The sequence below is a fragment of the Pseudomonas sp. RIT357 genome, from assembly GCF_000632245.1.
Classification (GTDB): Bacteria; Pseudomonadota; Gammaproteobacteria; order Pseudomonadales; family Pseudomonadaceae; genus Aquipseudomonas; species Aquipseudomonas sivasensis.
In genome coordinates this window covers 393,846-451,214 of record NZ_JFYX01000034.1, presented here as the reverse complement: position 1 = coordinate 451,214, position 57,369 = coordinate 393,846, and the positions used below count along the sequence as shown (strand labels likewise).

Sequence of the window (57,369 nt, the reverse complement as noted above, 5' to 3'; positions counted from 1 at the left end):
ATGATTGCCACCCGCGCAGGCGTCACGCCCTCGACCATCTACCGGCGCTGGGGCGACCTTTCCATGCTTCTGGCCGATGTGGCGCTGGCACGCATGCGGCCTGATAGCGAGCCGGCCAACACCGGGACCCTGCGCGGTGATCTGCAAGCCTGGGCCGAGCAATATCTGGATGAGATGAGTTCGGAACCGGGGCGAAACATGATGCGCGACGTGCAATGCAGCCTGACACCCGGGTATTGCGTGAGCATCTTGAGTGGGCAGCTTCAGGCGATTGTTGATCGTTATCCAGATGACAACCCGCCCTGCGTCGACCGCCTGATCAACTTGCTGGCGGCGCCGACGGTGTTTCGTATTCTGTTCTCAACCGAGCCACTGAAAGTTGAAGAACTGCACGCGCTGATCGAACTGGCACTGAAGGCCTGACACAAAACCAAATGTGAGAGGGGGCTTGCTCCCGATTGCGATGTGTCAGCTACAGATAAGCTGACTGACATAGCGCAATCGGGAGCAAGCCCCCTCTCACATTTTTTACGCGTTCGGGTCAGTACTCAGGTACGCATCCCACGCCCGCTCACCAGCAACTTCGCGCAACCGATATACAACACCACCGTCGCCACGATCATGAAAGTGATCGCCACACTGATCTTGATATCCGACACACCCAGGATGCCGTAACGGAACGCGTTGACCATATGCAGCACCGGGTTGGCCAGCGACACCGTCTGCCAGAACGGCGGCAGCAAAGTGATGGAGTAAAACACCCCGCCCAGGTAAGTCAGCGGCGTCAGCACAAAGGTCGGGATGATCGAAATATCATCGAAGTTGCGTGCGAATACGGCGTTGATGAAACCCAGCAGCGAGAAAATCGTCGCCGTCAGCACGACCACCAGAATGGTGACCCCGAGGTGATGCACTTGCAGGTGGGTGAAGAACAGCGACAGCAGCGTCACGATCACCCCGACCATCAAGCCACGCAACACACCGCCAGCGGTGTAGCCAAGCAGGATAGTGTGCGGCGACACCGGCGAGACCATCAGTTCTTCGATGGAGCGCTGGAATTTGCTGCCGAAAAAGCTTGAGACCACGTTGCCGTAGGAGTTGGTGATCACCGACATCATGATCAGGCCCGGCACGATGTACTCCATGTAAGTGAAGCCGCCCATATCACCGATCTGCCGGCCGATCAGGTTACCGAAGATCACGAAGTACAGAACCATGGTGATCGCCGGCGGCAGCAAGGTCTGCGGCCAGATTCGGGTAAAGCGCTTCACTTCGCGGTAAACGATGGTTTGCAGCGCGACGAGGTTGGGTTGCAGTTCGGAACTCATACCGCCACCTTCGTCAGATTTTTCTCCACCAGGGACACGAACAACTCCTCAAGGCGATTGGTTTTGTTACGCAGGCTCAGCACTTCGATGTTCTGGGTCGCCAGCTGCGTAAACAGCGCGGTAATGCCCATGGCTTTATCCACTTGGACTTCCAGGGTGTGGCTGTCCACCAGGCGGCTTGGGTAGCCAAGCAATTGCGGCGGCGCCGACAGATTGTTCTTCAGGTCGAGCAGGAAAGTCTCCACATGCAACTGGCCCAGCAGGTTACGCATGCTGGTGTTCTCGACGATGGTGCCGTGGTCGATGATGCCGATGTTGCGGCACAACTGTTCAGCCTCTTCCAGGTAATGGGTGGTGAGGATGATGGTGATGCCCTTCTCGTTCAGCTCGGTGAGGAAGGTCCACATCGAGCGACGCAGCTCAATGTCCACGCCGGCGGTGGGTTCATCGAGGATCAGCAGCCGCGGCTCATGCACCAGGGCGCGAGCAATCATCAGGCGACGTTTCATGCCGCCGGACAATGAACGGGACGGCACTTCGCGCTTGTCCCAAAGGCCCAACTGGGTCAGGTACTGCTCGGCGCGTTCCTTGGCAACTTTCGCCGGGATGCCGTAGTAACCGGCTTGGGTCACAACGATGTCGAAGGTTTTTTCAAACTGGTTGAAGTTGAATTCCTGGGGCACCACGCCGATGGAACGCTTGAGCGCCGCCGGGGATTTGTCCAGGTCATGGCCGAAGATATTCACCGTGCCGCTGGTTTTGTTGACCAGGGTGGAGAGGATGCCGATGGTGGTGGATTTGCCGGCACCGTTGGGGCCGAGCAAGGCGAAGAAATCACCTTCGGCAACGTCCAGATCGATACCACTCAGGGCCTGGAAACCGTTGCCGTAGGTTTTGGTTAGCTGCCGGATGGACAGAGCGGAACTCATATCGGAATACGCACCAAAGAAGGGAATAGAAAGAGTAGATGAGCGCGCAGCGCACGTAGTTCAACGGCGGCGCATGACAAGCATGGTGCTTGGCTGCGCCGCACAAGTACAGTCACCTGTATTAATAGTCAGTATTAAGTCAACGCGGTCATGACCGCTTTGCGATAGGCCGGACGCTGTTGCAGACGCTGGTACCAGGCTTCCAGATGGGGCATTGCGGGGCGTTCGATGGGCATCTCGAACCAGGCATACGCAAAGCATCCCAGGGGGATATCGCCTATGCCGAACGCGTTGCCGGACAAGTAAGGCTGCTCGGCGAGGGCTTGATCGACTGTTTTGAGCGCATCGATACACGCCTGGCGCCCGGCGTTGATACTGTCCCAGTTCTGTTTTTCCGCCGGAGTACGCAGGACACCCCAGAACACCGCTTTGAAGGGCTCAGCCAGGGTGGAGGTTGTCCAGTCCATCCACTTCTCTGCGCTTGCTCGGGCTTGCGGGTCGCTCGGGTAAAATTCCGACGCATGCTTCGCGCATAAATAACGCACGATGGTGTTGGATTCCCACAACACAAAGTCACCGTCCTGAATCATCGGCACCCGCCCATTGGGGTTCAGTGCCCGATATTGCGGGGTGTCGACCACACCAAAAGCCCCGCCCGCATCAATTGCTTCATAGTCTAGGCCGAGCTCCTCGGCGCACCATAGTGCTTTCCTGACATTTGATGAATTTTTACGACCCCAGATCTTCAGCATGACCGCGCCTTATTGTTGATGAACATGGCTATGGACGCAGCAGCATACGCCGGTTCACCCGCGGCTTAAATCGCTCTGCATATCACCCAACAGGTTTGGCATGTCTGCGGCAAACAGGTGCGGGTAGCATTTCTGAATATGGGTGAAGAACAAATGCTCGGGTACATCAGCAAATTGCCCATGGTCCACCACGTACTCCATCGAGCGTTGGCCCTGACGATTGAACGCGTGAAACACACTGTCGTTGAGCCCATCAAATTCCAGCGGCGGCACATCAAACACCGCGCACAATTGCTGATTGAACGCCGGCGTGGCTTTGACCCAGCCACCGTTCAGGTGCAGCTCGGTGTAACCGTGCATGGCGAACACATCACTCTTGAGCAACGCGAGCAGACGCGGCGTCGACAGGTGATTGCGCACATCCGCCAGGCCTATGCGCGCCGGGATACCACAGTGGCGCGCGCAGGCAGCGAGCAACGTGGCCTTGGGCACGCAGTAGCTCTCACGGGTGGCCAGGGCGTAGCTGGCATTCAAGGTGTCTGGGTCGCGGCTGAACGTGTAGGGGTTGTAGCGCACCGCCTCACGCACGGCGTAATAGAGACTGACTGCCTGGTCAGTTAAATCCGCGCGGGTTCCGCGATGTTTTTCGGCGAACTCCACCACCGCAGGGTGGTCACTATCGATGAAGCGGCTGGGACTCAGGTACGTTTCCATGAGTGTTATCTCCGAAGGGAGCCTGGAGTTTAGCGACAGGTCTGCCATAGAGATAACGACGATTCGGCCAAATGTCGGCGCCTGTAGATCGGTGCTTTGCGTACAACTCGTTACACCCTGACTGCCGCGCTTTCTCGGATGCCGACTAAGCTCCTTGGTGGTTTCGCCCCTGGTTTCACGGAGGATTGAATATGCTGTTGTTGTGGATACTGGTTCTGGTGGTCGGCATTGCCTACCTGGCACACCGCCGCACCGCGCCCCTGCCCGCCTTGGGCGTGGTCGCCGTCTACCTGCTGGCGATGGGCGCTTGGAGCCATGCACCGGGCTGGCTGCTGCTGATCTTCTGGGTGCTGATCGCCGCCGTCGCAGCGCCGTTGCTGCTGCCCGACCTGCGTCGCCAATACTTCACCAAGCCGCTGTTCAGTTGGTTCCAGAAAGTCCTGCCGCCCATGTCCGAAACCGAGCGCGATGCCATCGACGCGGGCACCGTGTGGTGGGACGGCGAGCTGTTCAGCGGTCGCCCCGATTGGGACAAGTTGCTTGCCTACCCCAAGGTCCAACTGACCGAAGAGGAACAGGCCTTTATCGACGGCCCAACCGAAGAACTCTGTGCCATGGTCAGCGACTGGGAAATCGGTCAGGCCATGGACCTGCCTCCAGCCGCCTGGGAGCACATCAAGACCCACGGTTTCTTCGCCCTGATCATTCCCAAGGAATATGGCGGCAAAGGCTTCTCCGCCTACGCCCACTCCCAGGTCGCAATGAAGCTTGCCACCCGCAGCGGCGACCTCGCCTCAACCGTGATGGTGCCCAACTCCCTCGGCCCGGCCGAGCTGCTGCTGCACTACGGTACCGACGAACAACGCAACCACTACCTGCCGCGCCTGGCTCGTGGCGATGACATTCCATGCTTTGCCCTCACCGGCCCACTGGCAGGGTCCGATGCGGGCGCCATGCCCGACACGGGCGTGATCTGCAAAGGTGAATGGGAAGGCAAGGAAACCCTCGGTCTTCGCCTGAACTGGGAAAAACGCTACATCACCCTTGGACCCGTCGCGACCTTGCTCGGGCTGGCCTTCAAGGCCCATGACCCGGACCACTTGCTGGGCGAAGAGGAAGACTTGGGCATCAGCCTGGCGTTGATTCCCACCGACACTCCTGGCGTGGAAATCGGCCGTCGTCACCTGCCCCTGGGCGCCGCGTTTATGAACGGCCCCAACTCTGGCAAAGATGTGTTTATCCCCCTGGAATTCCTCATCGGCGGCCAGGAAATGCTCGGCAAGGGCTGGATGATGCTGATGAACTGTCTGTCGGTGGGCCGTTCGATTTCCCTGCCAGCAGTCGGCACCGGCGCTGCCAAGTTCACCAGTCTGGTGACCGGCCAATACGCCCAGGTGCGCGAGCAGTTCAACGTACCGCTGTCGGCCTTCGAAGGTATCCAGGAAGCCCTGGCTCGCATCGGCGGCAACGCCTGGCTGATGGACAGCGCGCGCATGCTCACCGCCAATGCCGTCGACCTTGGGGAAAAGCCTTCGGTGCTGTCGGCGATTCTCAAGTACCACCTGACCGAACGGGGCCGCGAGTGCATCAGCCATGCCATGGATGTGCACGGCGGCAAGGGCATCATCATGGGCCCGAACAATTACCTGGGCCGTAGCTGGCAAGGCGCGCCGATCTTCATCACCGTGGAAGGCGCGAACATCCTCTCGCGCAACCTGATGATCTTTGGCCAGGGCGCCATCCGCTGCCATCCGTTCGTACTCAAGGAAATGGCCCTGGCCGGCCGCGAAGATCACGACCAGGCGTTAAAGGAATTCGACGGCCTGCTGATGCAGCATATCGGTTTTGCCGTGAGCAACGCCGCCAGCACCCTGGTACTGAACCTCGGTATTGGCCGCTTTGAGAAAGCGCCGGGCAACCGCTTGAGTCAGGGTTATTTCCGTGCGCTGAACCGCCAAGCTGCGGCGTTCGCCCTGCTAGCGGACTTGAGCATGATGCTGCTGGGTGGCGAATTGAAACGCCGCGAACGCCTGTCGGCACGCCTGGGGGATGTACTGAGCCATATGTACCTGGCCTCGGCGGCGCTCAAGCGTTATCACGACCTGGATTCACCGGACCACCTGGAACCGCTGTTCGCCTGGGCCATGGAAGAAAGCCTCGGCGAGTCGGAACGCGCGCTGGATGAGTTGCTGAGCAACTTCCCAAACAAGGTGCTCGGATGCCTCTTGCGGGTGATCGTATTCCCGTTCGGCCGTCGCCACACGGGGCCGTCCGATGCACTGGATGCCGAAGTGGCCGCAGTGATAGGCCGCGCCAAAGGCGATCCAACCCTGGAAGAATTGCTGGCCGGCTGCTATCGCCCGCAATCGGCGGACGATCCGGTAGGCGCCCTGCAACATGCCTACGACCTGCTGGGTGCCAGCCATCCGCTGCAGAAAAAACTCCACACTGCGCTCAAAAGCGGCCAGGTCAAACCGAGCGCCGGCGAGCATGCCATCGACGCAGCACTGCACGCCGGGGTGCTGCAACCGGCCGAAGCACAGACCCTGCGTGACGCCGAGGCAGCACGACGCAAGGTGATCGACGTGGATGATTTCAGCAAGGAAGAGTTGACCCAGGCTGAGGGTAAAGTCCGCTGAGTCGAGCGGTCATATAAATACGGGCGCGAGAGCTATATACTCTCGCGCCCGTTTTTGCTTTAGAGGACTTATCTCGTGTCCAACGTCGTTGCCGATCATCTCGTCTTGCTCGACCACCTGCGCAGCATCCTGGTTGCCGTCGGCGAAGCCGAACAGGTGCCCGAGGAAAGCCACACCCTATTCCTGGAGCGCTTCGACGAATTGCGCGCGCTGCTGCCCATCGACCCGATCGAAAGCCAGTACCTGGGGCAGGACTTGATGAGCCAGGTCATCCTGCGCTACCCGCAAATTGCCCACCTCGTACCACGCGATCTGCTGTGGTTCTTCGGCGGCGACTGCCTGCACTTCATGCCCGACGAAGAACTGGACCTTTACCAAGCCTTGGAAGAACGTCGCTTTGAGGCCGAACAGAACGACGAACCGTTCGACTGGAACCAGGAAAAACAGTTGCTGGCCATGCCCCAGGATCAGAGCAAGCACTGATCAGCCAACCACACCAGAGGGCCGACGCAACGTCGGCTCCTTCGCCATACACTCCACCAAATAATCAATGAACACCCGCAGCTTAGGCGGCAGGTAGCGCGTGGGCGAATGCAGCAGCCACGCCTCGCCATGGTAGGACGCAATAAAATCCCACCCCGGCAGCACCTGCACCAACCGCCCCTCCTCCAATGCATGACGCGCTGTAAAGTACGGCAAGCTGCCAATCCCCACATGCTGCAGCACCGCATCCAGCCGCACGCCGGTGTGGTTAGCGGCATAACGCCCACGCACGCTGACGGTCACCGCCCTACCACCCTGGCGAAACTTCCAGCGCGAGTCGCCCGGGGTTTCGCCAAGGTAGATACAGCTGTGCTCCAACAAGTCGTGGGGATGCTCCGGTGTACCGTGCTCGGCCAAATACTGCGGCGTAGCGCAAAGCAAATGTTCAATCGGCAATAGCTGGCGCCCCACCAGGCCCGGCGGCGGGCTGTCGGTGATGCGAATGCTCAGATCAACATTGTCATCGATCATGTCCACCTGCCGGTCTTCCAGTATCAATTGCACATCCACCTTGGGATATCGCCGCAGGAACTCGGGCATATGCGGATGCACCACAAACCGCCCGACCGCCTTGGGCACACTGACACGCACCAGGCCCTCAGCCTCATGGGTGAATTGACCGCTGATTTCCATCACCGAGCGCGCAGCGCTGACCATCTCCTGGCAGCGCTTGAATACCTCTTCACCCCCGTCGCTCAGGCGCAGTTTTCGCGTGGTACGTTGCAGTAACCGGGTAGCCAGGGCTTTTTCCAGGCGCGAAATACTGCGACTCACCGCTGACGGCGAGACACTCAGTTGCCGTGCCGCTTCGGAGAAGCTGCCGGTCTCTACCACCTTGACGAAAATCGCCATTTCACCCAGCAGCGGTAACGGAAGATTGATGCTCATGACGCACAGGTCCATTGATAATTGAGCGGATTATCACCTAATCCGGCAGCATTTATACTGCCCGCAGAACCCTGATGCGGATGTAGAAAATGACCGAGCGCCTGTTTTTCACCCATGACCACCTCACCGCAGAGCTTGAAGTGCTGGGTTGCACGCCCTTTGAGGACCAGTTTGCGGTCATTTTGCAGTCGACGATTTTTCATCCCCAAGGCGGCGGCCAGCCGTCCGACACCGGTTGGCTGGGTGAAGCCCGGGTACTGCGCGTCACTCAGGAGGTTGATCGCGTGGTGCACTATCTCAACCAACCTGTGCCACTGGGCGCCATCAATGCGCGGGTCGATGAACCACGCCGCGCCCTGCACACGCGCCTGCATTCCGCCGGGCATTTGATCGGCAACGCCGGCGAAACCCTGGGCTGGATGCCAATCAAGGCCCACCACTGGCCGGGCGAAGGCAAGATCACCTTTATCCGTGGCGAAACCGCGCAAGCCATCGACGCCGAAACCCTCCAGCAGCAGATCAACCAATGGATCGCCGCAGACTACCCACGCCATATGACCCTGGACGAAGGCATCCGCGAAGTAGGTTTCGGTGAGTTGCCCACGTACGCTTGCGGTGGCACCCATGTGCAAACACTGGGCGAGCTGGGTGAGGTGACGATCCTTGCCTTGTCGGAAAAAAAGGGCGCGCTGTCGGTACGTTACAGCCTTGACTGAACCGCAATCGCTCTCGCCGAGCACAATGAGCTGCGCGGCCTCTAAAACGCAGGTCACGACGTTGCGAAATAAGCATTCAAGGGGGCTATCGAGTTTTTAGATAAGCCTTCTTACGGCCTCCCCGGCACACCTTTGCAGTGTTAGTGTGTGGAAATGTTTCTGACACATTGATCAGAAATCTCCTACTTTCCCTTTGCAAAGGAATGCCTTTAGCCATGCACTTCCCTCTCAAACATTTGGCGGCTGCGACCCTGTTCGCGGCGAGCCTTTCGGTGATGAGCACTCCCGCCTTTGCCAATATCACCCCGCAGCAAAGCACGGCAATTCTGAAGAGCTTCAACGAAACTTCGGTCACCGACTTTCGTGGTTTCCTCAGCACACTAGCCAAGGGAGACCTGGGCAAAACGGCGGATGTAGGCCCTGCAATCAGCGTCTTCCTCGACAACCAGACCCTGACCGCCGACCAGCAGAACGAGATCCATCGCTTGCTGGGTATTTACACCCGAGTTAAATACGGAAAAGCCGCCCTAGAAACTCTGCGCGAACTGGTGGAAATCCCAACCTTCAACGTAGACGGTGTTCCGCAATACAAGAATCCGGAATTCACCCGGATTGCCGACAAGCTACAGGCCCTGGCCAAGACCTTTGACCTGAACTTCCGTAACGTCGACAACCGCGTGTACGAAATTTCCCTGGCAGGCAGCGGCGACGAAGTGGTGGGCATCCACGCCCACGCCGACGTGGTGCCGGTAACCCCGGAAAACTGGGTACTGAAAGACGGCACCAAGCTTGATCCGTTCAAGGTCACGCTGATCGGCGACCGCATGTATGGCCGTGGTACCGAGGATGATAAAAACGGCATCGTGGTGGCTATGTATGCCATGAAAGTGATCAAGGAAGAAAAGCTGCCGCTGGCGCGCAATTTCAAACTGCTGGTGGATACCACCGAGGAGACCTCCGGAGACGCGATCCCTTACTACTTCGAACGCAACCCGACACCGCAATACAACCTTGCGCTGGATGGCGGCTATCCGGTGGTGATTGCCGAAAAAGGTTATGGCACCGTCATGGCCACCTTCCCCCGCCGCAAAGGGGAAGGCAAAGGCGCAGAAATCATCGCAATGACCGGCGGCATGGCCACCAACCAGATTCCATCGGCGTCGGTGGCCACGTTTATCAGCGACAACCCTAAGGAATTAGCAGCCAGCCTCCAAAAGGCCGGCACGGAATACGTCAAGCGCAACGGTGGCGATTTTGAGGTGAGCGCCAAGGTCAACGGCAAGGACGTCAAGCTGACTGTCACCGGCGTGTCGGCGCACTCCTCCGAGCCGGAGTCCGGCATCAACCCGGTCGCGCGCATGCTGGAGCTGATTCACAGCGTCGACGGCAAGATCGCTCTCAAGCACAACCACATCACCGACGCTGCGCGGTATGCGTCCGACAATTGGGGCCTGGATTACTTGGGTGGCAAATTGGGCGTGGGTTTTGCGGATGATTTCATGGGCCCGCTGACCACCTCACCGACCTTTGTCGGGCTGGATGAAAAGGCTTTCAAGCTGGCAGTCAACCTCCGGGTGCCGAAGGGTAAATCCCCGGAGCAGCTCAAGGCCGAGATCGCCGAAAAGTTGAGCGCCTGGGACAAGAAAACCAAGGTCAACGTGGACTTCACCTACTCGGTGGCCGAGCCGATGTTCCGCAACCCGGAAGGTGAATGGGTGAAGGCCTTACTCGCGGTAGCCAGCGAAAACCTGGGCATGGAACACAAGTTCGGCACCTCGGCTGGAGCGACCTCCGTGCACGAGTTGCCCAACGGTGTGCAATTTGGCCTGGCGCGACCGGAAGTGAAGTACACCGGGCATACCGACAATGAGTTCAAGACGGTCGACCAGTTCTTGCTGGATCTGCAGATCGTCACCGAAATGATGGGGCGTATCGGACAGCTGCCCAAGCTCTGATAGCGGCTGAAGCGCTCCCCAACAACAAACGCCGATCATTGCTGATCGGCGTTTTTGTGTGCGGCGCAGGGGTTAACGCGTCAACCCGAAGCGCCCAGGAACGGCAGCGCCAGATACAACTTGATCACCACCGCATTGGTGATATCGATAAAGAATGCGCCCACCATCGGCACCACCAGAAACGCAATCTGTGACGGCCCGAAGCGTTGCGTCACCGCCTGCATGTTGGCAATCGCCGTCGGCGTGGCACCGAGCCCGAACCCGCAGTGCCCTGCGGCCAGCACTGCCGCATCGTAATTGCTGCCCATGACCCGGAACGTGATGAAAATCGCAAACAGCGCCATCAGCAACGCCTGCGCGGCCAGCAGGATGACAATCGGCAAGGCGAGTGCTGCCAGGTCCCACAGCTTGAGCGACATCAAGGCAATAGCCAAGAACAACGACAGACTGACATTGCCCAGCACCGATACCTCGCGCTCGAACACCTGATGCCAGCCCAGCGCCGACAAGCCGTTACGCAGCACGACGCCTACAAACAGCACACAGACGAAAGTGGGCAACTCCAGTGCTGTGCCTTGAAGGAAGCCGTTGAGGTAGGTGCCGACCTGGAGGCTGATCGCAAGCAACGCGAGGGTTTCGATGAATGAGAACGGGGTAATCAAACGCTCCCTGTTCGGTTGCTCGAAGCCGTTGGGCAGGCGTGGCTGCACCTGCTCGATACCAGGCACCTGGACCCGCTTGATCAGCAAGCGGGCAACCGGACCTCCAATCAAGCCCCCGAGTACCAAGCCGAAGGTTGCGGAGGCGATCGCCAATTCTGACGCGGAGGCCACGCCATACTTCTCGCTGAACACAGTCCCCCAGGCGGCACCCGTACCGTGTCCGCCTGACAGCGTCACCGAGCCGGCGAGCAAGCCCATCAACGGGTCGAGTCCCAAGGCCTTGGCCAATGCGATGCCCATGGCGTTTTGCACCACCAGCAGTGTGGTCACGACCAACAGAAAGATCGCCAGGATTCGACCGCCTTTCTTCAAACTGGCGAAATCCGCGTTCAGTCCAATAGTGGCGAAAAATGCCAGCATCAACGGGGTTTGCAACGAAGGGTCGAAGCGCACCTCAATATCGGCTAGCCCCCGCAACGCCAAAAGCACTAAAGCGACCACAAGGCCGCCGGCTACCGGCGCGGGAATATTGTAGGCGCGTAAAAAGCCTATGCGGGCAACCAGCCAGCGGCCAAGCAAAAGCACAAGGGACGCGGCGACCAGGGTTGAATAGAAGTCCAGCTGTAACATCCGGGCAGCTCTCTGAGGTGAACAAGGAAAATAGGCACGCCAGAGTAGAGACAGCGGGACCAATTCGCATCAACCTCACGGAAAGTACAGACTATTCCTACAAGACCCACCACATCAGCGGCGCAGCAGATGGCTTTACCAGGAAAAGCACATCTGGAACCGGCAAGAATGAAAAAAGAGACCGAAGCCCCTTTACGTAAATCGCAGGCAAAAAAAAGCCACTCGCTTGAGTGGCTTTTTTCTTGAATATGGAGCGGGAAACGAGACTCGAACTCGCGACCCCGACCTTGGCAAGGTCGTGCTCTACCAACTGAGCTATTCCCGCAAATGGCGTCCCCTAGGGGACTCGAACCCCTGTTACCGCCGTGAAAGGGCGGTGTCCTAGGCCACTAGACGAAGGGGACACGCTACTGAAACACATGGTGTGTATTTCAGTGCCCAGAGGCCTCATCCGAAGACTTGGTCCTGGTTTCACTCAGCGCCGCCCGAAAGCAACACCGCTTAAAATGGAGCGGGAAACGAGACTCGAACTCGCGACCCCGACCTTGGCAAGGTCGTGCTCTACCAACTGAGCTATTCCCGCAAATGGCGTCCCCTAGGGGACTCGAACCCCTGTTACCGCCGTGAAAGGGCGGTGTCCTAGGCCACTAGACGAAGGGGACACGCTACTGAAACACATGGTGTGTATTTCAGTGCCCAGAGGCCTCATCCGAAGATTGGGTCCTGGTTTCACTCAGTGCCGCCCGAAAGCCACACTGTTTGTAAATTGGAGCGGGAAACGAGACTCGAACTCGCGACCCCGACCTTGGCAAGGTCGTGCTCTACCAACTGAGCTATTCCCGCATATGGCGTCCCCTAGGGGACTCGAACCCCTGTTACCGCCGTGAAAGGGCGGTGTCCTAGGCCACTAGACGAAGGGGACACACGTACAACATTCACTACTCAACGCGTTTCGCTGTGTGCTTTACGCTTTAAGTGGCGCGCATTCTATGGATGGATTGGGGGATCGTCAACCCCCAAGGATAAATTTATTAAAATCAATGACTTCGCCCGCGTTTACCAGCCGTTGCGAGCATTCTGCCCGTCCGCACCTTGACGCCTATATTCTGGCACCCGACAAGACGTTATAGTTCGCCCTGGCAAATAATGGCAATGTGCATCTACGCAGGGAGCGCTTGTGTATATAGAAGAAACTACCCGGGCAGCTGGTCGATCAGCCCTATCCGATAGCCGGCCCAGTCACTACACTCCATTGCAAACCCTATAAAGAGGTCACACCGGTGACACCACTCATGATCACCCTGCTGGTAATAGCCGGGATCGTAATACTGATCGCCATTGGCTATATGAACCACGTGGTGGAAAACAACAAGCTGGAAAAGCAGCGCGTCCAGATCGAGCTTAACGATCGCCTGCGCCGTTGCGGTGAGATCACCGAAACATTCCCAGGCCAACTGATGACCCCGGCGCTCAAACTGTTGTTGACCCGCCTGGAGCTCAACGTGAACCAGCGCCTGCTGAACCTCAACAAGACCAGTGCTCCTATTAAAGCGCGCATCACTGAGCTGAACACACTGGTGGCCCAGGGCGAATCCATCCCGGTCAACAACCCCCCGGCACCGATCCAGACCGAAGCTAAGGCCAAGGACGTGCGCTTCCTGCTGGAAGCCCTGCACGGCCAGGTCACGCGCGCAGCCCAGGACGGTTTCCTACCCTCCAACGAAGCCAAGCATTGGATCAAAGAAATCCGCCATATCCTGGTGCTGCTGCACATCGAGTTCTTCAACAACCTCGGCCAGCACGCGCTGCAGCAGGGCCAACCGGGCCAGGCACGCCTGGCCTTCGAGCGTGGTGTGCAGTATCTGCGCAAACAGCCGGAGCCGGTACTCTACAGCGCCCAGCTGCAATTGCTGGAAGGCCAACTGGCCCGCGCCAACTCCACCGTGCTGGCTAACAGCAAACAGGCCGCAGAAGAGGTCAACGAACTGACCCAAGGCATGAAAGAAGTCGACGCCGACGCCGAGTGGAAGAAGAAAGTCATCTACGATTGATCCTCGCAAAATAATAGGTGCCATCATCCTGGCACCTATCCTCCGCCCCCCGACTAGCGTAAAAAAGTGCGCCTCACTCCGTGAAGTCAGAGGCCTGCTATGCCTATCGCCGTCATTGATGGACAACCCCTGCACTACCTCGACCAAGGCACCGGCCCGGCCGTGCTGCTGGGCTCCAGCTACCTGTGGAACCGCGATATGTGGGCACCGCAGATCGACGCCCTGTCGCAACAGTACCGTGTGATCGTGCCCGAGCTATGGGGCCACGGTGAATCGGGCCAACTGCCCACGCAAACGCGCTCCCTCGACGACCTCGCACGCCAGACCTTGGCCCTGCTGGATCACTTGGCTATCACGCAGATCAACCTGGTGGGCCTCTCGGTCGGCGGTATGTGGGGCGCGCGCCTGGCGTTGCAGGCCCCCGAACGCATCAACAGCCTAATACTGATGGACACCTACCTCGGCGCCGAGCCCGAGGCCACGCGCCAGTATTACTTCTCGCTGTTCAAGATGATTGAAGACGCCGGCGCCATTCCCGAGCCGTTGCTGGATGTGATCGCACCGATCTTCTTCCGCCCGGACATCGACCGCGAATCAGCGCTGTACCAGGACTTTCGCACGTCACTGCGGGCCTTTTCCCGAGAACGCCTGCTGCAGAGCGTCGTGCCCTTGGGCCAGTTGATCTTCAGCCGCGACGACGTGCTGGAGCAACTACCGCGCCTGGACGCCGATACCACTTTGGTGATGTGCGGCGAGCAGGACAAACCTCGTCCACCCGTCGAATCCAAGGAAATGGCCGAACTGATTGGCTGCGCACTGACGTTGATTCCAGACGCAGGGCATATCTCCAGCCGGGAGAACCCGGACTTCGTCAACGAAGCGCTGCTGACCTTTCTCGCAAACCACGCTTGATCGCCCTCCCCTTTGATCGCAGCCTCGGTGCTACGATCAAAGGCGGAAATGCCCCACCATCCCCTTGAGCTCCGCCCCCAACTGCGCCAGCTGGATACTCGACGCCGCATTGCCCTGCATGCTCAACGCCGATTGATCGGCACTCGCACGAATACTGGTGACGCTACGGTTGATCTCTTCAGCCACCGAGCTTTGTTCCTCAGCGGCAGCGGCGATCTGCTGGTTCATCTGCTGGATCAACGACACCGCCACTGCGATGCTGCCCAGGGCGCTCTCGGTTTCCAGGGCATCGCTGACCGCCAGCTTGACCAGCTCACCGCTTTGCTGGATCTGCTGCACCGATGATTGCGCCGCGCTGCGCAAGGTGCTGACCAACCGCTCGATTTCTTCGGTCGATTGCTGGGTACGCTTGGCCAGCGCCCGCACTTCATCGGCCACTACCGCAAAGCCACGGCCCTGCTCACCCGCACGGGCAGCCTCGATGGCCGCGTTCAGGGCCAGCAAGTTGGTCTGCTCCGCCACGCTTTTGATCACGCCCAACACAGTGCCAATGTTCTGGATTTCGGCACTGAGGCTCTCGATGCTCGCACTGGCATTGTTACTGGAAGTGGCCAGCAACTCGATGCGCTGCAAACTCTGGCGCACCACTTGCTGACCGCTGTCGACCTTGTCATCCGCGGTCTGCGCGGCTTGCGCGGCCTCTTCAGCGTTGCGCGCCACATCGTGCACCGTGGCGGTCATCTGGTTCATAGCAGTGGCCACCTGCTCGGTTTCCTCCTTCTGGCTGCTGACCTCGACATTGGTTTGCTCGGTCACGCTGGAGAGCGACTGCGCCGAGCTGGCCAATTGCTCGATACCGGCCTGCAGGCCGCTGACCATCTGGCTCAGGCCGTTGCCCATCTGTTGCATCGCCTGCATCAACTGGCCGATTTCATCACGACGACTGACCTCCATACGCCCACTCAAATCCCCGGCAGCAATCTGCTGCGCCACCGCGATCACACTGCGCAGCGGCGCGACGATCAAACGGGTAATCACCCACGCTGCAATCAGCCCCACCAGCAAAGCCAGGGCCGACGAGACGATGATCAACATCGCGTTTTTTTTCAGTTGTGCCTGCATCGACAGGTCTTCGGCGTCATAGGCCTGGTTGACCCGGCTGACCACTAGGGCCGCCCGGTCATGCAGTTGTTTGTAGACCACTTTTTCCTGGGCCAACAGGCCGGTGTATTCACCCAGCTTCTCGCTGAACGCGGCAATGTGCCCTGAGACTTCATTGAGCACCGTCTGATAACCGGAGTCCTTGACCGACGTTTTCAGTTGCTCGACTTGAGCAAGAGCCTGGTCAGCCTGCTCGATCTTGCCTTGCTCGGCATCCTCAGCATCCACTTTGCGGCTCTGGTCCAAGCGTACGTGGGCTTCGTTCATGGCCTGCAACATCAAGCGCGACACCTGACTGACCTGACCAGCCTGCTCGATAAACTCGGCGCCCTCCTTGCCCTGGCTTTCCTTGAGGCCATAAGCCCCGTCGTCCGCCAGACCGGCCTGCAACACATCCAGGTTGTTCGCCACGCTGGACACCGACCAAGTGGCCATTTCCAGCGCCAGATCCTTGGTCTGGGTCAGCTCGACAAACTCATCGAACGCCTGGCGGTAGGCGACCAGGGCCTGCTCGACGTCAGTCATCACCGGCACATTCGCCGCAGACTGTGCCTTGAGGGCGGCGGCCTGGGCCGCCAAGGCGTCAACGCTTTCATGCAGGGCGTCGACAGCCTTGGGGTCGGCGTGCAGCGCGTAGTCCTGCTCGATCAGGCGTACCTTGAGCAAGCCGCTGTTGAGAGAAGACATGGCCATGAGCCCCTCGAAACGCTGGCCAACGGTCTGCAGGGACCACACGCCGATAGCTGCTACCAACGCCGTCAGCAGCAGCACCAGCATGAAGCCCAAACCCAGTTTTTTCGCCATACCGAGGTTGGCGAAACGTCGTTGCACGCCTGAAATCATTGCACTTGAATCCTCTTGCAATGGCAGATGCCATCAAGCCCGATTGACATCCAGCGAGATTCGCAACCACAAGGCACTGAGCACAAGACGTTGGCGCCACAATAATGGCAAAAAGCTACACGCTCGTCGTTTTCAGAATGGTCGAGGTCGATCTGGTAGGCCCCATGGCACGGAACAATGCCAAAGCCCGTGGATCAGTTGCATAGGCCACATTGATGCGCAGCCACTCACAGGGCTCCGCCGTTGGGCTGAACAACGCCCCGGGAGACAACAACACTCCCAGACGTCGGGCACACCTCTGCAGCAGCGAAGGTTGCGCCTCCCCCGGCCGCGCCCACAGGAACATGCCTCCGGCAGGCACCGCGAACACCTCCCACTCCTCGTCTTCCAGCACTTGCAGGGTGGCTCTCATTTCAGTGCCCAGTCGCTTGCGCAGGCGCTGTACCCATTTACGATAGGTGCCATTGGCCAATAGCGTAGCAACCACTGCCTCGGCAAACCGCGAGGTGCCGAATCCGGTCAAGGTCTTGAGGCTGGCCAGTTGCGTGATGATCGCCGAACTGGCAGTGAGATACCCCACGCGCAACGCACTGCTCAAGGTCTTGGAGAAACTCGCGACATAGATCACCCGGTCATCGTGGGGCAATGCCGCGAGCCGTATGCAACTGGCATGTTGCAGGTCGCCGTAGACGTCTTCTTCAATGATCAGGAAGTTTTCGCGGTGCGCCAGTTCCAGCAAACGCTCGGCCACCTCGCGACACAGACTCGTCCCGGTGGGGTTGTGATAAAGGCTGTGGATGAACAGGCATTTTGGCCGATGGTCTTGTAGTAACGCTTCCAGGGCCAGGAGGTCGGGGCCGCCTCGGGTACGCGGCACCTCCAGCAGTTGCACCCCCTGGAACGCCAATTGTTGATAGAGGTTGCCGTACCCCGGGGTTTCGACCACCACGCAATCGCCGGCCTTGAGCAGCGTGCGTATCAGCAGGTCCTGGGCATGGCCAGCGCCCGCGGTAGTGAGGATGCAGTCCACGCTGGAGGGGATATGAATCTGAGTCAGGCGCTTGGCCAGTTGTTCGCGCAACGCGGGTAAACCTAAGGGCGTGCTGTAGTTGAACAGTGCTGCAGTGTCGGTGCGGGTAACTTCACGGATTGCGTAACTGATGTCATCGCTTTCGCGCCAGGCGTCTGGCAACCAGCCGCAGCCCAGTTTCAACTCGCCCAGCGGATTATCGGCAAAGGCCCCCCATTCGCGCTCCGCCCCTTCATACCAATTGCCTTCGTGGGAGACGGCTGGCTGGGCCACTACAAATCCCGAGCCTTGCCGGGGGGCCAGCACTCCCTGGGCGACCATCCGTTCGAATGCTTCGATCACGCTGGATTGGCTGAGCAGATTATCCCGAGCCAGTTGGCGGATGGAGGGCAAGCGTGTGCCGGGGCTTACCTCGTCCTTGCGAATCCATTGCGCCACTGCACTGACAATTTGCTGCACCACCGGTACAAGGGCTTGTCGATCAATCCTTAAATCCATGAGCCACTCACTTCAACTGTCTGTTATCAACCCGAAGAGTTAAGCACAGAAGCCGTTGACTGCCGGTCACACAAATTTATTAAAGTATTGATTTAATTGAATTATTTACCTACTGACACATATTCGGTCGCGGCGTTTTGCCAGCTCTGGAAAAGCCCCACATCCCCCCAAGACGTTTTCGAATAGAGGGCGACGCGAGGTCCTAGATCGCCGTCGCGCCACCGTCCACCGCCAAGGCGTGCCCGGTGGTGAATGCGGCGCCATCGCTGCATAGGTAAAGCACGGCGCTGGCGATTTCTTCTACTTTGCCGATACGCCCAACCGGGTGCATGGCGGCGGCGAATTCAGCCTTGCGTGGGTCGGCCTCATAGGCACGGCGGAACATATCGGTGTCGATCACCGCCGGGCAAACGGCGTTAACGCGAACTTTCTTCTTGGCGTACTCAATGGCCGCCGATTTGGTCAGGCCGATCACTGCATGCTTGGAGGCCGCGTAGATGCTCATCTTCGGCGCCGCCCCCAGGCCCGCGACCGACGCGGTGTTGACAATGGCCCCGCCGCCTTGGGCCAGCAACAGTGGCAATTGGTACTTCATGCACAGCCACACGCCTTTGACATTGACGCCCATGATGGCGTCGAACTCATCCAGGCTGCCGTCCGCCAGCTTGCCCTTCTCAATCTCGATGCCGGCGTTATTAAAGGCGTAGTCCAAGCGGCCATAAGCGCCGATGGTCTGCGCCATCAATTGCTGCACATCCGCCTCCTGTGTGACGTTGCAGCGTACAAACAACGCCTCGCCACCGGACTGATGGATCAGCGCGACAGTGCCCTCGCCGCCCTCCACATCCAGGTCGGCAACCACGACCTTCAAACCTTCGGCGGCGAACGCCAGCGCGGTGGCGCGGCCAATACCGGCGGCGGCGCCGGTCACCAAGGCAACTTGGCCGGAAAACGTCATGCTCATGGGAGATGTCCTATGGGTGAAATAGCCGTGGGCCGAGTCTAGCCAACACTGACACTGGCGCGTCAGCACTATCAAACGCCCGGTTAGGGCTGCATGAGTACCAGTGATAAGGACACCCTGCGCACTATCAACGCAGCCTATCGACCAGCATTCGCGCCTTCAGCCGGCCTTGCCCCCGACCCGCTCAAGGTCTATCACTCATGCTCCACTTCTTAAGAGTCTCTGCCATGACTGCCCAGACCAACCGCCAATTCCTGCTCGCCAAACGCCCGGTCGGCGCGGCGACGCGGGAAACCTTCACGTACCAGGAAGTACCGGTGGGCACACCCCAGGACGGGCAAGTGCTGGTACGCAATGAATACTTGTCCCTCGACCCGGCCATGCGTGGCTGGATGAATGAAGGCAAGTCCTACATTCCGCCCGTCGGTATCGGCGAGGTGATGCGCGCGCTCGGCGTGGGCAAGGTGATTGCCTCGAACAACCCGAAATTCGCGGTCGGCGACTACGTGAATGGTGCCTTGGGCGTGCAGGATTATTTCCTCGGCGAGCCGCGCGGCTTCTACACCGTCGACCCAAAGCTCGCCCCTCTGCCCCGCTACCTTTCTGCACTGGGCATGACCGGCATGACTGCCTACTTCGCGCTCCTGGACACCGGCGCACCCAAGGAAGGTGAAACCGTGGTCATTTCCGGTGCAGCCGGCGCCGTGGGCAGTATTGCCGGGCAGATCGCCAAGCTGAAAGGTTGCCGCGTGGTCGGCATCGCCGGTGGTGCTGACAAGTGCAAGTTTCTGGTAGACGAATTGGGCTTTGATGCAGCCATCGACTACAAGAACGAAGACGTACCCGCCGCCCTCAAGCGCGAATGCCCGAAGGGCGTGGATGTGTATTTCGATAACGTCGGCGGCGAGATTCTTGACGCAGTACTTAGCCGCCTGGCGCTGAAGGCGCGGGTGGTGATTTGCGGCGCCATCAGCCAGTACAACAATAAGGAAGCCGTGAAAGGCCCGGCCAACTACCTGTCACTGCTGGTCAATCGCGCGCGGATGGAAGGCTTTGTGGTGATGGATCACGCGGCGAATTTTGCCGCCGCCGGGCAGGAAATGGCCGGCTGGATGGCGCAGGGCAAGCTCAAGAGCAAAGAGGATATTGTCGAGGGCCTGGAGACGTTCCCGGAGACGTTGATGAAGTTATTCAACGGCGAGAACTTTGGGAAATTGGTGCTTAAGGTCAGCTGACACACTGCATAGCAAATGTGAGAAGGGGCTCGCTGCAGCAAGCCCCTTCCCCGTTCGGATCAGGCGATCTCGGCAACGACCGCCGCCAACGCCTTGGCCGGATCCGCCGCTTGGCTGATCGGGCGACCGATCACCAGGTAGTCAGAACCTGCATCGAGTGCCTGACGCGGGGTCAGGATACGGCGCTGGTCATCCTGGGCGCTGCCCGCCGGGCGGATCCCCGGGGTCACCAATTGCAACGACGGATGGGCGGTCTTCAAGGCCTGGGCCTCCAGCGCCGAGCACACCAAGCCATCAAGGCCGGCTTTCTGGGCCAGGGCTGCCAGGCGCAGTACCTGCTCCTGAGGCTCGATGTCCAGGCCGATACCGGCCAGGTCTTCGCGCTCCATGCTGGTCAGCACGGTCACACCGATCAGCAGGGGTTTAGGGCCGCTGCGCTGTTCCAGCACTTCGCGGCAGGCGGTCATCATGCGCAGGCCGCCGGAGCAGTGCACGTTGACCATCCACACGCCCATTTCGGCGGCGGCCTTGACCGCCATGGCGGTGGTATTCGGGATATCGTGGAATTTCAGATCGAGGAACACTTCGAAGCCTTTGTCACGCAGGGTGCCGACGATTTCTGCGGCACAGCTGGTGAACAGTTCCTTGCCAACCTTGACCCTGCAAAGCTTGGGGTCCAACTGGTCAGCCAGCTTCAGTGCGGCGTCACGGGTGGGGTAATCCAGGGCGACGATGATAGGAGTCTGGCAGACGGACATTGGAATGGGCTCTCAGGCAAGTCGAAATCGGCGCGGATTGTAGCGCAAGCAGCGGCGTTGCGGGATCCGATGATCGGTAAATACTGACCAACCGGCATTTGACGGGCCTTTCGGGCAAATATTTCAAAGCTGATACATTCACGACATGCCCCCAACACGCCCCACCGCTAGCCTCGCCCGCACGACCCAACGACCAGCACTTCCAGCCATGGGGCTGGGCGCCTATGCTGACCGCAACAACCAGGCAGATGATCGCACTATGCAGACCCCTTTTGTCCCAGTGAACGACGAACAAAAAGGCGCGGTGACCGCCGATGACAAGCGCTGGAATACCCGCGCGCTGATCGTCGACGACGATGTGCCGATTCGCGAACTGCTGATCGACTACCTGGCACGCTTCAATATCCTCGCCACCGGCGTCACCGACGGCGCCGCGATGCGCCTGGCCATGCAAGCCGACACCTTTGACGTGGTGGTGCTCGACCTGATGCTGCCAGGCGAGGACGGCCTTTCGCTGTGCCGCTGGCTGCGCTCGGAGTCGGATATACCGATCCTGATGCTTACCGCCCGCTGCGAACCCACCGACCGCATCATCGGTCTGGAACTGGGCGCCGACGACTACATGTCCAAGCCTTTCGAACCCCGCGAACTGGTGGCACGTATCCAGACTATCCTGCGCCGAGTGCGTGATGACCGCACCGAACAGCGCGCCAATATCCGTTTCGACAACTGGCGCCTCAATAGCGTGTTGCGCCAACTGGTGGCGGACGATGGCCTCGTGGTGCCGCTGTCCAACGCCGAGTTTCGTCTGTTGTGGGTGTTTATCGAGCGCCCGCGGCGGGTGTTGAGCCGTGAGCAATTGCTGGATGCCGCTCGTGGGCGGTCCATCGAAGCGTTTGATCGCAGCATCGACTTGCTGGTGTCGCGCCTGCGTCAGAAACTGGGAGATGACCCCAAGGCACCACAGTTGATCAAAACTGTGCGGGGCGAAGGCTACCTGTTTGACGCGCGGGATATCGGTTGATGCGTGCCGCCTTCAATACGCTGTTTGGTAGGCTGTTCGGCGTGTTGCTGGTGGCGATTGTGCTGGCCCATGTGCTGGCGATCTGTTGGTTTCGTTATTACGGTCCTCCCCCGCCACCGCCTCAGGAAGCCTTTGTCGAACAGCCTGACGACACTATGACGCAACGGCATAAGGAACATCGCCGCCCGTGGTTTGGCGGCCCGCTGGTCCCGCTGACGTTCCAGTTCATCTGCCTGATCATTGCCGCCTGGTACGGCGCCAAGCTGCTGAGCCGGCCGATCCAGCGTCTGAGCGAAGCGGCCGAGCGCCTGAGCCTGGACCTCGACAGCCCGCCGCTGGATGAGTCCGGCCCGCAGGAAGCGCGCAAAGCAGCATCGACCTTCAACCTGATGCAACGGCGTATCCGCGAACAGGTCAGCCAACGCGCACGTATGCTCGGCGCCGTCTCACATGACCTTCGCACTCCGCTGTCACGCCTCAAGCTACGCCTGGAACAGATCGACGACACGAAGTTGCAGGGCCAGATGCGCCAGGATCTGGACGACATGATCAACATGCTCGACGCCACCCTGAGCTACCTGCATGAACAACGCACCAGCGAAACACGGCATTGGCTGGATGTGCAGGCGTTGGTGGAATCACTGAGTGAAAACGCCCAGGACCAGGGCTCCGATGTGCAATTCGCCGGCACTTGCGTTCCGTTGCAGGTGCAACCGATGGCCCTGCGCTCCTGCTTGAACAACCTGATCGACAATGCCTTGCGCTATGCCGGCACGGTGCGTGTTGAACTTGAAGACAGCCGCGAAGCCCTGATCATCCGCGTTATCGACCACGGCCCTGGGATTGCCGCCGATATGCGCGAGGCGGTGTTTGAGCCCTTCTTCCGCCTGGAAGGTTCACGCAACCGCAATTCCGGTGGCGTAGGCCTGGGGATGACGATTTCCAAGGACGCCGCTGAGCGCCTGGGCGGCCGCCTGAGCCTGGAGGAGACCCCAGGCGGCGGTTTAACTGCAGTGATGTGGTTGCCCAGGGCTTAAAGAGGCTTGTCTTCGCGTCGCCCTTGAGCTTGTGTCGCGCTCCAATCCATCAACAGGCTGTAAGCCACGGCCAACAAGGTCGGGCCAATAAACAGGCCGATAAAACCAAACGCGATCAAGCCGCCGAACACCCCAAGCAAAACGATCACCAACGGCAGATTGCCGCCACGGCTGATCAGGTACGGCTTGAGCACGTTGTCCACGCCGCTGATGATGAACGTACCCCATACGCCCAGGAACACCGCATAGGTGTAATCGCCCTTCCAGGCCAGCCACGCCGTGGCCGGGATCCACACCAGCGGCGGGCCCATGGGGATCAGGCTGAGCAGGAAGGTCACGATCCCCAGCACCAGGGCGCCCGGCACGCCGGCAATCCAGAAACCGATCAGCGCCAGCAATGCCTGGGCAGCAGCGGTGCCGATCACGCCGTTGACGACACGTTGAACAGTACCTGCAACCAGTTCGATGTAATAACCGGCGCGATCACCGATCAAGCGCTCCAACAGGCGATGCACGAACATCGCCAACCGTGGCCCATCGCGATAGAAAAAGAACACGAACACCAGGCTCAGTGTCAGCTCAAGGATACCGCCGCCGATCTGCGCACTGCGCGCCAGCAGCCAGTTCCCCACTTGGCCCAGGTAAGGCTTGATGCTGACCATCAGCGCCGCACCCTGCTCGTCAATGCTGTTCCACATCCCGACCAATCGCTCACCCACAAAGGGAATTGAGCCCAGCCAGTTCGGTGCCTCGGGCAGCCCGTCTACCTGGATATCCTTGATCAACGCCACCGCATCGCGCACATGGTCCGCCAGGTTGAATCCCAGCCACACCAGCGGCACCGCCACCAACAGCATCCAGCCCAGCGTCAGGATGCCGGCAGCCAGGGATTCACGGCCACCCAACCAGCGCGTCAGCAGCACCATCAGTGGCCAACTGGCGAACGCCAGAACGGCGCCCCAGAACAGCGCCGACCAGAACGGCGCCATCACCCAGAAACTGGCACCAAAGAGCACCAGCAGCAGGATTTGCACCAGCAGGCGATCGTTATTGAGCATGGGGTATCTCGGAAAAAAGGCCGTAGGAAGAAAGCTTAGGCGAACGGCTCGGGTCCGTTCGCCTTATATGGGTCAGCGTATCAGATGCAGGTGCAAACCTTTGGTTTCACCGGTTCCGGTTTCAAGGCGCGCAGCGCGCACGCCTTTTTCGACCAAAGCCTGGCGCCAGGCTTCGGCGTGGGTGCCGGTCAAGCTGACGCGCAGGGTGGTATCGAGGTTCAAGCCACGGGAGATCAGGGTCAACCAGGTGTCGTCAGGCTCGGCGCCCAGCGCTGGGAAATCCAGTTCGCCGGTGCTTTTCAATTCGCGCAAGAGGGTCGCGGAGGTGGGCAGCAGGTCGCCCAGCGGTGCGCTGGCGTCCAGTTGTTCCACATGCAGATAGGCACGGCGGTTGCCTCGGGTGATGCCGTACAACGCCACCAAGGAATTGTCCTGCGGTGCGGCCAGACGCAACAGCAGGTATTCCTGCTGGCCATCGGCGCCGACCAGCTTGGCGTTGCCGAACACCTCATTGGCCCACAGGCTGCTCTCGCCGCAATCGCGGGCCTTACACCAGAACAACAGCTGTGCACCCTTTGCCTGCAATGCTTCGCGGGTCGCGGTGAACGCGGCGCTGGAGCTGTGTTCAGCGGGCAGTTCATAGGTGATGGCGGTGGTTTGGCCCCGGGCGGTGGCCTGGCCTTCATAGCGCAGTTGGCCACTGATCTTGCGGATCGCACCCATGGGGTAGATGCGTTCTTTTTCTTCGGCGGGACGGTAATCGACAATTTGTGTGTCGACCTGTCGGGCCACGGTGGGCAGGTCCTGGCTGCCCGGCAGGTCGGCGGCGAATACCATTGGGCTGAGCAGGCTCAGCCCCAGGATACGGATACATCCGTTACGCACGCTCATAAGCTCAAAAAGCCCTGGCCATTGGAGGTCGTAGCGGTGTTGAAAACATTCATGGTTGACTCCCTTTCAATCCGCCCAGCCTCGGCAGTTGACCGCCCCAAGTCAAGGCGCGGAGAAGAACCGATTGAAACAGTCTGCAACAAGGACTGCGCCGGGCTCATCATTCAGGTGCAAATGATGGCCGCCTGGCAGCGTGGTTACCGCAAAGGGCAGCTGGGAAAGCAAGTCAGGATGTTTCGCCAACATACCGTCGGCGGCAACCACCAACTGCGTAGGGCAACCCACTCGCCGCACGAAGGCCATTGCCTGCTCATCGGTCAGACGCATCGGCGAAGCCAGGGTGAGACGACTGTCCGTACGCCAGGTGTAACCACCCGGAACCGGCATCAAACCGCGCTGGGCCAGTAGCTCTGCGGCTTCACGGCTGACGGCGACCAAGCCTTTCATGCGCGCTTCGACCGCTAGATCCAGGGTGCTGTAGACCGGTTTGCGCTTGCCCTGCAGGTTCAATTGCGCCTGCAATGCCATGCCCAAACGTTCCGCAGCGTTCTCACCACTGGCGGTGGGTGGGATCACGCCGTCGATCAAACCCAAGTGCGTTACCCGCTCCGGCAACGCGCCGGCCAGTACCAGGGAAACGATGGCTCCCAGGGAGTGGCCAAGTAATGCAAAACGTTTCCAACCCAGTTGCTCGGCGACTTGCAGTACATCGTGGACGTAATCCCACAAGGCATATCCGGCACCCGTAGGACGATGCGCGGAATGCCCATGGCCCGCCATGTCCAGGGCCACGATACGCAACCCTGAAAGCTTGGGCGCCAGACGCGCAAAGCTGTTGGCATTGTCCAGCCAGCCATGTAGGGCAATCACTGGCAAGCCATCCTCGGGGCCAAATAGATGGGCCGCCAATTCGATATGAGGCAGGCTCAGGCGCACTTCTTCGACCGGCGTGCTCATGCGCAACTGCGCTCACGGGCTTCCCAGCGAGTGAACAGGGTTTTGATCAAGGTCGCGGTGTCCTGAGGGCGTTCGAGTGGGAACATATGGCCACCGGGCATGGTGAGCATTTCACCCATGGGCAGACGGTCGACCCCGCTGGCGTGGTGACGCATCACTACCCGGCTCTGGCGGCCGCGCACCACTGCCAGCGGCACCTTCAGCTGGCGCACCTGGCCGGGGCTGGTGTGGGGTACGCCACGGTAGATGCTGATTTCGGTGGCTGGGTCGAAGCGCAGGCGCAGGCGATCACCCGCTTGGTAAAGCCCATGTTGCAAGTACGCGTCGAAACATTCCGGGTCGAAGCCACGGAACAGGGTCTTGCCAGCGAAGTAACTACGCGCGGCGTCGATGTCGCTGAACTCTTCACGACGGCCCAGCGTGCGGCCGGCCGGGGTCAGGCGATCGATAAAGCCGAAACGCTTGGCGGCGCGGATCACCCAGCGGTCCGCGCGGGTCAGCACTGGCGAATCGAGCATCACCACGCCGCGATAGAACTGTGGGCAACGCATGGCGGCGTGCAAATGCAACACACCGCCCAGAGAGTGGCCCACACCCCATACCGGCTCCGGCTGCTGCTCCAGATGGTGGATCAACTCGTCCACCAGATTCTGCCAGTTATCGTCCACCGGGAACCTGGGGTCGTGACCGTGCTGCGGCAGGTGAGCCACTGCGTACTCCGGCGCCAAGGCGGCAAACAGCTTGCCGTAGGTGGCCGAAGGGAAGCCATTGGCGTGAGCAAAAAACACGTGCTGCGACATACCGGACCCATCTACAAAAACAGAAAATTGATTGTCACCATGCCAGGGCAGCACAGCAATGACTGTAACTGCCAGGAATGATGACACTCACGCCACGCCTATCGTGCCGGCGGGTTCTCGCCCAGCGGAACCACGGCCATGGTCAGACGTGAAACGCAGCTGGCCTTGCCATCTTCCGTGGTCAGGCGGATATCCCACACCTGGGTGGTGCGCCCGATATGGATCGCCCTGGCCACCGCAGTCACTCGCCCACTGCGCACGCCACGCAGGTGATTGGCGTTGACCTCCAGGCCCACGCAATAGAACTTGCTGGCGTCGACGCACAGGTAAGCCGCCATAGAGCCAACGCTTTCGGCCAGCACCACCGAAGCGCCGCCGTGCAGCAGGCCGTAAGGTTGATGGGTGCGGTGATCAACCACCATGCTGGCGGTCAGGGATTCGTCGTCGAAGCTTTCAAAGCGAATATCCAGCAGTTCACCGATGGTGTTTTTCTGGATGGCGTTGAGTTGTTCGATATTCGGTTGGGTACGCCACAGGCTCATGCGGTTGTCCTTGTTGGTTTTATGATGACCCTAATCCTGCCACACAACCGCCTCGGAACGCTCGCTCCAGTCCTGAAACTGTGGACCGTAAGTCGATTCGATCACGTTGCGCTTGATCTTCAAGGTCGGGGTCAGAAAGCCGTTCTCCACCGCCCAGTTGTCCTTGACCACCACCAAACGGCGCAAACGCTCATGTTTATCCAGCGTCTGGTTGACCTGCTCCAGCCAGCGTTCGAGGCTGGCGCCAAGCGCTTGCCGGTCCTGGTCCTGCGCTGACAGCACACACAAACCGATTGGCGCGCCAAGGCCATCGCCCACCACGCAGACTTGTTCGATGCGCGCGTGCTCCGCCAGACGGTTCTCAATCGGCGCCGGAGCCACGTATTTGCCCTTGCTGGTCTTGAAGATTTCCTTGAGGCGTCCGGTCAGGCGCAGGTGACCGTCAGCGTCCTGCTCACCTTTATCGCCCGTGCGCAGGAAGCCGTCTTCGGTAAGGGTTTCAGCCGTTTTTCCAGGATCCTTGAAATAGCCGAGCATGGTCGCGCCGCTGCGCACCTGCACCTCACCCGACGCATCGATGCGCACTTCCACACCGGGGCACGGCAGGCCGATCCAGCCGATTGTCTGCTGGCCGGGACGACACACATGGGAATAGCCGCAGCTCTCGGTCATGCCATACACCTCCAGCACATCCAGGCCCAGGCGTTGATACCATCGCAGCAAGGCCTCGGGAACCGGCGCGGCACCGGACAACGCAATCCGCAGTGCATCCAATCCGAGGCCGGCGAGCACCTTGTGGCCTACGCGCTTGCCGATAAACGGCAGCCGCAGCAGGGTGCCCAGGCGTTTTTCCGGGATTTTGCTGTAAACACCCAGCTGGAATTTGGTCCAGATACGCGGCACACCAAACAGCGCTGTAGGCCTCGCCCTGCGCAAATCCGTCAGAAAGGTATCCAGGCTCTCGGCGAAAAATACCGTTTGCCCGGTGTAGATTGAGGCCATCTCTACAAACATCCGCTCAGCCACATGGCACAGCGGCAGGTACGACAGCAGCCTGTCCCCCTCCCCCAGGCCAAACAACTCAGTACCGTGTGTGGCGGCAAACCCCAGGGTGCCGAAGCTGTGCATCACGCCCTTGGGCAAGCCCGTGGTGCCAGACGTGTAGATGACAGTAGCCAGTTCAGAGGCAACGGGTGCGGGGCTGTCCTGGATCGGTGAGCAGGTTTGCAGGTCGGCCCACGTGAAGTCGAACTCGCCGGATGGGCACAGCGGCAGGCTGATGGTCGCAACACCGTCCGGAACGCCGGGGGCCATGGTAGGCCAATCATCGAGCTTGCCGACAAACACCAGCGCCGCCTCGGAATGAGTGAGTACGTGACCAACGGAATCGGCGGTGAGATTGGGGTAAAGAGGGACCGAAACATGCCCCGCCATCCAGATTGCCAGATCGGCGATGATCCAGTGGGCGCAGTTTTTCGAGATCAGGGCAATGTGCGAGCCCTGAGGAAGCTCCCTGGCACGCAGCCAGTGCGCAGCGCGACGAGCCTGTTGGCCAACGTCGCCCCAGGTGAGGGTCTGCACCTCGCCCCCGCCAACGGGTTGAACCAGATAAGCCTGGCGCGGGTGTCGCGCTTCACGTTCGAAGAAGAGTTGCAACGGCAAACGAACAGCGACGGGCATGGGACGCGCTCCTTTGTGGTCCGACCATAGCCAACCAAGCACTTGCTTGGTTGACTGTATAGCACACACAAAGCAGCGGTATTGCCTACGGGTTCTTCACACTTACCAGGCTCATCAGCCCGGCCAGCGGGAAGTCACCCTCCAATTCCGCCAGGCTGGCGGTGTACATCGGCTCTGGCTGGCGCTGATGGCCGTGCTGCAAAAAGCTGATCAAGCTGCCGACCAATGGCTGATGACTGACCAGCAGCACATTGTCATCCGTGTCGAGCTTTTCCAGCACCTGCAGTGGGTTGCCCTCCGGTGTCAGCCAAGGCACGGTGCGGACTTCTGGCTCGAACCCCAACACGTCGCGTACCAATTGCGCGGTTTGCTGCGCCCGCACATAGGGGCTGGCGATAATGGCGCTGAGCGGTTGGCCAATCAGATGCGCGGCACTGCGCAACACTTCGCCACGGCCATGCTCAGTAAGGTTACGTTCGGCGTCTGTGCGGGCATGCCCTTCTGCCTCGCCGTGGCGCAAAATCCATAGTTTCACAGTTTCGGCTCTTCATCGCGCACAGGGTGCGGCGCCGGCGGTACGCTGTGGGCGGCTTCGCCCTCGGGCGCGCGCGGGGTTGGCCAGTCGGCGAACGGCCAAGGCTTCTGCTCGCTATGAAAGCTGCCGAAACGGCCGATCTGCGCCAGGAACTGGCTGAGGCTGTCGCCAAAATTCATCAGGCCCAGGTTCGGCGCGCCGTAGATCAGTCGATAGATCAGTTGCACCACGACCAGCGCGCCGAGAATGAATTGCGCCACTTGCCACACCAGGGCAAACACCAGCATCCACAGGATGCGCAGGACAATGGATTCGTACTTGGGGGCTGCTTTCGGATCGTTCATGACGCGTTCCTCAGTTGAAACCACTGGTGGAAATAAAGTCGACATCGGTTTTCGGCTCGGCGCGCATCAGCAACTCGATAACCTGGTTCAAAGTGCGCCCTTCAAACAGGATCGCGTGCAACCCCGCGACCAGCGGCATGTACACGCCCACTTCCTGGGCCTTGGCTTTCAGCACCTTGAGGGTGTTGACGCCTTCGGCCACTTCACCCAGACGCGTCACCGCGTCTTCGAGGCTCAGCCCCTGGCCTAGGGCGAAACCCACCTGGTAGTTGCGACTTTTCGGCGACGAACACGTAACGATCAGGTCGCCGACGCCTGCAAGGCCGAGGAATGTCATCGGGTTGGCGCCTTGGTTCACCGCAAAGCGCGTCATTTCCGCCAGTGCGCGGGTGATCAGCATGCTCTTGGTGTTTTCGCCCATGCCCAGCGCCACTGCCATACCGGCGATGATGGCGTAGACGTTCTTGAGCGCACCGCCCAACTCGACGCCGAAACGATCACTACTGGCATACACGCGGAAAGTACGGCCATGCAGCACCGCCTGGACACGTTCGCACAGGGCTTCGTCTTCGCTGGCGACCACAGTGGCGGTCAGCGCGTGCTCGGCGACTTCCCGCGCGAGATTCGGCCCGGACAACACGCCAATACGCGCCTGGGGCGCGATTTCTTCAAGGATTTCGCTCATCAACTTGAAGGTTTGCGCCTCGATGCCCTTGGTCAGGCTGACCAGCATCTTGCCTGCCAGACGTTCGGCATGGGGCGCCAATACCGAGCGCAAGGCACTGGAGGGCAGCGCGACAAAGCACAGATCGCAGTCCGTCAGGGTAGCCAACAGATCGGTGACCGGCTCGACCGCCGGATGAATCTTGATGCCTTTGAGGTAACGAGGGTTTTCCCGATGCACGCGGATGGCCTCGGCCTGCTCAGGATCGCGCATCCACTGACGCACCGCGTGACCGTTCTCGGCCAGCAGGTTAGCCACGGCGGTACCAAAACTCCCGCCTCCCAGGACCGCAATAGGGCGCTGCTCAGTCATATGCAATCCGTTAATCCATACCAGTGGCGATGGCGGCATTATACGGAGCGACCCGCTTGCGGCCAGCCCCCGTTTCAATTCGTGCGTCTGTGGGAAAATGCCCTACTCGTGTGACGTAATTGCAAAGGCACTGACTGGCAAATACCCCAGCCTCAGTTAACATGGGCGGCTATCCGTCATTATCAAGGCCGTGTCGTGTATTTGGGCCCTTCTTCCCATTCGTCTCTACTTCTATTGCTGTTGTGCAGTACATCAGTGCTGGCTGACGATCTGTTCCTCGACAGCCAGCCGCTGCCGCAGGTATTGACCGCCACACGCCTCAAGCAATCGGCCGCCGCCGTACCCGGCAGCATGACCGTGATCGATAGCGAGCTGATCAAAGCCAGCGGCGCACGGGACATCAGCGAACTGCTACGCCTGGTGCCGGGAATGATGGTCGGCTACACCACCGGCAACCAGGCTGCAGTGAACTACCACGGCACCAGTGCCAACGATGCGCGGCGCATGCAGGTGTTGATCGACGGGCGTTCGGTATACCGCGCCGGCCTCGCCACGGTGGACTGGAGCGATATTCCTGTGGCCATGGAGGATATCGAGCGTATCGAAGTCTTCCGCGGCCCCAACACCGTCAGCTACGGCGCCAATGCGTTGATGGCGGTGGTCAATATCCTTACGCGGTCACCGGCTAACAGCCACGGCTCACGGGTAAAGGTGATTCGGGGCGAACGTGGGATCAACGACTTCTATGCCAGCCAGGGCGTGGGCTGGGAAACCGGTGATTTGCGCCTGTCCCTGTCCGGGCAGCAGGACGATGGCTTCGACAGCGATGCCGCCGGTGCTGATCGCCGCGACGGTCGCCGCCTCAACCGCTTCAGCCTGGCAATGAGCCAGACGTTGAACGCGCAGCAGAGCATCGACTGGCAACTTGATGCCAAGGAAGGCACCAATCAGCGTCCGTATACCTACACCCCAGTATTTGCCGGGATTACCGAAGGCGGTAACAACTCCGACGTCGCGGCCAAGGACTACGCCGGCTCCCTGCGCTGGAACATCGACTTAAATCCCGAGCACAGCCTGTATATCCAAGGCTCGGCCCAGCAGTGGAATCGCCAGCAAATTTGGAAGGCCTGCGACGCCAAGGTCTCGTTCAGCCCCGAGCTGACCCAGTTGTGGCAATTGAACCCAAATTACGCCGAACTGCTGGCCCGGCACATGGACACCTACAGCCAAGGCACCGCACCGCCGGGCAGTGCCGCCGAGCAAGCCCTGGCCAATCAGGTGCTGGACCAATGGCGTAACGGCGCGAACCAGAGTGTGTGCGGTGACATCGACCAGAGCACGCGCGAAAGCCGTTACGACCTAGAGATTCAAGACACCCTCAGCCTGTCCGACAGCCTGCGCCTGGTCAGCGGCATGAACTACCGCTACGACCGCGCCGATTCCGACACCTACTTCAACGGCACCCTGGACGACACCACTTGGCGCCTGTTCGGCCAGTTGGAATGGCGCGCCAGCGAGCATTGGCTGCTCCAAGGCGGCGCCATGTTCGAAGACACACAACTGAGTGGCCACTCACTCACGCCAAGAGTGGCGGTCAACTATTTGATCAACCCGCGCCACGGCCTGCGCGCGGTGTATTCCGAAGCCATCCGTTCACCGGACATGTTCGAGAACAACGTCAACTGGAGCTATCGCGTCACCAACCTCAGTTCCCCGGCCTACGGGCAGAACTCCGGGCAGTACTTCGTGAAGACCCGGGGCCCGGGCAATTTGGACAAGGAACTGATGCGCTCGCGGGAACTGGGATACAACGGGTTCTTTGCCGATCTCGGGCTGACCATGGACGTGAAACTGTTCTATGACGAAATCACCGACATGATCAGCTCGCCCCTGCGCAACAACCAGTACATCGCCAGCAACGCCAACAGTTCGCGGTTTACCGGGGCCGAGTCGCAATTCGATTGGCGGGTGAGCAGCGCCGATCGCCTGCGGCTGACCTATGCTTACGTCGACGCCGCCACCAGCAACCCTCTGGACAAAGCCCAGACGGCGCGCAACAGTGGCTCCGCCGGCTGGTTGCGCGAATGGGGCCGCGGCTGGTCCAGCGCGCTGTTCTACTATGGCGATGACGCACTCAACCAATATCGCTTCGAACGGGTCGACCTGCGGGTGGCCAAGCGCATTGCCCTGGGCAACGCCAACGTGGAGCTGGCCGGCATGCTGCAAGAACGCCTCGATAACCAGCCCACCACTTGGGCCGACAACACTTACGACCATCGCCACGTCCTCTACTTCAGCGCGGAGCTAGAGTTCTGACATGGGCGACTCGTCACGGATGACCCGCCTCTTTATCTATAAGTGCTGCCGACGCGCCGTGCTGCTGGCCTGCCTGTTGCTGGCGGCACCGGCGTGGAGCGCCGAAATCCTGCTGACCGCAGACGAAGACGGTGCAGGCGTGCAAGCCTTTGCCCGGGCCCTGGCCCAGCAACGCCCCGAAGACCACGTTACTTTCACCCCTCTCAAGGACTTGCCCGCGCCCAGCCGCTTGCCCTCCAGCACGCGCTTGATCCTGCTGGACCTGCCTGGTCTGGACTGGCGTCTGCAGGACCTACAAGGCCCGCCGACCCTGGTGATGCGCATCAGTCGGCTACAAGCCCACCAACGTCCGGAGGCCTCGCGGCACGCGCGGATCAGCCTGTTGTGGAGCGACCCACCGCTGGAACGCCAACTGCGCCTGATCACCAGCATCCTGCCCCAGGCGCAGCGCATCGGTGTGCTCTACAGCACCGAGAGCGAATTCCTGCTGCCCGAGCTACGCCGCTATGCAGAAGCGCTGGAGCTGATCATCGAACCTCAGCGCTGGGACAACACAAACGACAGCCGCCCACTGCAAAACCTGTTCAGGAGCAGCCACGTACTGCTGGGCCTCGACGACCCGCAACTGTACAACCCGAAGACCGTGAAAAACCTGCTGCTGAGCAGCTACGCCCAGCAATTACCGCTGGTGGGCCCGAATGCCGGGTTTGTGCGCGCCGGCAGCCTGGCCAGCACCTACAGCGACCAGACCGACTGGCTGGCGGTACTCGACCGCTTGCTGGACCAGCCGCCGGCCAGTTGGCCACGATCACTGTATCCAGAACATTTCAAAGTCTTGGGCAACCCGCAGGTCGCGCGCTCACTGGGCATTGAACAGGTGGACGAAGCCAGAGTCGCCGCCCGATTGGCAGAAGGAGAAAAACGCCCATGACCTTGCGTCGTCGTTGGGACATCAACACACGCACCCAGCTCATCACCCTGGGTCCGGCACTGTTGCTGACGTTGCTGCTGATCAGCTTTTTCACTTTCGTGCGTATCCAGGACCTGCGCCAGGAACTGGACCACACGGGCCAACTGATCGCCAACCAGCTCGCGCCCGCCACCGAATACGGCGTGATCTCAGGCAACAACGATGTGCTTGATAGCCTGCTGCGCGCGACATTGGCCACGCCCCATGTGCGCTTCCTGGAGATTCAGGACAGCAGCGAAAACATTCTGGTGTACGTCGAGCAGCCGTCGGAGAAACACGACCGCTCGCTGTCGGTGAAAGTCTTCCAGGCGCCGATCCGCCTGCAACATATCCAGCTGGGCAACGACTTTTTCGAGGACAACCTCAACGAATCCAAGGCGCCGCGCGCGGATTACCTGGGACGGGTGATTGTCGGCATGTCCAATGACGCCTTCAGCCAGCGCCAACAGGAGATTCTGTTCAAGGCGGGCATCCTGGCGTTGTTCGCCCTGCTGTTTACCTTCTTGCTCGCCAGGCGCCTGGCCGCCAGCCTGTCGCAACCGATCAGCGCCATGGGCAATGCCGTCAAGGCGATCCAGCAAGGCGACTACAAGACGCCACTGCCGATTGTGGATGATTCAGAGCTGGGCGACCTTTCGAGGCACATCAACAATCTGGCCGAAGGCCTCAACCAGGCCAGTCGTGAACAGCAGCAGGCCATGGCGCAACTGATCCAGACCCGTGAAGAAGCCGAGCGTGCCAACAATGCGAAGTCAGACTTCCTGGCGATGATGAGCCACGAACTGCGCACGCCGATGAACGGCGTACTGGGCATGCTGCAACTGCTGGAAACCACCGAGATGACCGAGGAGCAGACTGAATACGCGGCGCTGGCCTCCGAGTCCACCGAGCATCTGCTCAAAGTGATCAACGATATCCTCGACTTCTCGCGCATCGAACGCAAGGCCCTGGAGCTGGAACATATTTCGTTCAACCTGGCCGACCTGATCAACAGTTGCGCCCAGGCCTTCCAGCACAGCGCGCAGCAGCGTGGGCTGGTGCTCAAGCTGCCGATCCCGCCGGGTATGGATGCACTCCGAGTTCGGGGGGATCCGACGCGGATCCGCCAGATTCTGGTGAACCTGATCGGCAATGCCTTGAAGTTCACCGAGCACGGCAGCGTGAGCGTCGAACCCCATTGGCAAACCCTCGACCATGAGCTTGTGTGGTTCACCTGCACCGTGCGTGACAGTGGCATCGGAATTTCCACGGAACGCCTGGAATTGATGTTCGATGCGTTCCAGCAGGCCGACAGTTCCATTTCAAGACGTTACGGCGGCACCGGGCTGGGACTTCCCATCGCCCGCACCCTGGCCGAGCGCATGGGCGGCACCCTCCGCGCTCAGAGCGAAGAAGGCCGTGGCTCGGTGTTTACCCTGGAAATTCCACTGGCGCTGGATCAACAAAGCCTGCCCGCGGTGGCCCAGAATGCTGAGGGCAAGCACAGCGCTGGTGATGGCCGCCATGTGTTGCTGGTGGAGGACAATCCGGTCAACCGCACCGTGGTGGAAGCGATGCTGCGCAGCCTGGGGTTCGAAGTGAGCCTGGCCACTGACGGTGCCGAGGCGATCCGCAGTGCCGAGAGCCTAATTTTCACGGCGATCCTGATGGATTGCCGACTGCCGCTGATTGATGGCTACGAAGCCACCCGGCAGATTCGCCAGTTGCCAGGGTGTGCCGACCTGCCAATCATCGCTCTCACCGCCAACGCCTTACAGGGCGACCGCGAAGCCTGCCTGGCGGCGGGCATGAACGATTACCTGGCCAAGCCGTTCAAACGTACGGATTTACAGCAAATCCTGCAGCGTTGGGTGCAATAGCGGTGCGCCATCAACCAAGTCCGACTGGCGTGAAAGACGAAAGTGCGGCAGTCTTAGGCACCCGAACGGGCCCCTCAAACGGGCCCGGTTTAAAATTTCAGTGAACAAGTGTACATTCAGTGCCTAACGCTGTGACTTTCACTACAACGCAATAGTCTATGTGTAGGCTGCCGACATGAGGCATGAACGCTTCATTCGGTTCGGGAAGATTTGCCCTACCCTGCCGCATGGGATTATTGAGGAGCTCGCATGACCAAACAAAACGCCTTTACTCGGGAAGACCTGCTGCGCTGCAGTCGCGGTGAGCTGTTCGGCCCAGGTAACGCGCAACTGCCCGCCCCGAACATGCTGATGGTGGATCGCATCACCCATATCAGTGAAGAGGGTGGCAAGTACGGCAAAGGTGAATTGGTCGCCGAGCTGGATATCACCCCGGACCTGTGGTTCTTCGCCTGCCATTTCGAAGGCGACCCTGTGATGCCAGGTTGCCTGGGCCTCGACGCCATGTGGCAACTGGTCGGCTTCTTCCTGGGCTGGCAGGGTTTGCCAGGCCGCGGCCGCGCCCTGGGTTCGGGCGAAGTGAAGTTCTTTGGCCAGGTCCTGCCGACCGCCAAGAAAGTCACCTACAACATTCAGATCAAGCGCGTCCTCAAGGGTAAGCTGAACCTGGCCATCGCCGATGGTTCGGTGAGCGTCGACGGTCGCGAGATCTATACTGCCGAAGGCCTTCGGGTCGGCGTATTCACTTCCACTGACAACTTTTAAGGGTTATCCGCATGCGCCGCGTCGTTATCACTGGTCTGGGCATCGTTTCTTGCCTGGGCAATGACAAAGAGACCGTCACCGCTAACCTGCGTGCAAGTCGCCCTGGCATCCGCTTCAACCCGGAATATGCCGAAATGGGTCTGCGTAGCCAGGTTTCCGGCTCCATCGACCTGCCCCTCGAAGAACTGATCGATCGCAAGATCTATCGCTTCGTTGGCCACGCTGCCGCCTACGCCTATCTGGCCATGAAAGATGCCATCGCCGACTCCGGCCTGAGCGAAGACCAGGTATCGAACGTACGCACCGGCCTGATCGCCGGTTCGGGCGGCGCATCCACCCTGAACCAGATGGAAGCGCTGGACATCCTGCGCGAGAAAGGCGTGAAGCGCGTTGGCCCGTACCGTGTAACGCGGACCATGGGCAGCACCGTTTCGGCCTGCCTGGCCACACCGTTCGCCATCAAGGGCGTGAACTACTCGATCTCCTCCGCCTGCGCCACCAGTGCTCACTGCATCGGTACTGCGGTAGAGCAGATCCAGCTGGGCAAGCAGGACATCGTGTTCGCCGGCGGCGGTGAAGAAGAACATTGGAGCCAGTCGTTCCTGTTCGACGCCATGGGCGCGCTGTCCACCCAGTACAACGAAACCCCGGAAAAGGCCTCCCGCGCCTACGACGCCAAGCGTGACGGCTTCGTCATCGCCGGCGGTGGCGGCATGGTGGTGGTCGAGGAGCTGGAACACGCTCTGGCCCGTGGTGCCAAGATCTACGCGGAAATCGTTGGCTACGGCGCGACGTCCGACGGCTACGACATGGTTGCCCCGAGCGGTGAAGGCGCTATCCGCTGCATGCAGATGGCCATGTCCACTGTAGATACCCCAATCGACTACCTGAACACCCACGGCACCTCGACTCCGGTCGGCGACGCCAAGGAAATGGAAGGTGTACGTGCGGTATTCGGCGACAAGGCTCCGGCCATCAGCTCCACCAAGAGCCTGTCGGGTCACTCCTTGGGCGCCGCTGGCGTTCACGAAGCGATCTACTGCCTGCTGATGATGGAAGGCAACTTCATGGCCGGTTCGGCCAACATCGACGAGATCGACCCGGTCGTCGCCGATATGCCGATCCTGACCAAGACCGTTGAAAACGCCAAGATCGACACAGTGATGAGCAACAGCTTCGGCTTCGGTGGCACTAACGCCACCTTGGTACTGAAGCGCTGGCAGGGTAAGTAAGACCTGTAGCTTGATCCACTGAAAAAGCCCCGACTGGTTCGGGGCTTTTTTATGGAAGACTGGAGTTGACCGGGTATACATCCGTTACTTGAACAACGGACATACACCCAACCTGCGCACTACACCGAAAACCGCGCCACCATCGAATTCAAATCCACCGCCAACCGCGACAACTCCTGACTCGCCGCACTGGTCTGATTAGCTCCGGCGGACGTCTGATGCGCCAGGTCGCGGATATTCATCAAGTTGCGATCCACCTCCCTCGCCACCGCCGCCTGCTGTTCAGACGCACTGGCAATCACCAGGTTGCGCTCATTGATCAGCGTGAACGCCGATGCAATTGCCTCCAGCGCCGTCCCCGCCGACTTGGCGATGTCCAAGGTGGAACGCGCCCGGATGTTGCTCTGCTGCATTGAACTGACGGCTTGCTCCGTGCCTTGCTGAATCCCACCGATCATCTGCTCGATTTCCTGCGTCGACTGCTGAGTGCGATGAGCCAACGCGCGCACCTCGTCGGCGACCACCGCAAAGCCGCGCCCCGCATCACCTGCCCGCGCAGCCTCAATGGCAGCATTCAGCGCCAACAGATTGGTCTGCTCGGCAATCGAACGAATCACATCCAGCACCTTGCTAATGCCATAGACCTTCTGAGCCAAGTCCTCGACCTGGGTCGCATTGGCGGTCACATCCGAGGCCAGCGCCTCAATCGACACTACCGTTTGATGCACCTGCTCACGCCCTTGCTGGGCGATACGGTCAGACTCGCGAGATGCCTGTGACGTGGCCACCGCATTGCTTGCCACCTCCTCCACCGCGGCCGTCATCTGGTTGACCGCCGTTGCGGCCTGTTCGATTTCCTGGCTTTGCTGGTGCAAACCACGGGTGGCATCCTCGGTGACGCAGCTGAGCTCCTCGGACGCCGACGCAAGTTGGCTCGAAGACTCCGAGATACGCCGGATGGTGTCACGCAAGGTGTCCTGCATCCCCTTGAGCGCCCGCTGCAAGCGCGCGGGTTCATCCTTGCCACTCAGTATGATTTCCCCAGTCAGATCGCCGCTGGCAACGTTCTGGGCAACTTTGAGCGACTGAGCCAGTGGCAACACGATACTGCGGGTCAGCCAGACCGCCAGGCCGATGGTGACCAGCGCGGCCAGGGCAACCATGGCGATCACCCAAGTTCGCGACTGGCTGAATACATGCTGTGCCTGCTTTGCCGCTTCGTTGGCACTGACCTTGTTTAGATTAACCAGGGATCGCAAGGTCAGTGCCATTTCGTCAGCCAACTGATTCATCTCACCGTTGACCACCTGAATCGCTTCCTCCAGCCGGTTAGCCTTGGACAGCGCCACCACCTGCTCCTGGCGCTGCAGGTAGCGCTGCTCCTCGACCTTGAGTCGATCAAACAACACACGCTCCTCGGGCAATACGATCAACGCTTCGTACAGCCCTTCGGCGTTATGCAGCGCGGCTTTGATCTCGGTGATTTTCTGCTCGTTCTGCGCCACGGCCTGGGGATCGCGGGTGACCAGCAAGCGCAAGGTCAGCGCGCGAATACGCAACACGTCCTGGCTCATCTCCCCCACTGCCATCACGCTGGGCAGCCAGTTGTTTTCCACCTGATCCGACTGCTGGCGCATGTTGGCCATCTGCAGCAGCGCAAAGCCGCCCAGAGCAAACACCATCACCGCCAGCACGCCAAAGCCCAAACCGGCGCGCGGGGCAATATTCAAACTACGGATATTCATTGCCTGGATCCTTCCAAAAGCGCTGCATTCACCTGCAGCCGGTCTCCTGGAAGTTATCGGCGCTCTACTGTATTTGCGTAAGACGAAAACGCGATATCAACGTGCGCCACCATCGCGAGGTGGTTTAGGCAGAATGGCCAGGAAGTTATCCCGTGCAACCTTGTGGGCGACGTCTTCGGGCAATGCATCGAGGAAGGGATCAAAGCGGCGCATTTCCTTACCCAGCTTATTGAAACGCCCTACGACGTCCGAGCCCAGCATAAAACGCTCCGGGAAGCGCTCCACCAGCTTTACCCACTCCGGCCGAGGCTGACCCGCATCGTCCAGCAAATACGGCGTGAGCATGCTCCAGGACAGGTCGATATACAGATTGGGATAGGCCTCCAGCATCCGGCTTAACGTGGGCAGCAGGAAGTCCATCTGGACCTGATGACGGTGAATTTCCTTGCTGGTACCGGCATGGGCCCAGATAAAACGGGTGTGCGGGTGGTTGCGCAACGGCTCTTCGATCTCAGCCAAATACAGCGGGTTACGCTCGCGCTTGGAGGTGATGTTCGAGTGCAGCATTACCGGCAGGTCGTTTTCGGCGGCCAGGTGGTATATCCGCGTCATTGCCTCGTTATTGGCACGCGGGGTATCGCCTGAGGTGAGCGCGGTGAGGTCATCGTGACGGGTGAACACCTCTCCAATGCCCTGCCAGAGCCCTGGATTAAGGTCGAGCATGCGTTGGATATGGGCGGCAGAGTTCTTGTCGTTGGGATTGAAGCCGCTTAGAAACGGATGAAAATGCTGGCGCTGTTCTGGGGTGAGCTTGTTCACGGCCGCAGCGACGATGACGTCAGTGGCGCTGTACCAATAGGCATCGGCGTCATCACCGGCGTAGTAGCGCGGGCGTTTGGGCTCGTCTTCGTGCCATTTCTTCGCAACGGGAATGCCGGAAATCATCACATGCTCGATGCGATTCTCGGCCATGGCCTTGAGCAATTTATCCATGCCGGCAGTTTCCTGGAAAAAATCCACGTAATGCAGGTGGGCGTCGCTGTAGGCATACTCACGCGCCTGCACAGCGAGACTACCGGCGGCGAGCAACAGGGCAAGACTCAGGCGGATCCAGGGCACGGTACAACCTCAATGGGGGCCAATACGGGTAGACCTTGTGCCCTGTGCCGAGGTTCATCGTGGAAAAACGCGGAACACTGAAGTGCCAGCATGCTCTATAACTGCATGACCTTCATCCTGCCACCCTGTGAGGTTTGCCATGCCTGTTACCGTGAACACATTGAACGCTGAAAACTTCCGCCACAGCGTCAACATCAACAACCACGAGCTGTTCACCGACCTGCCCAAGAGCCTGGGTGGCGACGACTCGGCGCCCTCCCCCCACGATTACTTCGATGCCGCGCTGGCGTCGTGCAAGGCCTTGACCGTCAGGCTCTATGCCCAGAAGAAAGATATCCCGCTGACCGGCGTGACCGTGGAAGTCACCCACGACGCCGCCGAAGAGCCAAAAGGCAAATACACACTCAACGTCAAATTGACCCTCAAGGGCGTACTCACGGACGCGCAGCGCGATGAACTGCATCGCGTGGCGGACAAGTGCCCGGTGCACAAGCTGATGACCACTGCCGAAATCAATATCGAGACCCAGCTGTCCGAAGGCGCATTCAGCCAATAGCGGCAACCTCTCGTCGAGCGGGTTATGCTTAATTACACCTAACCCGCTCAGACTGGGACGCACCATGACCACCCTCACCGTGATCCGCCCTCGCCCCGAAGACGTCGAAGGCCAGCCGATCCTGCGCCCCTTGCCCTCACGGGAATGCCGTAGCGTCGGGCCCTTTGTGTTCTTTGATCACATGTTGCCCACCCAGTACCCAGCGGGCAGCGGCATGAATATCCGTCAGCATCCGCATATCGGCCTATCCACTCTCACCTATCTGTTCGACGGTGCACTGCAGCATAAGGACAGCTTGGGTTCTGACCAGGAGGTGCAAGCGGGTGATGTCAGCTGGATGACTGCCGGCAGCGCGATTGCCCATGTGGAGCGCACACCCGAGGCACTCAAGGCCAGTGGCTTCAGCCTGCATGGGTTGCAAGTGTGGCTTGCGTCACCCAAGGATCATGAAACCGGGCCCGGCCATTACAGCCACCACCCGGCGGCGAGCCTGCCGATCAGCGACAACTTGGGCGTGCAGATTCGCATGATCGCCGGCAATGGGTTTTGCCTGAAATCGCCAGTGCCAGTGCTGTCGCCCACGCTGTATGCCGAGGTGCGGATGCAGACGGCCACTACCCTGCTGATCCCTGACGAGCATGAGCAACGGGCGGTGTACGTGCTGGAGGGTGAAGCACAGTTGGAGGGCGAGGCGCTTGAGGTGCAGAGTCTGGTGGTCTTGCCGGCCGGACAGGAGATGACGCTGTGCGCCGGGAGCGATTGCCACCTGGTGGTGTTTGGCGGTGCACCGCTGGATGGGCCACGGCGGATCAATTGGAATTTTGTCGCGAGCGATCCGTTGAAGATCGAGCAGGCCAGGCAGCGCTGGGCCGCTGGGGATTGGCCGACGGTGCCAGGTGAAACTGAAAGAATTGAGTTGCCCCTGAGATAGCAAACGGGGGCAAGTCGAATCTTCGCACCGCCCCTCCCACACTTGATCGGATTCACACGGTCAACATGTGGGAGGGACTTGCCCTCGGTGAGGCCGGAACAAACGCTTAAGCGTTAGCCCTTGAACACTTCATCCAACAAGTTATGCATCGACTGGAAGGCCCGTGCTGCGGTCTTCGCGTCGTACATCATCTTGCCCGGCACATTGGCCTCCGGGTCAGTGAAGGAATGCACCGCACCGCCGTAGCTCAGCAATTGCCAGTCCACGCCGGCCGCGTTCATTTCATCTTCGAACGCCGGCAGTTGCTCTTTTGGCACCAACGGGTCGGAAGCACCGTGCAGCACCAGCACCGAGCCCTTGATGTTCTTCGCGTCCGCCGGATTCGGCGTGTCGAGGGTGCCGTGGAAGGACACCGCAGCCTTCAACGGCGCGCCGGTACGTGCCAGCTCCAGGGAGCAGCAACCGCCAAAGCAGAAACCAAAGGTCGCCAGCTTCGAGGTATCCACTGCGGCTTCAGTCTGACCTTGCAACTGTTCAAAGGCCGCCTGCATGCGCTTGTTCAGCAACGGGCGATCATACTTCAACGGCATCATCGCGGCACCGGCTTCGTCGCCATTCGACGGGCGCACACTTTGCCCGTACAAGTCGGCAATCAGCACCACATAACCTTTGCCGGCAACGGCCTTGGCGATTTCTTCGGCACCCGCACTCACACCCATCCAGTTCGGCGCCATCAACAAGCCCGGCAACGGACCCTGGTGGCTGGCATCGAATGCCAGGCGGCTCTCATAAGGCTGGCCATCAATCTGATAGACCACGGAACGCACAGTGACTTGGCTCATCATTTACTCCAGTTGAGGTGCAGTAGAACGAAAAAACCCGCCGAAGCGGGTTTTTCTACAACGGGGTCAAACCGACAGTTCAACCAACAGCTTGTTCAGGCGGCGCACATACGCGGCCGGATCCTTGAGGCTGTCGCCAGCGGCCAGGGCCGCCTGATCGAAGAGGATGTGCGACAGGTCGCCAAACCGCTCTTCGCTCTGCTCGCCGTCGAGTTTCTCGATCAGCGGGTGAGCCGGGTTGAATTCGAAGATCGGCTTGGAATCCGGAACCTTCTGGCCGCTGGCTTCGAGAATCTGGCGCATCTGCATGCCCAGGTCCTGCTCGCCGATGGCCAGGATCGCCGGGGAGTCGGTCAGGCGGTGGGAAACCCGCACTTCGCTGACCGCATCGCCGAGGGCCGTCTTGATCCGCTCAACCAGGCCTTCTTTGGCCTTGGCGACTTCTTCGGCTTCCTTCTTCTCTTCTTCGGAGTCCAGGTTACCCAGGTCCAGGTCACCACGGGCAACGTCGACAAAGGTCTTTCCGTCGAATTCGCTGAGGTAGCTCATCAGCCACTCATCGATACGGTCGGTCAGCAGCAGCACTTCGATGCCTTTCTTACGGAAGACTTCCAGGTGCGGGCTGTTCTTGACCTGAGCGTAGGTTTCGCCGGTCAGGTAGTAGATCTTGTCCTGACCTTCCTTGGCGCGTGCCAGGTACTCGGCCAGGGACACCACCTGCTCGCCATCTTCGCCCTGAGTCGAGGCAAAACGCAGCAGGCCGGCGATTTTTTCCTTGTTGGCGAAATCTTCCGCCGGGCCTTCTTTCATGACCTGACCGAAGTTTTTCCAGAAGCCTTTGTATTGCTCAGGCTCGTTCTTCGCCAGTTTTTCCAGCATGTCGAGGACGCGCTTGGTCAACGCCGACTTCATGGAGTCGATGATCGGGTCTTTCTGCAGGATTTCCCGCGACACGTTCAGCGACAGGTCATTGGAGTCGACCACGCCTTTGATGAAGCGCAGGTACAGCGGCAGGAACGATTCCGCCTGGTCCATCACGAACACGCGCTGCACGTAGAGCTTCAGGCCTTTCGGCGCTTCACGCTGGTACAGGTCGAACGGAGCACGGGCCGGTACGTAGAGCAGCGAGCTGTATTCCAGCTTGCCTTCGACCTTATTGTGGCTCCAGCTCAGTGGGTTTTCGTAGTCGTGGGCGATGTGCTTGTAGAACTCCTGGTATTCCTCGTCCTTCACTTCAGTGCGAGGACGGGTCCACAGGGCGCTGGCACGGTTGACCACTTCCCATTCCTGGGCAGGCGCTTCTTCGCCTTCGGCGGCAGCCTGCTCTTTCGGCAACTCGATTGGCAGAGCGATGTGGTCGGAGTATTTCTTGATAATATTGCGCAGGCGGTAGCCGTCAGCGAACTCATCTTCAGCGGATTTCAGGTGCAGCACGATGCGGGTGCCACGGTCGGCTTTATCGATGGTGGCGATTTCAAACTCGCCCTCACCTTTGGAGGACCAATGCACGCCTTGGCTGGCGTCAAGGCCGGCGCGGCGGCTGAACACTTCAACCTTGTCGGCAACGATGAAGGCCGAGTAGAAGCCCACACCGAATTGGCCGATCAGGTGCGAATCTTTCTTCTGGTCACCGGACAGGTTCTTCATGAAATCAGCGGTGCCGGATTTGGCGATGGTACCCAGGTGGGTGATCGCATCGTCACGGCTCATGCCGATACCGTTGTCTTCGAGGGTGACGGTCTTGGCGTCTTTATCGAAGCTCACACGGATTTTCAGTTCGGCGCCACCTTCCAGCAACTCAGGCTTGGACAGGGCTTCGAAACGTAATTTGTCGACAGCGTCAGAGGCGTTCGAGATCAATTCGCGAAGGAAAATTTCCTTGTTGGAATACAGCGAATGGATCATGAGGTGCAGCAGTTGCTTCACCTCGGTCTGGAAGCCCAGGGTTTCCTTTTGAGTTTCCACACTCATGGTCATCAAACTCCAATTGGATGGCAGTGGCCGTACCCTTGAGGGTTGGCGGCGGGTTGTCATCAAAGTTGGGGGCTAAGGCCAGGATTTCAAGGGCGAGTCGTTTCCTCAATTTTGAAATGCGCACGGGCGGTGGCAATAGGTTCTGCCGGGGTGCTCTGCCAGGCGGTAATTGCCACGTTCGCGACCCGTCGGCCCTGGCGCCAGACCTGGCATTTGGCATAAGTGTCGCGGAACTGGCCTGCACGCAGGTAATCCAGGGAGAAATCGATGATTTTCGGCAAGCCCGGCGCACCGGTAAATACCAGCAGGTGCAACGCCGCCGACAGCTCCATAAAGCCGGCAATCACCCCGCCGTGCAGCGCCGGCAATATGGGGTTACCAATGTTGTCTTTGTTGGCGGGCAGGCGAAACAGCAATTCATCGCCCAGGCGTGTGCATTCGATGCCGATCAGCTTGGCGTAAGGAATCAACTCCAGCAGCGCCTCATAGTTGCCGAGTTCGTGGGCCTGTTCCAGGCGCGTCTTGAATCGATGCGTCATGCCTGTTCTCCCTTGATTGTGCTGCCAAGTCCTTGGGCGCCCTTGAGCCGCTTGCCCATGCGCATGAACGTGCCAACCACATGGGCAATGGGCTGCTGCGGGTCATCCTGATAGGCAACGCCACGGGTAAAGATCACGTCAGTCGTCACCCGGTAACATTGGGCGAAGCCATAAACCGGCTTGTGGGGTTCGGCGGTGTGCATGTAGTCGACGCGCAGGTCGAGGGTCGGGCACACCTCGAACTCTGGCAATACACACAAGGTGGCCATGCCACAGGCGGTGTCCATCAGCGAAGTCAGCGCACCGCCATGGATCACCCCGGTGCGAGGGTCGCCGACGATGGAGGGGCCGTAGGGCAGGACCAAGGTCATACCTTCCAGGTTGGCGGCATGCACGGTAATCCCCAGCACCTGGCAATGGCGCAGGGCCGAAACAAAGCGCGTCGCACGCTCTAACAGTGGGTTTTCGGTCATTCGGTCTAGACTCTTATTAGCGTTAATCCGCGGAGTAGGCAGTGCGGTTGAAAGTTCCTTGGGGTGCGCTGTTTATATATCTGCGCAATAAAAGGAACTAATGCTGAACCCTCAGGCTCGAAAGGCCAGTAGATATCTTCAATAAGGAGAAACACCCAATGCGCAAGACTTTAGCTATTTCCATGATGCTCGCCGCTGCCCTCGGTCTCGCTGCCTGCGACAAAAAATCCGAAGACAAAGCCCAAGACGCTGCCGCGCACTCTGAGCAAGCTCAGAAAGATATGGCGAAGGCTCAGGATAAAGTGAACGACGCTGCGAAAGAAAACGCCGATGCTGCCAAAGCTCAGGCTGAATCGAACGAAGCCGCCGCAAAAGAAGCAGCACCTGCTACTCCAGCCACCGGTTCTTGAGACCGCGGTTTGAAATAGCTTCGCTGCGATAAAGAAAGCCCGCTCAAATAGCGGGCTTTTCTTTGCCTGTGGTTTTTAATTTGAAGCGTTAACTCGCTGATGTGGACTAAGCCGACTCTTTGATCGCCTCGGGCACTGGCGTATCAGTCTGCGTATACACCATCACTTGCAGCACGTCGGAATGAAACTCTCGACGGTAAAGCACGACTACCACTCCCGCGCTCATCAACATGAATAACCATGGGCTGACAAACCACGCCAACATGGTCATGCCGAAGTAATAAGCGCGCAGACCAAAGTTAAACTGGTTGGCGGCCATGGAGATTACCCTTGCCGCCCGCAAGGCAAACGCCTTGCGCTCTTGCTCGGACACATGCCGCTCACCGATCATCGGCGCAGACCCCACCAACACCGCCGCAAAGTTGTACTGGCGCATACACCAGCTGAACGTGAAGAAGGCGTAGACGAACACCAATGCCAGGCACAACAACTTAATTTCCGACATGCCCTGGGACGCCTGCTGCACCATAGGAATGTCCGCTAGCAAGGACACGGCCCGCTCAGAGGCGCCAAGCACGGTGAGAATACCAGCGAGGATAATGAGGGTACTGGAGGCAAAGAACGAAGCATTGCGCTCCAGGTTGCCGATCACGCTGGCGTCGGCAATGCGGTTGTCGCGCAGCAGCATGCGACGCATCCAGTCCTCACGATACAAATGCAGCACACTGGCCAGGCACGCAGTGTCCCGAGCTTTCCAGGTCGCATAACGGGTGTAGCCGCCCCAACACAGAACGAACCAGAGGGCGGCAAGCAGGTGGATTTGATTGGTTTCGACGAACGACATGCGGGTCCTATATCAAGAAAGTTTTTGCAAACGTGGTCAACATTGGGGGAGAGGCTTTGATCCCGAATGCTTGATGACAGTCACTGCATCTGTTGAATGGCACAGTGCCGTCTGAGGCAAGCCCCCTCCTACATCGACCGCGCTCCAACTTTAGAAGGTCGTAGTCTACCAAGCATAAAAAATGCCCCGTATTGATTGATACGGGGCATTTCTGTGCAGCCTTGAAGCGGTGTTACGCGATCGCTTCGCTACGCTTGCCAAGCATACGATCAACCACCACAGCCACGACCAAGGTCATTACCGACGGCACCAACCACGCAAGGCCCTGCTCGCTCAGCGGCAGATGCGCCAGTTGCGACGGCAGCCAGTCGGCAAAGCCCGCGCCCTTCAGCGCATCAATGCAGCCAAATATGAACGACACCAGCATCACCGGGCCAACGATCCGGCCCTGTTCCTGCCAGAAGTCTTTGCAGAAGCTCAGGGCCACCAGCACGATGCACGGCGGGTAGATCGCGGTAAGCACCGGTATCGAAAAGGCAATCAGCTTAGTCAGGCCCAGGTTGGACACGAACAACGAGAACAGCGCCAGGATCACTACCAGGGTCTTGTAGGACAGCGGCAGTATTTTGCTGAAGTACTCGGCGCAAGCGCAGGTCAGGCCAACCGCGGTAACCAGGCATGCCAAGGAAATCAATACCGCCAGGAAACCACTGCCCAGGGAGCCGAAGGTGTGTTGCACGTACGCGTGCAGTACGGCTGCGCCATTAGCCGCACCAGCGGCCACTTCATGACTTCCCGCACCAAGGCGGAACAGGCTGACGTACACCAGCGCAAGACCAACGCCAGCAATCAGGCCAGCGATGATCGCGTAGCGGGTGATCAGCTTGGGCGAATCAACACCACGGGAGCGGATAGCGTTGACGATCACAATTCCGAATACCAGAGCACCAAGGGTGTCCATGGTCAGATAACCATTGATAAAACCTTGGGAGAACGGTGCAGCGACGTATTCCGGAGTGGCGACACCCACCTCACCGGCCGGCAAGGCAAACGCAGCGATGCCGAGGATGGCTAACGCGATGATCTTCAACGGCGCAAGGAAACGACCGACAGTGTCCAGCAGGCGCCCTGGGTACAGGGACACAAAGAACACCACTAGGAAGTAAACGGAGCTATAGAGGAACAGCGCCAACGGGCTTTCACCGGTGAGCGGCGCCAAGCCGACTTCAAAGGACACCGTCGCGGTACGCGGGGTAGCGAACAGCGGCCCTACCGCCAGATACGCAGCCGCCGCAAGCAGGCCACCGGCGATCTTGCCGATCGGGCTGCTCAACGCATCCATACCACCGCCGACCTTGGCGAGGGCAATCACGGTGACCACTGGCAAACCCACTGCGGTGATCAGGAAGCCCAACGCCGCCATCCAGACGTGAGGTCCGGACTGCAAGCCAACGATAGGCGGGAAGATGATGTTACCGGCGCCCACGAACAGGGCAAAGGTCATGAAGCCCAACGCCAGGATATCCTGGCTTTTCAACACTTTCATTTCGGGAAATACCACACTACTGAATCGGAATTTAGAGAGGGATTCCCTGTGGATGAGGGAAATACTGCCGGCCCTGATGGGGCCGACCGGTCTAGCGCGCGGCTTCCTTTTGGGGGCCAGCGCATAAAGAGGCGGGTAGGTTACAGAATCAGGCTGACAAACGCACTGTTGCGGGGCGAACTGTCCGATAAGCGACATCTTGATGTCGCGTTTTCATACTTATGTTGGCAATACAAACAAATGTGTGAGGGCTAGTTGAATCGTCGCACGGCCCCTTACATAGGATCGAGTACATCCAAACGCACAAAGGCCACCCGAAGGTGGCCTTTGCTGGTAAAGCGTCAGCTAAGCGCGAAGCTTACTTGACAGCCCAACCGGTCAGCTCGGACAAAGCCTTGCCGATGTCTGCCAGCGAACGCACAGTTTTAACGCCTGCGTCTTCCAGAGCCGCAAACTTCTCGTCTGCAGTGCCTTTGCCGCCAGAGATGATTGCGCCAGCATGGCCCATGCGCTTGCCCGCAGGGGCAGTCACACCAGCGATGTAGGAAACAACCGGCTTGGTCACGTGTGCCTTGATGTAGGCAGCCGCTTCTTCTTCAGCCGAACCGCCGATCTCACCGATCATCACGATCGCTTCGGTCTTTGGATCTTCCTGGAACAGCTTCAGGATGTCGATGAAGTTCGAACCTGGGATCGGGTCACCGCCGATGCCGACGCAAGTCGACTGACCGAAACCGGCGTCAGTAGTTTGCTTGACAGCTTCGTAGGTCAGGGTGCCGGAACGGGAAACGATACCGACTTTACCTGGCAAGTGAATGTGACCTGGCATGATGCCGATCTTGCATTCGCCTGGGGTGATCACGCCTGGGCAGTTAGGGCCGATCAGGACAACGCCCAGTTCGTCGCACTTAACTTTAGCGTCCAGCATGTCCAGGGTAGGAATGCCTTCGGTGATGCAGACGATCAGCTTGATGCCGCCGAATGCTGCTTCCAGGATGGAGTCCTTGCAGAAAGGAGCTGGAACGTAGATCACGCTGGCGGTGGCGCCAGTGGCAGCTACAGCATCTTTCACGGTGTTGAACACTGGCAGACCCAGGTGCTCAGTGCCGCCTTTACCAGGAGTTACGCCGCCAACCATCTTGGTGCCGTATTCGATGGCTTGCTGGGTGTGGAAACTACCTTGCGAACCGGTAATACCCTGGCAGATAACTTTGGTGTCTTTATTGATCAGGACGCTCATTATTTGCCCTCCGCAGCTTTAACAACTTGTTGAGCAGCGTCGGTCAGGCTGGTAGCCGCGATGATGTTCAAACCGCTTTCTGCCAGTACTTTAGCGCCCAGTTCAGCGTTGTTACCTTCAAGGCGAACAACAACCGGGATTTTAACGCCAACTTCTTTCACTGCACCGATGATGCCTTCGGCAATCATGTCGCAACGAACGATGCCGCCGAAGATGTTAACCAGCACTGCTGCGACGTTGGAGTCGGACAGGATGATCTTGAAGGCTTCGGTAACGCGTTCTTTGGTAGCACCGCCGCCTACGTCGAGGAAGTTGGCTGGTTTGCCGCCATGCAGGTTGACGATGTCCATGGTACCCATGGCCAGGCCAGCACCGTTGACCATGCAACCGATGTTACCTTCCAGGGCTACGTAGTTCAGTTCGAACTTGGCAGCGTGCGCTTCGCGCGGATCGTCTTGCGACGGATCGTGGAAAGTCTTCAGCTTAGGCTGACGGTACATGGCGTTGGCGTCGATGTTGATCTTGGCATCGAGGCAGTGCAGATCGCCATCAGCCTTGATCACCAGCGGGTTCACTTCCAGCAGAGCCAGATCGTGATCCTGGAACAGTTTGGCCAGACCTACGAAGATCTTGGCGAACTGGGCAACTTGCTTGCCTTCCAGACCCAACTGGAAAGCCAGCTCACGACCCTGGAACGGCTGAGCGCCAACCAGTGGATCGATAGTGGCTTTCAGAATTTTTTCTGGGGTTTCTTCGGCGATCTTCTCAATGTCCACGCCACCTTCGGTGGAAGCCATGAACACGATGCGACGGCTCGAACGGTCAACGACAGCGCCCAGGTACAGCTCTTTAGCGATATCAGTGCACGATTCAACCAGGATCTTGGTGACTGGCTGGCCATTGGCATCAGTCTGGTAAGTCACCAGACGCTTGCCCAGCCATTGCTGTGCGAAGGCCTTGGCGTCTTCTTTGCTGCGAACCAGCTTAACGCCGCCCGCTTTACCGCGACCACCAGCGTGGACCTGGGCTTTGACAACCCACTCGGTGCCGCCGATTTTGTCGCAGGCTTCTGCTGCTGCTTCCGGGGTGTCTACTGCGTAGCCCTTGGATACTGGCAGGCCGTATTCAGCGAACAGCTGCTTACCCTGATACTCGTGAAGATTCATGCTTTTTACCGTCTTCGTTAGGTACTGCGCATTCGGCGCTGCGCTCATTATGAGTGCCGCGCCACCTGTGACTGCTGCTTGCGCAACTTGCTGGGCTTTAAGGCCCGTAAAGCTGCGCAAGACTGCGTCCAGCGGATATTCCGCGGTGAGTCTTGCGCGCAAGGCTCACGACGGGCAACTCCGCCGTGGTTTCTTATTATCTCGCTTAGCGCTTCTTGCGGTTGGCGATGTGGATGGCGCCGCCATTCACAGCCAACGCTGCTTCGTGCAACGCTTCGGACAGGGTTGGATGGGAGAAAACCATCATGCCCAGGTCCTCGGCACTGGTGCCGAATTCCATACCGATTGCACCTTGCTGAACCAGTTCTGCAGCGCTCGGGCCAATCACGTGGACGCCCAATACGCGGTCAGTCTTGGCATCAGCGATGACTTTGACAAAACCACCGGTGTCGTTGGCTGCCATGGCACGGCCAGAAGCAGCAAACGGGAAGGTGCCGACGTTAACTTCAACGCCTTCAGCTTTCAACTGCTGTTCGTTTTTGCCGACCCATGCAATTTCCGGGTGGGTGTAGATAACCGATGGGATCAGGTCGTAGTTCATCTGGGTTTTGTGGCCCTTGATGCGCTCTACAACCATGATGCCTTCTTCGGAAGCTTTGTGCGCGAGCATCATGCCGCGAACCACGTCGCCAATGGCGTAGACGCCAGGAACGGTGGTAGCGCAGTGATCGTCAACGTGGATGAAGCCACGCTCATCGATGTTCACGCCACTGTCGGAAGCCAGCAGGTCGGTGGTCACTGGACGGCGACCTACGGCTACGATCAGCTTGTCGAAAGTGATGGTCTGCTCGCCGTCTTTGTCGGTGTAGGTCACAACGACTTCTTCGCCGTTGACCTTCGAACCGGTAACACGTGCGCCCAGCTTGATATCCAGACCTTGTTTGGTCAGGGTTTTCAGCGCTTCTTTGGACACAGCGGTGTCGGCAGCCAGTAGGAACGTGTCCAGGGCTTCCAGTACAGTCACTTCAGAACCCAGGCGGGACCAGACCGAACCCAGTTCCAGGCCGATCACGCCAGCGCCGATCACGCCCAGACGTTTTGGAACTGCTTGGAATTCCAGGGCGCCGGTCGAATCAACGATTACGTTCTGGTCAACTGGAGCTGGTGGAATGTCGATAGGACGCGAACCCGGAGCCAGAATCACGTTCTCGGCTTCGATGACTTCAACCGAGCCGTCTGGTTTGGTGATTTCAACTTTCTTGCCGGCCAACAGTTTGCCGTGGCCTTGCAGGGAAGTGACGCCGTTAGCCTTGAACAGGGTTGCAACGCCGGAAGTCAGGCCTTTAACAATGTTGGCTTTACGGCCGACCATTGCTGGCACGTCCATGGTCACGCCAGCATGGTTGATGCCGTGGATCGCGAAGCCGTCTTGGGCTTCGTGGAATTTCCAGGAGCTGTCCAGCAGCGCCTTGGAAGGAATGCAACCAACGTTCAGGCAAGTACCGCCCAGTGCCAGTTTGCCTTCCTTGTCGGTGTATTTTTCGATGCAAGCAGTCGAGAGGCCCAGTTGTGCGGCCTTGATGGCGGCAACATAGCCTCCAGGACCTGCACCAATCACTACAACGTCAAATTTCTGCGACATGAAAATAGTTCCTCTATTTAGCAGCAAGCTTTCAAGCCACACGCTCCAGGTCAAGCCGCCCTATTTGGCGGCTTGCCCGGAGCCTGCAGCTGCTTCTATCAGATATCCAGCAGCAGACGAGCCGGGTCTTCCAGCAGGTTCTTGATGGTCACCAGGAAAGTCACGGCTTCTTTACCATCGATCAGGCGGTGATCGTAAGACAGTGCCAGGTACATCATTGGGCGGATCACGACTTGGCCGTTGATCGCCATCGGACGCTGGATGATGTTGTGCATGCCCAGGATCGCGGCTTGTGGCGGGTTGACGATCGGGGTCGACATCATCGAACCGAAGGTACCACCGTTGGTGATGGTGAAGGTACCACCGGTCATCTCGTCGATGGTCAGCTTGCCGTCACGGGCTTTCTTGCCGAAGCCGGCGATGCCGCCTTCGATTTCGGCCAGGCTCATCAGCTCGGCGTTACGCAGGACCGGAACCACCAGGCCACGGTCGCTGGACACGGCAACGCCGACGTCTGCATAGCCGTGGTAAACGATGTCGCCGCCGTCGATGGAAGCGTTGACTGCCGGGAAGCGTTTCAGCGCTTCGGTGGCCGCTTTCACGAAGAACGACATGAAGCCCAGGCGCACGCCGTTGTGGGACTTCTCGAACAGATCCTTGTACTTCGAACGCAGGGCCATGACTTCGGTCATGTCGACTTCGTTGAAAGTAGTCAGCATCGCCATGTTCGACTGTGCTTCAACCAGGCGCTTGGCCACGGTGGCACGAACGCGGGTCATCGGAACACGCTTCTCGGTGCGGTCGCCAGCAGCGAACACAGGAGCAGCGGCAGCCGGGGCAGCAGCCTTGGCAGGCGCAGCAGCAGGAGCGTTTTTCTTGGCTTCAACAGCAGCAACCACATCTTCCTTGGTCACACGGCCGTCTTTACCGGTGCCTTTGATGGAAGCCAGGTTGATACCGTTCTCTTCAGCCAGCTGACGCGCAGCCGGTGCAGCGATTGGATCTTCACCACCCGCAGCCGGAGCGGCAGCAGGTGCCGAGGCAGCGGCCGGTGCAGCAGCGGCAGCAGGAGCAGCGGCAGCGCTGCCTTCTTCGATCGAGCCCAGTACCTGGTTCGACAGAACGGTAGCGCCCTCTTCGGCAACGATTGCGCCCAGTACGCCGTCAGCTTCGGCCAACACTTCCAGAACGACTTTGTCGGTCTCGATGTCGACGATCAGGTCGTCACGCTTTACAGCGTCGCCTGGTTTCTTGTGCCAAGTGGCAACGGTGCCATCGGCAACCGATTCCGGGAATGACGGGGCTTTGATTTCGATAGCCATTATCTGTGGGTCCTTAAAATTCGGTTTCAGTCAGCGCGAAGGCGTTAAACAGTGAAAGCATCTTGCAGCAGTTTTTCCTGCTGCTCGGCGTGCATCGACGCATAACCACAAGCAGGTGCAGCAGAAGCATCACGACCGGCGTACTCCAAGCCCAAGGCCTTGTTGTGGTTGCCGATACTGCGACGCAGGTGATGCTGGCTGCTGTACCAAGCGCCTTGGTTCATCGGTTCTTCCTGACACCACACAACATTAGTGAGGTTGGTGTAAGGCGCGATGATCTCCATGAGGTCATCTTCCGGGAACGGGTAAAGCTGTTCGATACGTACGATGGCGATGTCTTCGCGGCCCTCGGCACGACGTTTTTCCAGCAGGTCGTAGTAGACCTTGCCGCTGCACAGGATCAGGCGAGTGACCTTGGCCGCGTCCAGCGTATCGATCTCTGGAATCACGGTCTGGAACGAACCATCCGCCAGATCTTCCAGGGTAGAGATGGCCAATTTGTGACGCAGCAGCGATTTCGGGGTCAGCACTACCAGGGGCTTGCGCAGCGGACGGATCACCTGACGACGCAGCAAGTGGTAGATCTGCGCCGGAGTAGTCGGCACGCACACCTGGATGTTGTGCTCGGCGCACAGCTGCAGGTAACGCTCCAGACGGGCCGAGGAGTGCTCCGGACCCTGACCTTCATAACCGTGTGGCAGCAGCATGGTCAGACCGCACAGACGGCCCCACTTGTGCTCGCCGCTGGTGATGAACTGGTCGATAACCACCTGAGCACCGTTGGCGAAGTCGCCGAACTGGGCTTCCCAGATCACCAGCGCCTGCGGCGTGGTGGTCGAGTAACCGTATTCGAACGCCAGTACGGCTTCTTCGGACAGGAACGAATCGTACAGGTCGAAACGCGGCTGGCCTTCGTACAGGTTCTGCAACGGGATGTAGGTGCCCGCGTCTTTCTGGTTGTGCAATACCGCGTGACGGTGCGAGAACGTACCACGGCCGATGTCCTGGCCGGTCATGCGGATCGGGTGACCTTCAAACGCCAGGGTCGCGTACGCCATGGTTTCGGCATAGCCCCAGTTGATCGGCAGGCCGCCGGCTTGCATCTTCTGACGGTCTTCGTAGATCTTCGCAACCTGGCGCTGCACCACGAAGCCATCCGGGATTTCCAGCAGCTTGGCGGACAGTTCCTGCAGGGTCTTCAGATCGAACGAGGTGTCGTGACGCGCCGTCCAGGTGTGACCCAGGTACGGACGCCAGTCAACGAACAGCTCTTTGTTCGGCTCTTTGACCAGGCTTTTTACAACGTGCAGACCATTGTCCAGCGCGTTGCGGTATTCATCGATCTTCGCCTGAACACGCGCATCATCAACAATACCGGCCTTCGTCAGGCTTTCGGCATACAGCTCACGTGTGGTGCGCTGCTTGGTGATCTGCTGGTACATCAACGGCTGGGTGCCGCTTGGTTCGTCAGCTTCGTTGTGACCGCGACGGCGGTAGCAAACCAGGTCGATCACCACGTCACGCTTGAACTGCATGCGATAGTCGACGGCCAGTTGGGTCACGAACAGCACAGCTTCCGGATCATCACCATTCACATGGAGGATCGGCGCCTGAATCATCTTGGCAACGTCGGTGGCGTACTCGGTGGAGCGCGCATCCAGTGGGTTGCTGATGGTGAAGCCAACCTGGTTGTTGATGACGATGTGAACGGTACCGCCGGTCTTGAAGCCGCGAGTCTGCGACATCTGGAACGTTTCCAGTACCACGCCTTGACCAGCGAACGCCGCGTCACCGTGGATGGAAATCGGCAGAACCTTTTCACCGGTGGTGTCGTTACGACGATCCTGACGAGCACGGACCGAACCCTCGACCACTGGAGAAACGATTTCCAGGTGGGATGGGTTGAAGGCCATGGCCAGGTGAACTTCGCCGCCTGTGGTCATGACGTTGGACGAGAAGCCCTGGTGATATTTAACGTCACCGGAACCCAGCTCGACCTTCTTCTTGCCTTCGAACTCGTCGAACAGTTCACGCGGGTTCTTGCCGAAGGTGTTGACCAACACGTTCAGGCGACCACGGTGAGCCATGCCGATCACGATTTCCTTGGTACCGTAGGAACCGGAACGCTGGATCAGCTCGTCGAGCATCGGGATCAGGCTTTCGCCGCCTTCCAGGCCAAAACGCTTGGTGCCTGGGTATTTGGTGCCCAGGTATTTTTCCAAACCTTCAGCTGCGGTCACGCGCTCAAGCAGGTGGCTGCGAACGTCGGCGGACAGCACCGGACGGCCACGCACACCTTCCAGGCGATGCTGGAACCAGTGACGTTGCTCGGAATCAGTGATGTGCGTGAACTCAGCGCCGATGGTGCGGCAATATGTCTGCTGCAACGCTTCGTGAATTTCGCGTAGGCTCGCTTCCTCTTTGCCGATGAACAGGTCGCCGGCACGGAAGGTCGTATCAAGATCGGCATTGGTCAAGCCGTAATGATTGATCGACAGGTCAGCAGGTGCAGGACGCTGCCAGAGCCCCAGCGGGTCAAGCTGGGCCGCCTGGTGGCCACGCATCCGGTAGGCCTGGATCAGTCGCAGTACTTCAACTTGCTTCTTCTCATGCTCACTGCTCACGCTACCGGCGGAAACCGGTTGGGCGCGGCGCTGGTTCTTTGCCAGCAGCACAAACTGATCGCGAATCGTTGCGTGCGATACATCGGTGGCAGCGTTGCCGTCTGAAGACAACGTCTGAAATTTGGTGCGCCATTCTTCTGGC

The 57,369-nt window shown here is 59.4% G+C and carries 50 protein-coding genes, 6 tRNA genes and 1 pseudogene (2 of these 57 running past the window's edge); 18 read left to right on the top strand and 39 right to left on the bottom strand.

The features are described 5' to 3' along the window. A protein-coding gene (locus BW43_RS07755) for a TetR/AcrR family transcriptional regulator (RefSeq protein WP_032889245.1) crosses the window boundary here: on the top strand, nt 1-423 show its 3' portion. Its footprint begins 117 nt before the window's first position; only the last 423 of its 540 coding nucleotides appear in the window; its start codon lies off the left edge, out of view; it ends in the stop codon at nt 421-423. Nucleotides 424-548: 125 nt separating this feature from the next. Here BW43_RS07755 and BW43_RS07760 read toward each other — a convergent pair whose 3' ends face one another. The 4 genes from BW43_RS07760 to BW43_RS07775 all read right to left on the bottom strand — a co-directional run bounded on the left by BW43_RS07760 (nt 549) and on the right by BW43_RS07775 (nt 3,723). Beyond that, complete coding sequence (locus tag BW43_RS07760; protein ID WP_032889243.1) at nt 549-1,328, bottom strand: ABC transporter permease; 780 nt, start codon at nt 1,326-1,328, stop codon at nt 549-551. Then, nucleotides 1,325-2,257, bottom strand: coding sequence for an ABC transporter ATP-binding protein (locus BW43_RS07765; protein ID WP_032889241.1), 933 nt, complete (start codon nt 2,255-2,257; stop codon nt 1,325-1,327). Before BW43_RS07765 ends, BW43_RS07760 begins: the two co-directional genes overlap by 4 nt. A 134-nt stretch (nt 2,258-2,391) precedes the next feature. Further along, the gene (locus tag BW43_RS07770) at nt 2,392-3,009 is read right to left on the bottom strand and encodes a glutathione S-transferase family protein (protein ID WP_032889239.1); all 618 of its coding nucleotides are present in this window, start codon (nt 3,007-3,009) and stop codon (nt 2,392-2,394) included. A 54-nt stretch (nt 3,010-3,063) separates the two neighbouring features. Further along, nucleotides 3,064-3,723 (bottom strand): transglutaminase family protein, encoded by a 660-nt coding sequence (locus BW43_RS07775; protein WP_032889237.1) that lies wholly within the window; start codon nt 3,721-3,723, stop codon nt 3,064-3,066. 191 nt (nt 3,724-3,914) lie between these two features. Between BW43_RS07775 and BW43_RS07780 the strand changes: the two genes are divergently transcribed. Beyond that, the gene (locus tag BW43_RS07780) at nt 3,915-6,362 is read left to right on the top strand and encodes an acyl-CoA dehydrogenase (protein WP_032889235.1); all 2,448 of its coding nucleotides are present in this window, start codon (nt 3,915-3,917) and stop codon (nt 6,360-6,362) included. 75 nt (nt 6,363-6,437) lie between these two features. Further along, the gene (locus BW43_RS07785; protein ID WP_010567536.1) at nt 6,438-6,845 is read left to right on the top strand and encodes a PA2817 family protein; all 408 of its coding nucleotides are present in this window, start codon (nt 6,438-6,440) and stop codon (nt 6,843-6,845) included. On the opposite strand, the gene BW43_RS07790 is transcribed toward BW43_RS07785, so the two are convergent. Then, entirely contained in the window at nt 6,846-7,793 is a 948-nt protein-coding gene (locus BW43_RS07790) for a LysR family transcriptional regulator (RefSeq protein ID WP_032889233.1), read from the bottom strand. It lies immediately after the preceding gene. 89 nt (nt 7,794-7,882) lie between these two features. Here BW43_RS07790 and BW43_RS07795 point away from each other — a divergent pair, with 89 nt between their 5' ends. Both BW43_RS07795 and BW43_RS07800 read left to right on the top strand, forming a co-directional pair. Further along, nucleotides 7,883-8,509, top strand: coding sequence for a serine-tRNA(Ala) deacylase AlaX (locus BW43_RS07795; RefSeq protein WP_032889231.1), 627 nt, complete (start codon nt 7,883-7,885; stop codon nt 8,507-8,509). Between the two features lie 215 nt (nt 8,510-8,724). After that, nucleotides 8,725-10,464 carry a dipeptidase gene (locus BW43_RS07800; RefSeq protein ID WP_032889228.1) on the top strand — a complete coding sequence of 580 codons (1,740 nt, stop codon included), beginning with the start codon at nt 8,725-8,727 and terminating at the stop codon, nt 10,462-10,464. 80 nt (nt 10,465-10,544) lie between these two features. Here the strand turns inward: BW43_RS07800 and gltS are convergent, their stop codons facing one another. From gltS to BW43_RS07835, 7 genes are all read right to left on the bottom strand, one after another. Further along, on the bottom strand, nt 10,545-11,756 hold the full coding sequence (gene gltS / locus BW43_RS07805; RefSeq protein ID WP_032889227.1) for a sodium/glutamate symporter: 1,212 nt from the start codon (nt 11,754-11,756) through the stop codon (nt 10,545-10,547). A 249-nt stretch (nt 11,757-12,005) separates the two neighbouring features. Next, nucleotides 12,006-12,081: transfer RNA gene (locus BW43_RS07810), tRNA-Gly, on the bottom strand. 3 nt (nt 12,082-12,084) lie between these two features. Then, a tRNA-Glu gene (locus BW43_RS07815) sits at nt 12,085-12,160 on the bottom strand. A 103-nt stretch (nt 12,161-12,263) separates the two neighbouring features. Next, a tRNA-Gly gene (locus tag BW43_RS07820) sits at nt 12,264-12,339 on the bottom strand. 3 nt (nt 12,340-12,342) lie between these two features. Continuing rightward, nucleotides 12,343-12,418 (bottom strand) — tRNA-Glu (locus BW43_RS07825). 105 nt (nt 12,419-12,523) lie between these two features. After that, a tRNA-Gly gene (locus BW43_RS07830) sits at nt 12,524-12,599 on the bottom strand. A gap of 3 nt (nt 12,600-12,602) precedes the next feature. Then, a tRNA-Glu gene (locus BW43_RS07835) sits at nt 12,603-12,678 on the bottom strand. A gap of 358 nt (nt 12,679-13,036) precedes the next feature. Here BW43_RS07835 and BW43_RS07840 point away from each other — a divergent pair. Beyond that, nucleotides 13,037-13,807, top strand: coding sequence for a hypothetical protein (locus tag BW43_RS07840; protein ID WP_032889225.1), 771 nt, complete (start codon nt 13,037-13,039; stop codon nt 13,805-13,807). A 99-nt stretch (nt 13,808-13,906) separates the two neighbouring features. Then, nucleotides 13,907-14,719: an alpha/beta fold hydrolase gene (locus BW43_RS07845; RefSeq protein ID WP_032889223.1), complete on the top strand. Its 813-nt coding sequence runs from the start codon at nt 13,907-13,909 to the stop codon at nt 14,717-14,719. A gap of 36 nt (nt 14,720-14,755) precedes the next feature. Here BW43_RS07845 and BW43_RS29635 read toward each other — a convergent pair whose 3' ends face one another. The 4 genes and pseudogenes from BW43_RS29635 to BW43_RS07860 form a co-directional block, all read right to left on the bottom strand. Beyond that, on the bottom strand, nt 14,756-15,598 hold the full coding sequence (locus tag BW43_RS29635; RefSeq protein ID WP_371260739.1) for a methyl-accepting chemotaxis protein: 843 nt from the start codon (nt 15,596-15,598) through the stop codon (nt 14,756-14,758). 15 nt (nt 15,599-15,613) lie between these two features. Then, nucleotides 15,614-15,814, bottom strand: a pseudogene (locus tag BW43_RS29630) (HAMP domain-containing protein); the annotation flags it as partial. A gap of 1,024 nt (nt 15,815-16,838) precedes the next feature. Beyond that, nucleotides 16,839-18,251: a PLP-dependent aminotransferase family protein gene (locus BW43_RS07855; RefSeq protein ID WP_032889220.1), complete on the bottom strand. Its 1,413-nt coding sequence runs from the start codon at nt 18,249-18,251 to the stop codon at nt 16,839-16,841. A 202-nt stretch (nt 18,252-18,453) separates the two neighbouring features. Beyond that, nucleotides 18,454-19,215 carry an SDR family oxidoreductase gene (locus BW43_RS07860; protein ID WP_032889218.1) on the bottom strand — a complete coding sequence of 254 codons (762 nt, stop codon included), beginning with the start codon at nt 19,213-19,215 and terminating at the stop codon, nt 18,454-18,456. Nucleotides 19,216-19,442: 227 nt separating this feature from the next. Here BW43_RS07860 and BW43_RS07865 point away from each other — a divergent pair, with 227 nt between their 5' ends. Continuing rightward, nucleotides 19,443-20,450 (top strand): NADP-dependent oxidoreductase, encoded by a 1,008-nt coding sequence (locus tag BW43_RS07865; RefSeq protein WP_032889216.1) that lies wholly within the window; start codon nt 19,443-19,445, stop codon nt 20,448-20,450. 59 nt (nt 20,451-20,509) lie between these two features. Here BW43_RS07865 and pyrF read toward each other — a convergent pair whose 3' ends face one another. Next, a complete protein-coding gene (pyrF, locus tag BW43_RS07870) occupies nt 20,510-21,208 on the bottom strand; it encodes an orotidine-5'-phosphate decarboxylase (RefSeq protein WP_017734306.1) in 699 nt (232 codons plus the stop codon). A gap of 259 nt (nt 21,209-21,467) precedes the next feature. On the opposite strand from pyrF, the gene BW43_RS07875 reads away from it, so the two are divergent. Then, nucleotides 21,468-22,232, top strand: a complete 765-nt coding sequence (locus BW43_RS07875; protein WP_032889309.1) for a response regulator — start codon at nt 21,468-21,470, stop codon at nt 22,230-22,232. Continuing rightward, nucleotides 22,232-23,269, top strand: coding sequence for a HAMP domain-containing sensor histidine kinase (locus tag BW43_RS07880; RefSeq protein WP_032889213.1), 1,038 nt, complete (start codon nt 22,232-22,234; stop codon nt 23,267-23,269). The genes BW43_RS07875 and BW43_RS07880 overlap by 1 nt, the downstream gene beginning before the upstream one ends. Here the strand turns inward: BW43_RS07880 and BW43_RS07885 are convergent. The 9 genes from BW43_RS07885 to BW43_RS07925 all read right to left on the bottom strand — a co-directional run bounded on the left by BW43_RS07885 (nt 23,266) and on the right by BW43_RS07925 (nt 31,112). After that, the gene (locus BW43_RS07885) at nt 23,266-24,327 is read right to left on the bottom strand and encodes an AI-2E family transporter (RefSeq protein ID WP_032889210.1); all 1,062 of its coding nucleotides are present in this window, start codon (nt 24,325-24,327) and stop codon (nt 23,266-23,268) included. The genes BW43_RS07880 and BW43_RS07885 overlap by 4 nt on opposite strands. Nucleotides 24,328-24,399: 72 nt before the next feature. Further along, on the bottom strand, nt 24,400-25,218 hold the full coding sequence (locus BW43_RS07890) for a DUF4892 domain-containing protein (protein ID WP_032889207.1): 819 nt from the start codon (nt 25,216-25,218) through the stop codon (nt 24,400-24,402). Nucleotides 25,219-25,320: 102 nt separating this feature from the next. Beyond that, the gene (locus tag BW43_RS07895) at nt 25,321-26,175 is read right to left on the bottom strand and encodes an alpha/beta hydrolase (RefSeq protein ID WP_032889206.1); all 855 of its coding nucleotides are present in this window, start codon (nt 26,173-26,175) and stop codon (nt 25,321-25,323) included. Further along, nucleotides 26,172-26,975, bottom strand: a complete 804-nt coding sequence (locus tag BW43_RS07900; protein WP_032889203.1) for an alpha/beta fold hydrolase — start codon at nt 26,973-26,975, stop codon at nt 26,172-26,174. Before BW43_RS07900 ends, BW43_RS07895 begins: the two co-directional genes overlap by 4 nt. Before the next feature lie 98 nt (nt 26,976-27,073). Continuing rightward, nucleotides 27,074-27,517 (bottom strand): hotdog fold thioesterase, encoded by a 444-nt coding sequence (locus tag BW43_RS07905; RefSeq protein ID WP_032889200.1) that lies wholly within the window; start codon nt 27,515-27,517, stop codon nt 27,074-27,076. A 30-nt stretch (nt 27,518-27,547) separates the two neighbouring features. Next, nucleotides 27,548-29,197: an AMP-binding protein gene (locus BW43_RS07910; RefSeq protein WP_032889197.1), complete on the bottom strand. Its 1,650-nt coding sequence runs from the start codon at nt 29,195-29,197 to the stop codon at nt 27,548-27,550. A gap of 85 nt (nt 29,198-29,282) precedes the next feature. After that, on the bottom strand, nt 29,283-29,732 hold the full coding sequence (sixA, locus tag BW43_RS07915; RefSeq protein ID WP_032889194.1) for a phosphohistidine phosphatase SixA: 450 nt from the start codon (nt 29,730-29,732) through the stop codon (nt 29,283-29,285). After that, nucleotides 29,729-30,076 (bottom strand): DUF4389 domain-containing protein, encoded by a 348-nt coding sequence (locus BW43_RS07920; protein WP_029292722.1) that lies wholly within the window; start codon nt 30,074-30,076, stop codon nt 29,729-29,731. The genes sixA and BW43_RS07920 overlap by 4 nt, the downstream gene beginning before the upstream one ends. 10 nt (nt 30,077-30,086) lie before the next feature. Then, entirely contained in the window at nt 30,087-31,112 is a 1,026-nt protein-coding gene (locus BW43_RS07925; protein WP_032889192.1) for an NAD(P)H-dependent glycerol-3-phosphate dehydrogenase, read from the bottom strand. Between the two features lie 195 nt (nt 31,113-31,307). Here BW43_RS07925 and BW43_RS07930 point away from each other — a divergent pair, with 195 nt between their 5' ends. From BW43_RS07930 to fabB, 5 genes are all read left to right on the top strand, one after another. Then, complete coding sequence (locus tag BW43_RS07930; protein ID WP_050442855.1) at nt 31,308-33,428, top strand: TonB-dependent siderophore receptor; 2,121 nt, start codon at nt 31,308-31,310, stop codon at nt 33,426-33,428. A 1-nt stretch (nt 33,429) separates the two neighbouring features. Beyond that, complete coding sequence (locus BW43_RS07935; RefSeq protein ID WP_032889186.1) at nt 33,430-34,359, top strand: ABC transporter substrate-binding protein; 930 nt, start codon at nt 33,430-33,432, stop codon at nt 34,357-34,359. After that, nucleotides 34,356-36,257, top strand: a complete 1,902-nt coding sequence (locus BW43_RS07940; RefSeq protein ID WP_032889184.1) for an ATP-binding protein — start codon at nt 34,356-34,358, stop codon at nt 36,255-36,257. Before BW43_RS07935 ends, BW43_RS07940 begins: the two co-directional genes overlap by 4 nt. A gap of 249 nt (nt 36,258-36,506) precedes the next feature. Then, on the top strand, nt 36,507-37,022 hold the full coding sequence (gene fabA, locus BW43_RS07945; protein ID WP_010211704.1) for a 3-hydroxyacyl-[acyl-carrier-protein] dehydratase FabA: 516 nt from the start codon (nt 36,507-36,509) through the stop codon (nt 37,020-37,022). An 11-nt stretch (nt 37,023-37,033) separates the two neighbouring features. Further along, nucleotides 37,034-38,254, top strand: a complete 1,221-nt coding sequence (gene fabB, locus BW43_RS07950) for a beta-ketoacyl-ACP synthase I (protein WP_012723103.1) — start codon at nt 37,034-37,036, stop codon at nt 38,252-38,254. 119 nt (nt 38,255-38,373) lie between these two features. Here the strand turns inward: fabB and BW43_RS07955 are convergent, their stop codons facing one another. Both BW43_RS07955 and BW43_RS07960 read right to left on the bottom strand, forming a co-directional pair. After that, the gene (locus tag BW43_RS07955; protein ID WP_032889181.1) at nt 38,374-39,999 is read right to left on the bottom strand and encodes a methyl-accepting chemotaxis protein; all 1,626 of its coding nucleotides are present in this window, start codon (nt 39,997-39,999) and stop codon (nt 38,374-38,376) included. A 96-nt stretch (nt 40,000-40,095) separates the two neighbouring features. Then, nucleotides 40,096-41,118 (bottom strand): amidohydrolase family protein, encoded by a 1,023-nt coding sequence (locus BW43_RS07960; protein ID WP_032889179.1) that lies wholly within the window; start codon nt 41,116-41,118, stop codon nt 40,096-40,098. A gap of 139 nt (nt 41,119-41,257) precedes the next feature. Between BW43_RS07960 and BW43_RS07965 the strand changes: the two genes are divergently transcribed. Further along, nucleotides 41,258-41,674, top strand: a complete 417-nt coding sequence (locus BW43_RS07965; protein ID WP_032889177.1) for an OsmC family protein — start codon at nt 41,258-41,260, stop codon at nt 41,672-41,674. Between the two features lie 64 nt (nt 41,675-41,738). Next, nucleotides 41,739-42,605, top strand: coding sequence for a pirin family protein (locus tag BW43_RS07970; protein ID WP_032889175.1), 867 nt, complete (start codon nt 41,739-41,741; stop codon nt 42,603-42,605). Between the two features lie 113 nt (nt 42,606-42,718). On the opposite strand, the gene BW43_RS07975 is transcribed toward BW43_RS07970, so the two are convergent. The 4 genes from BW43_RS07975 to BW43_RS07990 all read right to left on the bottom strand — a co-directional run bounded on the left by BW43_RS07975 (nt 42,719) and on the right by BW43_RS07990 (nt 46,433). Beyond that, nucleotides 42,719-43,447, bottom strand: coding sequence for a dienelactone hydrolase family protein (locus BW43_RS07975; protein ID WP_032889173.1), 729 nt, complete (start codon nt 43,445-43,447; stop codon nt 42,719-42,721). A gap of 66 nt (nt 43,448-43,513) precedes the next feature. Beyond that, nucleotides 43,514-45,418 (bottom strand): molecular chaperone HtpG, encoded by a 1,905-nt coding sequence (gene htpG, locus BW43_RS07980; protein ID WP_032889307.1) that lies wholly within the window; start codon nt 45,416-45,418, stop codon nt 43,514-43,516. A gap of 89 nt (nt 45,419-45,507) precedes the next feature. Further along, complete coding sequence (locus BW43_RS07985) at nt 45,508-45,960, bottom strand: PaaI family thioesterase (protein WP_032889171.1); 453 nt, start codon at nt 45,958-45,960, stop codon at nt 45,508-45,510. Then, nucleotides 45,957-46,433 (bottom strand): PaaI family thioesterase, encoded by a 477-nt coding sequence (locus BW43_RS07990; RefSeq protein WP_032889169.1) that lies wholly within the window; start codon nt 46,431-46,433, stop codon nt 45,957-45,959. The genes BW43_RS07985 and BW43_RS07990 overlap by 4 nt, the downstream gene beginning before the upstream one ends. Nucleotides 46,434-46,591: 158 nt before the next feature. Here BW43_RS07990 and BW43_RS07995 point away from each other — a divergent pair, with 158 nt between their 5' ends. Beyond that, nucleotides 46,592-46,843 carry a hypothetical protein gene (locus tag BW43_RS07995; RefSeq protein ID WP_010211724.1) on the top strand — a complete coding sequence of 84 codons (252 nt, stop codon included), beginning with the start codon at nt 46,592-46,594 and terminating at the stop codon, nt 46,841-46,843. A gap of 106 nt (nt 46,844-46,949) precedes the next feature. Here the strand turns inward: BW43_RS07995 and BW43_RS08000 are convergent, their stop codons facing one another. From BW43_RS08000 to BW43_RS08030, 7 genes are all read right to left on the bottom strand, one after another. Beyond that, complete coding sequence (locus tag BW43_RS08000; protein WP_032889167.1) at nt 46,950-47,687, bottom strand: DUF599 domain-containing protein; 738 nt, start codon at nt 47,685-47,687, stop codon at nt 46,950-46,952. A gap of 232 nt (nt 47,688-47,919) precedes the next feature. Next, nucleotides 47,920-49,233 carry a branched-chain amino acid transport system II carrier protein gene (gene brnQ, locus BW43_RS08005; RefSeq protein WP_032889165.1) on the bottom strand — a complete coding sequence of 438 codons (1,314 nt, stop codon included), beginning with the start codon at nt 49,231-49,233 and terminating at the stop codon, nt 47,920-47,922. A gap of 358 nt (nt 49,234-49,591) precedes the next feature. Further along, complete coding sequence (gene sucD, locus BW43_RS08010; RefSeq protein ID WP_003210566.1) at nt 49,592-50,473, bottom strand: succinate--CoA ligase subunit alpha; 882 nt, start codon at nt 50,471-50,473, stop codon at nt 49,592-49,594. After that, nucleotides 50,473-51,639, bottom strand: a complete 1,167-nt coding sequence (sucC, locus tag BW43_RS08015; protein ID WP_003210567.1) for an ADP-forming succinate--CoA ligase subunit beta — start codon at nt 51,637-51,639, stop codon at nt 50,473-50,475. Before sucC ends, sucD begins: the two co-directional genes overlap by 1 nt. Before the next feature lie 205 nt (nt 51,640-51,844). Beyond that, nucleotides 51,845-53,281: a dihydrolipoyl dehydrogenase gene (gene lpdA / locus BW43_RS08020; RefSeq protein ID WP_032889163.1), complete on the bottom strand. Its 1,437-nt coding sequence runs from the start codon at nt 53,279-53,281 to the stop codon at nt 51,845-51,847. Nucleotides 53,282-53,379: 98 nt separating this feature from the next. Continuing rightward, on the bottom strand, nt 53,380-54,603 hold the full coding sequence (gene odhB, locus BW43_RS08025) for a 2-oxoglutarate dehydrogenase complex dihydrolipoyllysine-residue succinyltransferase (RefSeq protein WP_032889161.1): 1,224 nt from the start codon (nt 54,601-54,603) through the stop codon (nt 53,380-53,382). 44 nt (nt 54,604-54,647) lie between these two features. Beyond that, nucleotides 54,648-57,369, bottom strand: the 3' portion of a protein-coding gene (locus BW43_RS08030; protein WP_032889159.1) for a 2-oxoglutarate dehydrogenase E1 component. It continues 110 nt past the right edge of the window; only the last 2,722 of its 2,832 coding nucleotides appear in the window; its start codon lies off the right edge, out of view; the stop codon is at nt 54,648-54,650.

What these genes read in the sequence shown, in the direction of transcription:
- BW43_RS07965 (WP_032889177.1), top strand. Translation starts at nt 41,258, where the DNA reads ATGCCTGTTACCGTGAACACATTGAACGCTGAAAACTTCCGCCACAGC.
- BW43_RS29635 (WP_371260739.1), bottom strand. Translation starts at nt 15,598, where the DNA reads ATGGTCAGCGGCCTGCAGGCCGGTATCGAGCAATTGGCCAGCTCGGCG.
- BW43_RS07790 (WP_032889233.1), bottom strand. Translation starts at nt 7,793, where the DNA reads ATGAGCATCAATCTTCCGTTACCGCTGCTGGGTGAAATGGCGATTTTC.
- fabB (WP_012723103.1), top strand. Translation starts at nt 37,034, where the DNA reads ATGCGCCGCGTCGTTATCACTGGTCTGGGCATCGTTTCTTGCCTGGGC.
- BW43_RS07975 (WP_032889173.1), bottom strand. Translation starts at nt 43,447, where the DNA reads ATGAGCCAAGTCACTGTGCGTTCCGTGGTCTATCAGATTGATGGCCAG.
- sucC (WP_003210567.1), bottom strand. Translation starts at nt 51,639, where the DNA reads ATGAATCTTCACGAGTATCAGGGTAAGCAGCTGTTCGCTGAATACGGC.
- BW43_RS07925 (WP_032889192.1), bottom strand. Translation starts at nt 31,112, where the DNA reads ATGACTGAGCAGCGCCCTATTGCGGTCCTGGGAGGCGGGAGTTTTGGT.
- BW43_RS07865 (WP_032889216.1), top strand. Translation starts at nt 19,443, where the DNA reads ATGACTGCCCAGACCAACCGCCAATTCCTGCTCGCCAAACGCCCGGTC.
- fabA (WP_010211704.1), top strand. Translation starts at nt 36,507, where the DNA reads ATGACCAAACAAAACGCCTTTACTCGGGAAGACCTGCTGCGCTGCAGT.
- BW43_RS07905 (WP_032889200.1), bottom strand. Translation starts at nt 27,517, where the DNA reads ATGAGCCTGTGGCGTACCCAACCGAATATCGAACAACTCAACGCCATC.
- sucD (WP_003210566.1), bottom strand. Translation starts at nt 50,473, where the DNA reads ATGAGCGTCCTGATCAATAAAGACACCAAAGTTATCTGCCAGGGTATT.
- BW43_RS07990 (WP_032889169.1), bottom strand. Translation starts at nt 46,433, where the DNA reads ATGACCGAAAACCCACTGTTAGAGCGTGCGACGCGCTTTGTTTCGGCC.
- BW43_RS07920 (WP_029292722.1), bottom strand. Translation starts at nt 30,076, where the DNA reads ATGAACGATCCGAAAGCAGCCCCCAAGTACGAATCCATTGTCCTGCGC.
- htpG (WP_032889307.1), bottom strand. Translation starts at nt 45,418, where the DNA reads ATGAGTGTGGAAACTCAAAAGGAAACCCTGGGCTTCCAGACCGAGGTG.
- BW43_RS07800 (WP_032889228.1), top strand. Translation starts at nt 8,725, where the DNA reads ATGCACTTCCCTCTCAAACATTTGGCGGCTGCGACCCTGTTCGCGGCG.
- brnQ (WP_032889165.1), bottom strand. Translation starts at nt 49,233, where the DNA reads ATGAAAGTGTTGAAAAGCCAGGATATCCTGGCGTTGGGCTTCATGACC.
- BW43_RS07780 (WP_032889235.1), top strand. Translation starts at nt 3,915, where the DNA reads ATGCTGTTGTTGTGGATACTGGTTCTGGTGGTCGGCATTGCCTACCTG.
- BW43_RS07935 (WP_032889186.1), top strand. Translation starts at nt 33,430, where the DNA reads ATGGGCGACTCGTCACGGATGACCCGCCTCTTTATCTATAAGTGCTGC.
- BW43_RS07910 (WP_032889197.1), bottom strand. Translation starts at nt 29,197, where the DNA reads ATGCCCGTCGCTGTTCGTTTGCCGTTGCAACTCTTCTTCGAACGTGAA.
- BW43_RS07760 (WP_032889243.1), bottom strand. Translation starts at nt 1,328, where the DNA reads ATGAGTTCCGAACTGCAACCCAACCTCGTCGCGCTGCAAACCATCGTT.
- BW43_RS07970 (WP_032889175.1), top strand. Translation starts at nt 41,739, where the DNA reads ATGACCACCCTCACCGTGATCCGCCCTCGCCCCGAAGACGTCGAAGGC.
- odhB (WP_032889161.1), bottom strand. Translation starts at nt 54,603, where the DNA reads ATGGCTATCGAAATCAAAGCCCCGTCATTCCCGGAATCGGTTGCCGAT.
- BW43_RS07985 (WP_032889171.1), bottom strand. Translation starts at nt 45,960, where the DNA reads ATGACGCATCGATTCAAGACGCGCCTGGAACAGGCCCACGAACTCGGC.
- BW43_RS07900 (WP_032889203.1), bottom strand. Translation starts at nt 26,975, where the DNA reads ATGTCGCAGCACGTGTTTTTTGCTCACGCCAATGGCTTCCCTTCGGCC.
- BW43_RS07765 (WP_032889241.1), bottom strand. Translation starts at nt 2,257, where the DNA reads ATGAGTTCCGCTCTGTCCATCCGGCAGCTAACCAAAACCTACGGCAAC.
- BW43_RS07995 (WP_010211724.1), top strand. Translation starts at nt 46,592, where the DNA reads ATGCGCAAGACTTTAGCTATTTCCATGATGCTCGCCGCTGCCCTCGGT.
- BW43_RS07955 (WP_032889181.1), bottom strand. Translation starts at nt 39,999, where the DNA reads ATGAATATCCGTAGTTTGAATATTGCCCCGCGCGCCGGTTTGGGCTTT.
- gltS (WP_032889227.1), bottom strand. Translation starts at nt 11,756, where the DNA reads ATGTTACAGCTGGACTTCTATTCAACCCTGGTCGCCGCGTCCCTTGTG.
- BW43_RS07895 (WP_032889206.1), bottom strand. Translation starts at nt 26,175, where the DNA reads ATGAGCACGCCGGTCGAAGAAGTGCGCCTGAGCCTGCCTCATATCGAA.
- BW43_RS07940 (WP_032889184.1), top strand. Translation starts at nt 34,356, where the DNA reads ATGACCTTGCGTCGTCGTTGGGACATCAACACACGCACCCAGCTCATC.
- BW43_RS07770 (WP_032889239.1), bottom strand. Translation starts at nt 3,009, where the DNA reads ATGCTGAAGATCTGGGGTCGTAAAAATTCATCAAATGTCAGGAAAGCA.
- BW43_RS07775 (WP_032889237.1), bottom strand. Translation starts at nt 3,723, where the DNA reads ATGGAAACGTACCTGAGTCCCAGCCGCTTCATCGATAGTGACCACCCT.
- BW43_RS07885 (WP_032889210.1), bottom strand. Translation starts at nt 24,327, where the DNA reads ATGCTCAATAACGATCGCCTGCTGGTGCAAATCCTGCTGCTGGTGCTC.
- BW43_RS07880 (WP_032889213.1), top strand. Translation starts at nt 22,232, where the DNA reads ATGCGTGCCGCCTTCAATACGCTGTTTGGTAGGCTGTTCGGCGTGTTG.
- BW43_RS07890 (WP_032889207.1), bottom strand. Translation starts at nt 25,218, where the DNA reads ATGAGCGTGCGTAACGGATGTATCCGTATCCTGGGGCTGAGCCTGCTC.
- BW43_RS07860 (WP_032889218.1), bottom strand. Translation starts at nt 19,215, where the DNA reads ATGAGCATGACGTTTTCCGGCCAAGTTGCCTTGGTGACCGGCGCCGCC.
- BW43_RS08000 (WP_032889167.1), bottom strand. Translation starts at nt 47,687, where the DNA reads ATGTCGTTCGTCGAAACCAATCAAATCCACCTGCTTGCCGCCCTCTGG.
- BW43_RS07855 (WP_032889220.1), bottom strand. Translation starts at nt 18,251, where the DNA reads ATGGATTTAAGGATTGATCGACAAGCCCTTGTACCGGTGGTGCAGCAA.
- pyrF (WP_017734306.1), bottom strand. Translation starts at nt 21,208, where the DNA reads ATGTCCGTCTGCCAGACTCCTATCATCGTCGCCCTGGATTACCCCACC.
- BW43_RS07795 (WP_032889231.1), top strand. Translation starts at nt 7,883, where the DNA reads ATGACCGAGCGCCTGTTTTTCACCCATGACCACCTCACCGCAGAGCTT.
- BW43_RS07875 (WP_032889309.1), top strand. Translation starts at nt 21,468, where the DNA reads ATGCAGACCCCTTTTGTCCCAGTGAACGACGAACAAAAAGGCGCGGTG.
- BW43_RS07845 (WP_032889223.1), top strand. Translation starts at nt 13,907, where the DNA reads ATGCCTATCGCCGTCATTGATGGACAACCCCTGCACTACCTCGACCAA.
- lpdA (WP_032889163.1), bottom strand. Translation starts at nt 53,281, where the DNA reads ATGTCGCAGAAATTTGACGTTGTAGTGATTGGTGCAGGTCCTGGAGGC.